General features: G+C 34.5%; 49 protein-coding genes and 13 pseudogenes (1 of these 62 running past the window's edge). 45 read left to right on the plus strand and 17 right to left on the minus strand.

Annotated features, from left to right (window positions below; all coding sequences use genetic code 11):
• From NSQ40_RS27705 to NSQ40_RS27720, 4 genes and pseudogenes are all read right to left on the minus strand, one after another.
• Nucleotides 1-509: pseudogene (locus NSQ40_RS27705) on the minus strand (DinB/UmuC family translesion DNA polymerase); the annotation flags it as partial.
• A gap of 103 nt (nucleotides 510-612) precedes the next feature.
• Nucleotides 613-2,424: a reverse transcriptase/maturase family protein gene (locus NSQ40_RS27710; protein ID WP_003203621.1), complete on the minus strand. Its 1,812-nt coding sequence runs from the start codon at nucleotides 2,422-2,424 to the stop codon at nucleotides 613-615.
• Nucleotides 2,425-2,982: 558 nt separating this feature from the next.
• Nucleotides 2,983-3,369: pseudogene (locus NSQ40_RS27715) on the minus strand (Y-family DNA polymerase); the annotation flags it as partial.
• 35 nt (nucleotides 3,370-3,404) lie between these two features.
• A pseudogene (locus NSQ40_RS27720) lies at nucleotides 3,405-4,074 on the minus strand (type IV secretory system conjugative DNA transfer family protein); the annotation flags it as partial.
• A 67-nt stretch (nucleotides 4,075-4,141) separates the two neighbouring features.
• Between NSQ40_RS27720 and NSQ40_RS27725 the strand changes: the two are divergent.
• The 3 genes from NSQ40_RS27725 (at nucleotide 4,142) to NSQ40_RS27735 (ending at nucleotide 6,818) form a co-directional block, all read left to right on the plus strand.
• Complete coding sequence (locus tag NSQ40_RS27725; RefSeq protein ID WP_003203627.1) at nucleotides 4,142-4,408, plus strand: hypothetical protein; 267 nt, start codon at nucleotides 4,142-4,144, stop codon at nucleotides 4,406-4,408.
• A 528-nt stretch (nucleotides 4,409-4,936) separates the two neighbouring features.
• Entirely contained in the window at nucleotides 4,937-5,359 is a 423-nt protein-coding gene (locus tag NSQ40_RS27730; protein WP_003207634.1) for a hypothetical protein, read from the plus strand.
• Between the two features lie 4 nt (nucleotides 5,360-5,363).
• Nucleotides 5,364-6,818 (plus strand): hypothetical protein, encoded by a 1,455-nt coding sequence (locus NSQ40_RS27735; RefSeq protein ID WP_003203631.1) that lies wholly within the window; start codon nucleotides 5,364-5,366, stop codon nucleotides 6,816-6,818.
• A 32-nt stretch (nucleotides 6,819-6,850) separates the two neighbouring features.
• Here the strand turns inward: NSQ40_RS27735 and NSQ40_RS27740 are convergent, their stop codons facing one another.
• Entirely contained in the window at nucleotides 6,851-7,570 is a 720-nt protein-coding gene (locus NSQ40_RS27740; protein ID WP_003207636.1) for a MerR family transcriptional regulator, read from the minus strand.
• A gap of 2,262 nt (nucleotides 7,571-9,832) precedes the next feature.
• On the opposite strand from NSQ40_RS27740, the gene NSQ40_RS27745 reads away from it, so the two are divergent.
• The 23 genes and pseudogenes from NSQ40_RS27745 to NSQ40_RS27855 all read left to right on the plus strand — a co-directional run.
• The gene (locus NSQ40_RS27745; protein WP_003203637.1) at nucleotides 9,833-9,988 is read left to right on the plus strand and encodes a hypothetical protein; all 156 of its coding nucleotides are present in this window, start codon (nucleotides 9,833-9,835) and stop codon (nucleotides 9,986-9,988) included.
• 321 nt (nucleotides 9,989-10,309) lie between these two features.
• Nucleotides 10,310-10,762, plus strand: a complete 453-nt coding sequence (locus tag NSQ40_RS27750) for a hypothetical protein (RefSeq protein ID WP_003207639.1) — start codon at nucleotides 10,310-10,312, stop codon at nucleotides 10,760-10,762.
• Between the two features lie 20 nt (nucleotides 10,763-10,782).
• The gene (locus tag NSQ40_RS27755) at nucleotides 10,783-11,655 is read left to right on the plus strand and encodes a hypothetical protein (protein ID WP_003203641.1); all 873 of its coding nucleotides are present in this window, start codon (nucleotides 10,783-10,785) and stop codon (nucleotides 11,653-11,655) included.
• 258 nt (nucleotides 11,656-11,913) lie between these two features.
• Nucleotides 11,914-12,171, plus strand: a complete 258-nt coding sequence (locus NSQ40_RS27760) for a hypothetical protein (RefSeq protein ID WP_097795953.1) — start codon at nucleotides 11,914-11,916, stop codon at nucleotides 12,169-12,171.
• Nucleotides 12,168-13,376: a MobP2 family relaxase gene (gene mobP2, locus NSQ40_RS27765; protein ID WP_098604239.1), complete on the plus strand. Its 1,209-nt coding sequence runs from the start codon at nucleotides 12,168-12,170 to the stop codon at nucleotides 13,374-13,376. The genes NSQ40_RS27760 and mobP2 overlap by 4 nt, the downstream gene beginning before the upstream one ends.
• Nucleotides 13,373-13,834 (plus strand): hypothetical protein, encoded by a 462-nt coding sequence (locus NSQ40_RS27770; RefSeq protein WP_097795955.1) that lies wholly within the window; start codon nucleotides 13,373-13,375, stop codon nucleotides 13,832-13,834. Before mobP2 ends, NSQ40_RS27770 begins: the two co-directional genes overlap by 4 nt.
• 122 nt (nucleotides 13,835-13,956) lie before the next feature.
• Nucleotides 13,957-14,238 (plus strand): hypothetical protein, encoded by a 282-nt coding sequence (locus NSQ40_RS27775; RefSeq protein ID WP_098102263.1) that lies wholly within the window; start codon nucleotides 13,957-13,959, stop codon nucleotides 14,236-14,238.
• Nucleotides 14,231-14,760 (plus strand): annotated as a pseudogene (locus tag NSQ40_RS27780) (ArdC family protein); the annotation flags it as partial. The gene NSQ40_RS27775 and the pseudogene NSQ40_RS27780, both read left to right, overlap by 8 nt.
• A gap of 628 nt (nucleotides 14,761-15,388) precedes the next feature.
• Nucleotides 15,389-17,242: a reverse transcriptase/maturase family protein gene (locus NSQ40_RS27785; RefSeq protein ID WP_098604238.1), complete on the plus strand. Its 1,854-nt coding sequence runs from the start codon at nucleotides 15,389-15,391 to the stop codon at nucleotides 17,240-17,242.
• Between the two features lie 178 nt (nucleotides 17,243-17,420).
• Nucleotides 17,421-17,634, plus strand: a pseudogene (locus tag NSQ40_RS29565) (hypothetical protein); the annotation flags it as partial.
• Between the two features lie 997 nt (nucleotides 17,635-18,631).
• On the plus strand, nucleotides 18,632-19,615 hold the full coding sequence (locus NSQ40_RS27795; protein ID WP_033796263.1) for a hypothetical protein: 984 nt from the start codon (nucleotides 18,632-18,634) through the stop codon (nucleotides 19,613-19,615).
• A 68-nt stretch (nucleotides 19,616-19,683) separates the two neighbouring features.
• Nucleotides 19,684-19,974 (plus strand): hypothetical protein, encoded by a 291-nt coding sequence (locus NSQ40_RS27800; protein WP_033796264.1) that lies wholly within the window; start codon nucleotides 19,684-19,686, stop codon nucleotides 19,972-19,974.
• A gap of 30 nt (nucleotides 19,975-20,004) precedes the next feature.
• Nucleotides 20,005-22,659 (plus strand): type IA DNA topoisomerase, encoded by a 2,655-nt coding sequence (locus tag NSQ40_RS27805; protein WP_098604240.1) that lies wholly within the window; start codon nucleotides 20,005-20,007, stop codon nucleotides 22,657-22,659.
• Between the two features lie 74 nt (nucleotides 22,660-22,733).
• Entirely contained in the window at nucleotides 22,734-23,732 is a 999-nt protein-coding gene (locus tag NSQ40_RS27810) for a DUF3991 and toprim domain-containing protein (protein WP_098217725.1), read from the plus strand.
• Entirely contained in the window at nucleotides 23,725-24,387 is a 663-nt protein-coding gene (locus tag NSQ40_RS27815; protein WP_033799477.1) for a restriction endonuclease, read from the plus strand. The genes NSQ40_RS27810 and NSQ40_RS27815 overlap by 8 nt, the downstream gene beginning before the upstream one ends.
• A gap of 325 nt (nucleotides 24,388-24,712) precedes the next feature.
• Nucleotides 24,713-24,901, plus strand: coding sequence for a hypothetical protein (locus NSQ40_RS27820; protein ID WP_033796267.1), 189 nt, complete (start codon nucleotides 24,713-24,715; stop codon nucleotides 24,899-24,901).
• Between the two features lie 242 nt (nucleotides 24,902-25,143).
• The gene (locus NSQ40_RS27825; protein ID WP_003207670.1) at nucleotides 25,144-25,383 is read left to right on the plus strand and encodes a hypothetical protein; all 240 of its coding nucleotides are present in this window, start codon (nucleotides 25,144-25,146) and stop codon (nucleotides 25,381-25,383) included.
• A gap of 25 nt (nucleotides 25,384-25,408) precedes the next feature.
• A complete protein-coding gene (ssb, locus tag NSQ40_RS27830; protein ID WP_003207673.1) occupies nucleotides 25,409-25,903 on the plus strand; it encodes a single-stranded DNA-binding protein in 495 nt (164 codons plus the stop codon).
• Between the two features lie 202 nt (nucleotides 25,904-26,105).
• Nucleotides 26,106-26,384, plus strand: a complete 279-nt coding sequence (locus tag NSQ40_RS27835; RefSeq protein ID WP_003207677.1) for an AbrB/MazE/SpoVT family DNA-binding domain-containing protein — start codon at nucleotides 26,106-26,108, stop codon at nucleotides 26,382-26,384.
• Between the two features lie 509 nt (nucleotides 26,385-26,893).
• Nucleotides 26,894-27,043, plus strand: a complete 150-nt coding sequence (locus tag NSQ40_RS27840; protein WP_180227819.1) for a hypothetical protein — start codon at nucleotides 26,894-26,896, stop codon at nucleotides 27,041-27,043.
• Between the two features lie 162 nt (nucleotides 27,044-27,205).
• Complete coding sequence (locus NSQ40_RS27845) at nucleotides 27,206-27,769, plus strand: GNAT family N-acetyltransferase (RefSeq protein WP_003207679.1); 564 nt, start codon at nucleotides 27,206-27,208, stop codon at nucleotides 27,767-27,769.
• Between the two features lie 251 nt (nucleotides 27,770-28,020).
• Nucleotides 28,021-28,353 carry a DUF1904 family protein gene (locus tag NSQ40_RS27850; protein WP_003209679.1) on the plus strand — a complete coding sequence of 111 codons (333 nt, stop codon included), beginning with the start codon at nucleotides 28,021-28,023 and terminating at the stop codon, nucleotides 28,351-28,353.
• A 132-nt stretch (nucleotides 28,354-28,485) separates the two neighbouring features.
• Nucleotides 28,486-29,326, plus strand: a pseudogene (locus NSQ40_RS27855) (IS4 family transposase); the annotation flags it as partial.
• A gap of 337 nt (nucleotides 29,327-29,663) precedes the next feature.
• On the opposite strand, the gene NSQ40_RS27860 reads toward NSQ40_RS27855, so the two are convergent.
• Nucleotides 29,664-29,972 (minus strand): cupin domain-containing protein, encoded by a 309-nt coding sequence (locus tag NSQ40_RS27860; protein ID WP_002094998.1) that lies wholly within the window; start codon nucleotides 29,970-29,972, stop codon nucleotides 29,664-29,666.
• Between the two features lie 90 nt (nucleotides 29,973-30,062).
• Here NSQ40_RS27860 and NSQ40_RS27865 point away from each other — a divergent pair, with 90 nt between their 5' ends.
• The 4 genes and pseudogenes from NSQ40_RS27865 to NSQ40_RS27880 all read left to right on the plus strand — a co-directional run bounded on the left by NSQ40_RS27865 (nucleotide 30,063) and on the right by NSQ40_RS27880 (nucleotide 33,052).
• Entirely contained in the window at nucleotides 30,063-30,935 is an 873-nt protein-coding gene (locus tag NSQ40_RS27865; protein WP_098604494.1) for a LysR family transcriptional regulator, read from the plus strand.
• 130 nt (nucleotides 30,936-31,065) lie between these two features.
• Complete coding sequence (locus tag NSQ40_RS27870) at nucleotides 31,066-31,236, plus strand: helix-turn-helix domain-containing protein (protein WP_098604493.1); 171 nt, start codon at nucleotides 31,066-31,068, stop codon at nucleotides 31,234-31,236.
• A gap of 37 nt (nucleotides 31,237-31,273) precedes the next feature.
• Nucleotides 31,274-31,468, plus strand: coding sequence for a hypothetical protein (locus NSQ40_RS27875; protein WP_141547002.1), 195 nt, complete (start codon nucleotides 31,274-31,276; stop codon nucleotides 31,466-31,468).
• A 150-nt stretch (nucleotides 31,469-31,618) separates the two neighbouring features.
• Nucleotides 31,619-33,052, plus strand: a pseudogene (locus NSQ40_RS27880) (IS4 family transposase).
• Between the two features lie 288 nt (nucleotides 33,053-33,340).
• Here NSQ40_RS27880 and NSQ40_RS27885 read toward each other — a convergent pair.
• Nucleotides 33,341-33,667, minus strand: a complete 327-nt coding sequence (locus tag NSQ40_RS27885) for a hypothetical protein (RefSeq protein WP_098159447.1) — start codon at nucleotides 33,665-33,667, stop codon at nucleotides 33,341-33,343.
• A 534-nt stretch (nucleotides 33,668-34,201) separates the two neighbouring features.
• On the opposite strand from NSQ40_RS27885, the gene NSQ40_RS27890 reads away from it, so the two are divergent.
• The 3 genes and pseudogenes from NSQ40_RS27890 to NSQ40_RS27895 all read left to right on the plus strand — a co-directional run bounded on the left by NSQ40_RS27890 (nucleotide 34,202) and on the right by NSQ40_RS27895 (nucleotide 35,928).
• Nucleotides 34,202-34,591 (plus strand): VOC family protein, encoded by a 390-nt coding sequence (locus NSQ40_RS27890; RefSeq protein WP_341286171.1) that lies wholly within the window; start codon nucleotides 34,202-34,204, stop codon nucleotides 34,589-34,591.
• A gap of 457 nt (nucleotides 34,592-35,048) precedes the next feature.
• Nucleotides 35,049-35,147, plus strand: a pseudogene (locus tag NSQ40_RS29570) (tubby C-terminal domain-like protein); the annotation flags it as partial.
• A 73-nt stretch (nucleotides 35,148-35,220) separates the two neighbouring features.
• Complete coding sequence (locus NSQ40_RS27895; protein ID WP_341286172.1) at nucleotides 35,221-35,928, plus strand: IS6 family transposase; 708 nt, start codon at nucleotides 35,221-35,223, stop codon at nucleotides 35,926-35,928.
• Nucleotides 35,929-35,991: 63 nt separating this feature from the next.
• Here NSQ40_RS27895 and NSQ40_RS29575 read toward each other — a convergent pair.
• Nucleotides 35,992-36,057, minus strand: a pseudogene (locus tag NSQ40_RS29575) (IS6 family transposase); the annotation flags it as partial.
• Nucleotides 36,058-36,165: 108 nt separating this feature from the next.
• Here NSQ40_RS29575 and NSQ40_RS27900 point away from each other — a divergent pair.
• Together NSQ40_RS27900 and NSQ40_RS27905 are read left to right on the plus strand one after the other, a co-directional pair.
• Complete coding sequence (locus tag NSQ40_RS27900; protein ID WP_258248737.1) at nucleotides 36,166-36,837, plus strand: RNase A-like domain-containing protein; 672 nt, start codon at nucleotides 36,166-36,168, stop codon at nucleotides 36,835-36,837.
• 16 nt (nucleotides 36,838-36,853) lie between these two features.
• Entirely contained in the window at nucleotides 36,854-37,165 is a 312-nt protein-coding gene (locus NSQ40_RS27905; protein WP_003210352.1) for a contact-dependent growth inhibition system immunity protein, read from the plus strand.
• Nucleotides 37,166-37,209: 44 nt separating this feature from the next.
• Here NSQ40_RS27905 and NSQ40_RS27910 read toward each other — a convergent pair.
• Both NSQ40_RS27910 and NSQ40_RS27915 read right to left on the minus strand, forming a co-directional pair.
• Nucleotides 37,210-37,944: pseudogene (locus NSQ40_RS27910) on the minus strand (N-acetylmuramoyl-L-alanine amidase); the annotation flags it as partial.
• A gap of 420 nt (nucleotides 37,945-38,364) precedes the next feature.
• Complete coding sequence (locus tag NSQ40_RS27915; protein ID WP_003209679.1) at nucleotides 38,365-38,697, minus strand: DUF1904 family protein; 333 nt, start codon at nucleotides 38,695-38,697, stop codon at nucleotides 38,365-38,367.
• Nucleotides 38,698-38,958: 261 nt separating this feature from the next.
• Between NSQ40_RS27915 and NSQ40_RS27920 the strand changes: the two are divergent.
• Nucleotides 38,959-39,144: pseudogene (locus NSQ40_RS27920) on the plus strand (IS4 family transposase); the annotation flags it as partial.
• A 620-nt stretch (nucleotides 39,145-39,764) separates the two neighbouring features.
• On the opposite strand, the gene NSQ40_RS27925 reads toward NSQ40_RS27920, so the two are convergent.
• A complete protein-coding gene (locus tag NSQ40_RS27925) occupies nucleotides 39,765-39,905 on the minus strand; it encodes a hypothetical protein (RefSeq protein ID WP_003209942.1) in 141 nt (46 codons plus the stop codon).
• A 205-nt stretch (nucleotides 39,906-40,110) separates the two neighbouring features.
• Between NSQ40_RS27925 and NSQ40_RS27930 the strand changes: the two genes are divergently transcribed.
• Both NSQ40_RS27930 and NSQ40_RS27935 read left to right on the plus strand, forming a co-directional pair.
• Nucleotides 40,111-41,508 carry a M60 family metallopeptidase gene (locus NSQ40_RS27930; protein WP_097787538.1) on the plus strand — a complete coding sequence of 466 codons (1,398 nt, stop codon included), beginning with the start codon at nucleotides 40,111-40,113 and terminating at the stop codon, nucleotides 41,506-41,508.
• A 452-nt stretch (nucleotides 41,509-41,960) separates the two neighbouring features.
• Nucleotides 41,961-42,149 (plus strand): hypothetical protein, encoded by a 189-nt coding sequence (locus NSQ40_RS27935; RefSeq protein WP_097787537.1) that lies wholly within the window; start codon nucleotides 41,961-41,963, stop codon nucleotides 42,147-42,149.
• 444 nt (nucleotides 42,150-42,593) lie between these two features.
• On the opposite strand, the gene NSQ40_RS27940 is transcribed toward NSQ40_RS27935, so the two are convergent.
• On the minus strand, nucleotides 42,594-42,971 hold the full coding sequence (locus NSQ40_RS27940; protein ID WP_097787536.1) for a hypothetical protein: 378 nt from the start codon (nucleotides 42,969-42,971) through the stop codon (nucleotides 42,594-42,596).
• Nucleotides 42,972-43,842: 871 nt separating this feature from the next.
• Between NSQ40_RS27940 and NSQ40_RS27945 the strand changes: the two genes are divergently transcribed.
• Nucleotides 43,843-44,550, plus strand: coding sequence for an IS6 family transposase (locus NSQ40_RS27945; RefSeq protein ID WP_098159229.1), 708 nt, complete (start codon nucleotides 43,843-43,845; stop codon nucleotides 44,548-44,550).
• Between the two features lie 39 nt (nucleotides 44,551-44,589).
• On the opposite strand, the gene NSQ40_RS27950 is transcribed toward NSQ40_RS27945, so the two are convergent.
• Complete coding sequence (locus NSQ40_RS27950; protein WP_258248657.1) at nucleotides 44,590-45,270, minus strand: hypothetical protein; 681 nt, start codon at nucleotides 45,268-45,270, stop codon at nucleotides 44,590-44,592.
• 128 nt (nucleotides 45,271-45,398) lie between these two features.
• Between NSQ40_RS27950 and NSQ40_RS27955 the strand changes: the two genes are divergently transcribed.
• The 4 genes and pseudogenes from NSQ40_RS27955 to NSQ40_RS27970 form a co-directional block, all read left to right on the plus strand.
• The gene (locus NSQ40_RS27955; RefSeq protein WP_239500244.1) at nucleotides 45,399-46,601 is read left to right on the plus strand and encodes an MFS transporter; all 1,203 of its coding nucleotides are present in this window, start codon (nucleotides 45,399-45,401) and stop codon (nucleotides 46,599-46,601) included.
• On the plus strand, nucleotides 46,576-48,381 hold the full coding sequence (locus NSQ40_RS27960; protein ID WP_170957070.1) for an IucA/IucC family protein: 1,806 nt from the start codon (nucleotides 46,576-46,578) through the stop codon (nucleotides 48,379-48,381). The genes NSQ40_RS27955 and NSQ40_RS27960 overlap by 26 nt, the downstream gene beginning before the upstream one ends.
• 11 nt (nucleotides 48,382-48,392) lie before the next feature.
• A complete protein-coding gene (locus NSQ40_RS27965; protein WP_033796880.1) occupies nucleotides 48,393-49,490 on the plus strand; it encodes an alanine/ornithine racemase family PLP-dependent enzyme in 1,098 nt (365 codons plus the stop codon).
• A gap of 198 nt (nucleotides 49,491-49,688) precedes the next feature.
• A pseudogene (locus NSQ40_RS27970) lies at nucleotides 49,689-49,778 on the plus strand (RNA chaperone Hfq); the annotation flags it as partial.
• A gap of 901 nt (nucleotides 49,779-50,679) precedes the next feature.
• Here NSQ40_RS27970 and NSQ40_RS27975 read toward each other — a convergent pair.
• Together NSQ40_RS27975 and hfq are read right to left on the minus strand one after the other, a co-directional pair.
• A pseudogene (locus NSQ40_RS27975) lies at nucleotides 50,680-52,010 on the minus strand (IS3 family transposase).
• Between the two features lie 562 nt (nucleotides 52,011-52,572).
• Entirely contained in the window at nucleotides 52,573-52,761 is a 189-nt protein-coding gene (gene hfq, locus NSQ40_RS27980; protein ID WP_098159451.1) for an RNA chaperone Hfq, read from the minus strand.
• A 346-nt stretch (nucleotides 52,762-53,107) separates the two neighbouring features.
• Here hfq and NSQ40_RS27985 point away from each other — a divergent pair, with 346 nt between their 5' ends.
• Nucleotides 53,108-54,340 carry a hypothetical protein gene (locus NSQ40_RS27985; RefSeq protein WP_098159450.1) on the plus strand — a complete coding sequence of 411 codons (1,233 nt, stop codon included), beginning with the start codon at nucleotides 53,108-53,110 and terminating at the stop codon, nucleotides 54,338-54,340.
• Between the two features lie 490 nt (nucleotides 54,341-54,830).
• On the opposite strand, the gene NSQ40_RS27990 is transcribed toward NSQ40_RS27985, so the two are convergent.
• Entirely contained in the window at nucleotides 54,831-55,055 is a 225-nt protein-coding gene (locus NSQ40_RS27990; protein WP_097837260.1) for a helix-turn-helix domain-containing protein, read from the minus strand.
• Nucleotides 55,056-55,077: 22 nt separating this feature from the next.
• On the minus strand, nucleotides 55,078-55,680 hold the full coding sequence (locus tag NSQ40_RS27995) for a DUF2975 domain-containing protein (RefSeq protein ID WP_098159449.1): 603 nt from the start codon (nucleotides 55,678-55,680) through the stop codon (nucleotides 55,078-55,080).
• Nucleotides 55,681-56,499: 819 nt separating this feature from the next.
• Here NSQ40_RS27995 and NSQ40_RS28000 point away from each other — a divergent pair.
• Nucleotides 56,500-57,671: the 5' portion of an RICIN domain-containing protein gene (locus NSQ40_RS28000; protein ID WP_098159448.1), read on the plus strand. It continues 22 nt past the right edge of the window; the window shows 1,172 of its 1,194 coding nt (coding positions 1-1,172); its start codon is at nucleotides 56,500-56,502; its stop codon lies off the right edge, out of view.

Genomic DNA, 57,671 nt, shown 5'->3' on the forward strand with positions numbered 1-57,671 from the left:
TTAAGTATTTGCACCAGAACCAGATAGGCCACGAAAAATGCTATTTTTACCGAAGCAGCTTCGAATTTCATCCATGACTTTTGTTAACTTCATTTCTTTTCTCGATGTATTACGTCATCAAATAATGAAATCTGTTCTTCACCTTCCGTAACTAAATTCGTTAATGAAATACTAACGGTTCGAATTGGTTCACCAGTGTATAGCGTGTGTAAATAATATGTACAAACATGATAGATATCCATCGTTAAATTGGTCGGTCGACTGAACATGTGTGTCTTCCGAAATCCTCCACAATAACCCTTACTGCTACCAATCGAAAGATGGATTGTTCTAGCAAGTTTCTTTTGCATTCGTAATCGATAGCAAACTTCTTCCTTATGTTCTAATAAGATAATCGGAATTTCATCTATTGAATAATCACGTAATAATATCTAACTCTTGGCGATAGAGGTTTCCGTAGGTATATACTTTTCTGAAATACGGCTAAAATCTATGCCATTACTATGTAAGCGGTAGGATAAGCACCCAACGCCTTGACATATTGCTATGTTAGATTTTCATGTGCTTTCCTCCAAACCGTACGTACATCTCTCGATGTATACGGCTTTCCACTTATCCATCTAGCTTTCCGCTGTGTAGGTCTTGGTGACACCTTGTACATAATGCTAAGGTTTTCCTTTTCCTTGCTATCATTTTCTTTTCCCACAGCTTTTTGCCTTCCAAGTCTTTCAATTTTTTAACATGATGCATTTCTAAAGGTGCATCACTTTTTCCACACCATTCACATTTGTTTGCGCTCAATCTCTTGATTAAGCTATTACGCCACCATAGTTGTGAGTTTGGTAGATTGTCTTGAACTATATTTATAATCTTGTCTTTTCTTCGAAATCCATCGTTGTAAAAGTAACTGATTCTTTTCTCGGATTTCGTTTGATATTGAATAGCTAAATCTCCCTTAACTTTATATTTTGTCATTACTTTAGCTACAGATGTTTTATGTTTTGCAGCTAGAGTTTTGACGAAACTATATTTCATAAAGTAGTGGAAGCTTTGGAGTGTACAAACGTTTTCTGCAAGGCTGTAATAGTTATATAGTCCTCTTATCTCCGCATTGTACGTGTTTAATATTTCTAGTTCGTCATTATTTAGGAGATAAGTGCGATGCCATATTCTCCATTTCCCATCTGCCATGATGCGTAGAGCTCCATATTGTTTGAGCTTTTCAATCCATTTTTCCGAAGGAAGATACAGTTTACATCTCATAATTTGGTGTCTGGTTAGAAATCCATTTTTATCACGTTTAGTAACTGGCATTCTACTTACTGTGATGTTATATCCTAAGAATCTTGCTTTTTTTGAGCTATGTGTGATTAGTGTTTTTTCTTGTGACAATTCAAGTTTTAGCTTGTCTCTTAAGAAGTTTGTTAGATCTTCTTTAACTTTTACCGCATCCGCTTTGTTACCAATTATCCCCACAAGAAAGTCATCCGCGTATCTGACATATTGAATTCTTTTGTATGAGTCATCCATGGGGTCTCCGAAAGGAGTTTTAAGCAACTCTTCTTTTAAGGATTTATATTTTATAATTCCTTGCTTCTTTTCTTGTTCCGTGAGCTGTCCCCAGTTTTCCTTTAGTTGTTTCCTGTGTTTGTATGTTAAGTATTCCTGACGTTTGTAGGCTTTTGTAGTTTTCCTTTTAGCTCCTTTAGAAAACTCTTTTTGGTACTCTTCCATAAAAGTGTCTAATTCTGTTAGATACACGTTAGATAAAAGTGGGCTGATGATTCCCCCTTGTGGTGTGCCACTATAGCTACCTCGATACTTCCATTCTTCTAGGTATCCTGCTCGTAGAAATTTCCATATTAGGCGAATAAATTTCTCATCAGTTATCCGCCTTCTTAGTAATGCTATAAGTGTGTGGTGGTCGATATTGTCGAAAAAACCACTAATATCCCCTTCAACGAACCATTTCACCCCAGTGAAAGTTTTACGTACTTTGTGTAAAGCCGTATGACAGCTCCGTTTGGGACGAAAACCATGAGAGCTTTCCTTAAAACTCATTTCATATATCGCTTCGAGTATCATTCGAATAACTTCTTGTAGAAGTTTATCCTTGAATGTTGGTATACCTAATGGACGCTTTGAGCCATTCTTTTTAGGTATGAAGACCCGCTTGGAGGGGTGTGGTTGATAACTCTCATCTTTTAGCGATTCTATTAGGATATTTATTTTCTCCAGACTGAAACCATCGATGTTTTTTCCATCAGTCCCTTTTGTCATATTTCCTTGATTAGAGCTGATATTTGTGTAGGCTTTTAGATAAAAGGCTGGATTGTATAGATTTCTGTAAAGACGATTATATTTATAGTTTTTATTGTTAGACTTTGTTACTAGACTGCCTAATACATCATCTGGATTTCTCATGAGCCTCACGCTCCTTCCATCGTGTATATAGCTGGATAAGCTGTTCCCCTTCGCCTTGTAATAGGCTTTCCCTATCTCTGACTACTACGAGAACTCCGTTACCATGTCAGGTATTCAAGTTCCAGAAAACTATAGCCCTATGGGCTTCCTGATTTAGGTAATCCCCGTTTAGATGTATGTTGACATAGCTATTTGTAATGTCGGATGCGACTTTCACCTTTTATCCTTTACTAGGATTGCCTAATCTATCGTATTGCTGGAATTAGCAGAACTGCAATACTAATTCCCTAAGATTATACAGCGTTTATAAGTACTTTCCGCTGTAGCCGGCGATGGGACTGCTCAGGTTATCGTTCAAGTAGTGCAACCTTCATCCTTGTTTACAATTCTCATCTCGCCATTCAGTCGTGACTTAGTACTTAGTCAACTTATGACTTTCCTAACATGCTACACTCCCCGTTTAGTTTCCTTCCCGGATAAGTTAGGTGATGACAGGCGTTGCAATATATCCTGCTGCCTTGCTATTGACAGATTCAAACATACCCCTTACGGGCGCACCAATTCTTCTCCGATTACACCAAAGCTTTGTTTCAAATACTTAAGCGGATAATTCGCTAGATCACCGATTGTATAAATCCCTTTCCTGTTTAACTTCGCTTCCGTTTTCTACGATATCCCCCAAAATTTACTGAGCGGCCTTATATTCCATAATTTCTCGGGTATATTGTCGTATGTCCACTGCGTAATGCCATCTTGATTCCGCTTTGCTTCAACATCCATTGCGAATTTACTCATTAATAGATTCGGTCCAATGCCGATTGTACATTCAATACGAGTGTGGTCGTAGACTTCACGTTTAAACTTTAGCGCGAATTCGTAAGGGCTATCCGCGAATAAATGGATACTAGCTGTCATATCCATAAAGAATTCGTCTATTCTGTTTTGTATATAGGAGCTGATTTCTTTGGTTTTTCTTTATCAGTTTGCAACATTTCGATTTCAGCCGTTACCATATCAAACTCTTGATCATCTTCGCGTGCTTCATAGATGGTTTTGGTACCCATTAATTTAGTAAATAGTGTTGCATCTTCCGATATAACATCGCCGTAAACAAGATTATTATGAAACGCGCCTAAAAGTGTAGCAATAAATCTAGGACCATACTCAATTGCTAATTGACTTACTGTTTGCACGATTACAATGAGTGGTGTCTTATATTTAGGCCGAAGTTTTGAAATTTGCACTGCATATAAACATAATTATCCAAATGCATCAAATAAATTAGAGAGATCCCCTCTTGCTGTGTTAATTAAAAAAACATCACCAAACTCGAAGGATCACATAACACACGGTGAAGTAAGGGTTGGGCAAAAATGTTATTTAGTGTATTACGAAATTCACGCACGAATGTTTCTTGTTTAGGCTGACCATAGTATTTTCCCTCAGTGTAATAAATGATTTCTCCCTCACCACGCTCACTAGAAAGTTCAGGGCGTAGTTTAAGTCAAACCATTCATCTACTTGTTTTACAATACGCCAGTGATTCCGTTCATCTCTATCCGTTATTGCTTCAATATTATTAGGAAGTCGTTTATTTAAACTCACATGCATATTAAAAACAAGATTAGTGTCATTGTACATATCAATTACAAGATTAGTATAAATTTTAAAGAAGTTATGGGGTTAGTTATTGGTAAGCCAGAATGATTTTGTAGATATGAAATTAACAACATTCACAAATAAATTTTTAGAAATGACTGAAACAGATAATGAATTAGATTCAAAAGAAACACATTTTTTCTTGCTGTATATGCAACTATGTGAACTAACAACAGAGTTAAATGAAGAGATGCATCAATATAACATGACATTGACAACTTCTCCCCTAACAAGAAATGAATCGTATAGAACCAAACTATTAACCAAGAAAGATACTAAGGATGAGTTGTTCCAGGCACTAAATGAAAGTTATTTAGCAGTATAAGTATTATTAATGCAATGCTATTACAGCATTGCATTTTTTGTTATCAATAATAAGCAGTTTATATAAGTTTTATATGTAAGCCTTATATAAAGCGCTTATTATATTTATATTGATAAAAAATTGATATGTAAAAGTTAAAAACCCTTTTATATTAAGGATTTATTATACGTTGTATAAATAAAATGTATATATACAGCGTATAATAAAATGTGTTATTTAATATGTGAATTTCATGTTAACGTATTGTGCTGTTTTTGGGGTGATATGTTTACTTAATATAATAATGATAGTGAAATCTATTCTATTAAGAGCTTAGAATGTGAATCACATGAAATATAAGATTAATATATTATATATACGCCGTATATATACGCTGTATAAATGAAAGCTTGTGAAATAAAGGATTTTCTAATAATGGAATTTATAGGTTCTATATATAAGTTTTATATATAATGACTTGATATACGCCTTATAATGATGTACTATGTTTCTAGGAATAATTAACCAATGGTTTAAGGGGGGGACAACTTGAACGAGGTTTTAAGCGAGAAGTATCAAACGATAAAATTTACAGATGAAGTAGTGAACATGTTCGCAGATATTCTTGAACAAGATGAGATACTATATAGTGTATTTCTATACATAGGAAACATCGTTAATAAACAATTTCAAGAAACCAAATACATGAGGGGCATATCAATTAATGAAATAGTAGAAAATGTAGTCATAGATAGGAGAGTAAAGAAAACAAAAGGCAAATCTTATTCATTAGAGGTTGAACGCACAAATATATCAAGACGTTCAGCTGAAATAAGTGTTAGTACACTATCATCAATGTCTTTAATCTATGAAAAGTCTATGCACCCGTATAAATTTTTAATCTCAACTTATAGAGGACAACAAGTACTTATTGAGTTAGGGAAAAGAAAAAAAGTAAATAAGGAGAGATAAAATAATGGCGAAAAATTTCTTGAAGAATGAAGTAGCAGTTAAGATGACGATGGTTGGTTTTGGTCAGGCTGGTACTAGAATGGTAGATAAATTTGCTGAATATAAACATACAGATGGAACATCAGTATATAACTGCTTAGCATTAAACAGTAATGATGGAGATCTAGCAGAACTAAAAAATGTACCAAAAAGCAACCAAGTTTCACTTAAATTAGGTGGTTTAGGTAAAAATCCTGAGCGTGCAGTAAAGGTACTTGAATCAAATGATGAGGCAAAAGAAAAATTAAAAGATTTTATCACGGAACGTGTAAGACCATCTGATGAACTTGTGTTATTCTTTGCAGGCTTAGGTGGAGGAACAGGAACTTCTACAATCATTAAGGCGATTGAAGAGTTTTCCGCTTTTCATAACAAGCCTGTAATTAGACAAGAATTACAAAAAGTTGCACAACAATACCCTATGGCAGAGATAAAAACAGATCAAGCAAAATTTGCGAGAATCGCTTTTGAAAATGCTATTGAGCGTAAAGATTTTATTAAAATGGGGATTGTTGTAACACTTCCAGTAAGAGCAGATGGACCGGATGTACTAAGACAAGTTAATAAATTTTCTCAAGAGATTTGGAAATTAGCTAATGATAAATCAAAAGGTGTAGCGTTTGTAGTATTTGCTGATAATCAGCACTTTTATGATGAATTTAAAGAGCTAAATGAAAATGAGAAAAAAGGTATTGCCAATGCACGTGATTATGCAAATCAACGTATTAGTGAAATTATTCATGAATTAAATACAGCTGCAAATGGTTTTGGGACATCTGTAATACTTGATTCTCAAGACTTTAAACGTATTTTACTTGAGAAAACAGGTTGTTTAGTAATTAATAAGGTTTCACGTAATATGAACCAGATTGAAAATAGCCATGCAATTGTAGAAATGTTTCAAGAATCATTAGGAGGAAGCTCTTTCCATCATCCAATTGATTTGATGAAAAAGAATAACGATGGTTCTGTTGAAGCATCAAAAGTACACCATTTTGGTATGCTTGCTATCCTAGATGAACAAAAAAACATTGATGATTCCTTCATGGATGATGCTAAAGTAGAAGTTTCAAATAATTTACCTATAAACGGTACTGTTTTTAATGGATATTTAGTAAGTAAGAATGATTTCTTGGGAAGTGTATATACGTTTTATAAAACTGATGCATTACCATCAAGATTATCTAAGGGATTAGTTGAAGAGTTTAATGAATTTAAAGAGAAGCAAAGTCAAATTCAGTACAAAAAGTCTCAAATTAGTACGATAGAAAGTATAGATGAGGATGAGGACTTAGGTTTTGCCTTTGGTGATTTTATCGATATGGGTAGTGACGAAGAAAATACAGAAGCTGGAGCCAATAAAGATGCTGAATTAGCGGACTTTTTAGATCCAGATAAGATGTTTGGTACTACAAAATAAGAAAAAGTCTGGAGCGAGATCCAGACTTTTTCTTATTCCACCGTCGTATTCATGAGAGATTTCATATAATCAATGATATTATCATGTATGTACTGCTCAATGAAGAGTTGCTTTTTAGCTAAATCTTCTTCTTTTTTAAACCATCCTACCTTTTTAATACGTTCCTCATCAGGTTTGCTATTCCAGAGGCCTTCTGCTTGCTTTCTTAATTCCTGGCGTGCTCTATGTTCAATAATGAAATTATCTAGTCTTTCTTGACGTTGACGTATCTTTAAAGCTTCTGCATCTTCAGGTTGTGGTAGCTGTTTTAATATATTTCCTATCTTCTCTTCATACTGAGATTCAATATTTTTTATTTTTTCTTCTATTTGCTTATTTACCATTTTTTCAATGATTTCTGCAGTTGCTTGAAGGTTTAATTGGGTAGATACTTCATTTGCTTGATTCTCTAGTGGTACTGGTCTTAAATCAAATTGATGTGGTAAAAGTTCAATAATAGCATCTAAAGACCACTTCTCATCTCTTTTTTGTTTTATAAATAGAGCGATTTCAAGATCTAAAGTATTATAGAGCTTTTCGTTTGTGTTATGGGTTCTTAAAGTTTCATGTAGACCTTTTTCTTCTAAAATATTGAACCAATTATACACTGTGTTATGATGACGTCCGACTAATTTAGAGAATTCTGTTATCCTCCATGCCTTTTCAAAAACATTATCGTTTAATATATCATCATCGCTTTTTTGATCAATCATTGTCCTACCTCCTTGAAAAAATCATCAAATACACACTTGAATTGAAATTAACATGTGGACTGAAATCAACATGTTAATAGTTATTTCGATGATATCAATATAAATACCTACTAACTTAGGTATTTATATGAAATGTGAGATTAACATATAACCAAGAGTGTATTAACAAAACATTGACTATAAATCTACAATTTGTTTAGAATGTTAATGTTTTGTTAACTAAAAACATATAAATACCAATGTTATATTAATGATAATAAGTATATTTTGTGCTAGAAATGCGGCTTATAGTTGCCATGAGATTAACATATTACATTGCTTATTATTAATGATAAGGAAATATAAGTGTTTTGTAAACAAATTATGATGATATAATGACTACGTTCTGTGGAAAATGAGAAAAGTAGGTTATTAAATTCCAATTTCAATGTATAAAAAGATACAAAAAGGCAATACTACTAATGTGATGATGCTAGTAGCTTAATAATACTAGTAAGTTATTGATCCTTTAATCTTTTAAATAGAGTTAATGTTTCTCTTGCCCTGTTATTCTTATAGAAGTGATATGAATAGTATGTTCCCTGTTATGATTAGTATTGATTTCATTGTTTATTTTATATAAAACTGCAAGAGTATTTTGTCATGATATAGAATTTAGTTGGTTTAATGTATCTAATTTACCACGAGTAAGCTTATATAAAGCGTAAAAAATATTATGCTCATGCACAGATAAGTGTTTATATGTAATTGAATATGGATAATGTTTAGCTTATAGCGCGAACTTAACTGTTGTTTATAGGATGATTTAAGCAAATTAGAGGGACTGAGATTGATATGTTAGATGCTTGGGCGCTCTATTATCTCAAACACCTTAAAAACAGACATTAACATGAGATATGAAATCAACATGTAATGAAGAGTATATCGACAAGACATTACTATAAAATCAAAAAATACCGTTGTTAATGTTATATCAACTAAAACTACATGCACATTGATATAGCATTGATGATAGTGAGCTAATTATGTATTAGTAAAACGACTTAAAGTTACTATGAGATTAACAAAACAATCTGTACAGTATTTATAAAAAGAAAAATAAAGATTTATACACAAAATATGATGATATTAAAACTTTGTAATAACATTAAGCTGGATACGAATTGTTACGCTGCTAATATAGTCTTCTTCCTTGGTGATATTAATCTTTAAGTATGTCTTATCACAGTAAAAAGAATCGATCCAGTGCTTCTATAATCTTTCATAGATAAGTTAGATGTAAAATTTCATAAATAGTATATTTGTATATGGTAAGCATTTTTACGCAATTGGGTACTAAATATTATTCAGCCGGTGGATTGAATTTTACTTTTGTATATATAATTTAGGTTCATTAGAGATAATGAAATTAACATGAAATGTGAAATTGATATGTAATAGAGCTGATATTAACAAGACGTTAACTATAGTGATGAAAGCCTCGTTAGTTGTTAATGTTATATCAATTATAAATGTATAAATATCGATGTTTTCGTTCTGTGGAAATTATATATAGTTGATTCTTGAGTCTTCATTAAAATTTAAAGTGATTCAAAACAGTATTTGATAATGATTTGTACGGTTTATGGTTTATGGTTTATTTAAACGAATAGCAGTAATCTACCAGAGGTTATTTGTAGAGAATGGTTAACATTTTTTTATTTAGTGAATTATTTATAGAGTATCTGTGAAGGTGTTTTCTTTTTTACAACTATATATACTTTACAAGGCGCTATTCGTTTTATAGTTTTTTTTCGATCCGTACTAATGGCCTATGATTTATTAAGAGTTTAGAAAAATATCCTTCTATTAATATATTCATTAACTTTAAACCAATATTAGTTTAATAATTAAGTTACTGTTGATATGAAATTAACATTTTTATCTTTGTTTTTGTTGACATGTTAATGTCTGTTGATATGTTAATGTTAATTATCGTGCTGTAATCAGTGAATTTGTTTACAAGACATTGATATTTTGTGAATTATTTCTCACTTAACACCTTTGTGTTTTTTTGAAGTGAAGGTTTCTTGGAAAACAGATATTTGTAAGCTATTAATATTTATTTTCTCCAATCGTATGTGTAAATATAATCGATTAGTTGAAGAATTTTGTGTATTAGAGATTGAAAGAAAAATGTAGCTTGTTTACATAATAATTATTATTATGGTTTATTTTCAATAAATAAACTCAGTATTTAAACTTATAATTTACATACTTAAGGTGGATGTAATTGAGAGAGGAACACGCATCGCGCAAGATTTTATAGTGCCAGTAGAAACAGCGTACTTTGTAGAAGTGAGAAGAACTAAATGGGCGGATCAATACAAAAGTGAACACTTAATCCCGAAACAAGCATACTTAGATAACGGATGGTGATGAGAATACAGATGCGGAATCCCACAATACAAAAAAGATACAATTGATATTGGAGATATGGTGTATTGCGAGAAGTGCAAGGAGGAATCCAAAATTAAAAAGAGCAGCTAGCAAAAGCTAACTGCTCAACTCCAAGGCATCTCCAAAAGGGGGACGGAGAAAGAAATTTAAATGGGTTTGGCATACAGTCTATCTACAGAATTGACAGAATATTGGGATTTATTCATGGGGAGAAATTTATTATACACAAATTAAAATCTCTTTTATTAATAGTATCATCCCTATAAAAAGGATGTAAAACAATTAAAAGTTCGTAACCAGGTGTTACAAACTGAAAATGAGGAACTGAAAAAGAAAGTGAAAGAAACACTTCCTTCGGAACAAGAACAAGAGCGACAAGCGTATCTTTCAACAGTAGAAAAGTTTATTCAGTTATCATTTCATCGAGAAAAACAAGGATATGAGGAACGAAGAGAACAAGCAAAAAAATTGATGAAGGAAGAAGTGTTTCAGCTCTTTTATCCAACGGATACATTCGAAATGGAGGATACATATGTATCTAAGCCATCTGATATGAAGCTATACTTACAAGCCTATAGGATTGGTGCTTCTCAGGTAGAAGTGATCACAGAATTTCAAAATACAGTGACGATAGGAGCGAATGGAACAACGGACAAAACGAAAAATGTTATGAAAGTAACGGTGCAAAAAAATCAAGAGAGTTGGCAAGTAACCAATGTAGAAGAACTAGCAGTTCAGATCATTGCATCTTAAAAAAGTGGGGTGTTAAGTAAATGGAAGTTGTAGATAATGGTGTGAATTTAAGACGTAAAAAATCATGGATATATGGATTAATTGTAGGATTTATATTTGTTGGTTTTTTCGTTTTTTTCACTTCGAAATTATACTTACCTTATGAAGAGCCAGTCTATCATACAGAACTGAAAAAGTCGGTTGCGTTATTTGGAAATCGAACCATGACAATAGAGAAAAGAGCATATGATCCAGCTTCCCATACAATAGAAATGTTTCTTCATGTAGAGGGAGGAGATGGAGAACACTATCAATTTCAAGCACAGGAAAAAGCAAATCCGAATCTTCAATTACCAGTAAAAGTTGTGTATCAGGATGATAAAAATTTGGTTGTACAAGTGAAAGAATTATCTTCAAAATGGCAAGCAGTTGCGCTTGATGTGTTTGAAAAAAATAATCGAGATGTAACCGTAGAGACAAAGCAAAAAAATGAAGGAGAAAATGAAACTTCAAAAGAAGATGACAAGCAAACATTCTTAAAATCATTCTTCTCCGATCAAAAGAAAACAGAAATAGAAGAGGGTATTTCACAAAAGAGTAAAGGCGCTTATGCGAAAGTGTTTATCGGTATGGAACAAAAAATCTTAAAAGAAAAAGTAAAACAGTACGATGAAGTCATGAAACAAGAAACATCTAAACAAACAGAGTGGCAAAAGCAAATCACGGAATGGAAGAACGATTCTAAGTACCAAACAGAAACAGAAAAGATGGAAACAGATGCAAAAATCAATTCAAAAGAAACGAATATTAGCCAGTCAAAAGAGAAGGTTGAACTATATAAATGGGAGCAAGGACAAGTGAAAGAAAAGATAAAAAAATTAGATGAGAAGGCAAAAGATATAGAGCGTTCATGAAAAAAGTTGGGTCGACCATGACTCAACTTTCTTTATTTACGACTCGACCTCGAGTCAACCTGTATAGAAAGGTGACTCGACCGTGACTCAACCAGAGGGGAATTTGAGTCGACCTCGACTCGACTTTTGAAAGACTTTCATGACCCCACGATTTTACTAGGCTTTGCCTAGTCCCACACCCTCGGTGGGGGCAAAAATCCCTTATGCTCTTCTCACTCTTGGGTGAAGTGTTCTGAACGAATGGAGGCAAAATAACAGATGGATATTAAAATCCGAAATTTGAGTCCAGTTGCGATCAATAGATTAGATGAAATTGCAAAGAAGAAAAACATTTCAAGACAGGAATTTTTGAAAGGACAAATTGAAACATTGGCGTTTTACCGGGAACAACAAAACCGTGAATTGTATCTTCAACAGTTATTAGAAAAAAATATCTATGCGATGGAAAGTTGTTTTGAAGCTGTAAAAGAAATGAATGCTTTTTTACAAATGATGACGCAGGATGATGAGGCATGAGCCAATCAACAAGTCCTTCACAAGCAACAGTGACGCCTGGTGTGGTGACAGTATCTCGTTTTGTTACAGCAGATGGAAAAACATTTCAGGATTATGTGGAGTATGTCGACCGAGAAGATGCGAAAAAAGAAGGTGAAGCGCACCAGAAAATGTTTTCTCTGTATCAGAATTATATGGGAGATTCAGAGAAGACATCTTCTCTCTTCACAGAGCATAGTAACGGTTTAAAGGTAAATGAAAAGAAAGACTTAAAAAAGATGTTTCAGCTCGCTCAAAAGAATAAAAGTATTATGTGGCAAGACGTCATCACGTTTGATAATGATTGGCTTGCAGAACATGGTGTGTATGACCCTAGAACACGAACTGTAGATGAAACAAAATTAATGGATGTTACCCGATTAGCGATGAAAGAAATGTTAAAAAGAGAAAAGTTAGAACATACAGCCATTTGGTCAGGAGCGATTCACTATAATACGGATAACCTTCATATTCATGTCGCAACTGTTGAACCTTTTCCAACGAGAGAACGAGGGAAGCGAAAACAAAAAACATTGGATGCGATGAAGGGAAAAGTGGTTCAAAATATTATGGATCGTGGTCAGGAACAAAAACAGATTAACGATTTGATTCGAAAGAGTATGGTTGCCAAAAAGAAAGAAGATTCCACATTCACATGGCGCAATCGAGAGTTTAAACCCTTATTTCAGTTCATTTATAAACGTTTACCAGAAGACAAAAGGCAATGGCAATACAGTTACAATACATTGCGGCCACTCCGTCCTCATCTTGATGCATTAACGCAAAAATATATCGAGAAGCATTATAAGGAAGATTATAAACAGTTTCTTCAAAAGCTAGATAAAGAAGTAGACGTATTAAAGAGAGCATATGGAGAAGGTTCTGGTGATAAGAAACGATATGAAAATTATAAGGAAAATAAAATAGAAGAGCTTCACAAGCGAATGGGAAATGCGTTTTTACAAGAGATGAAAGCATACGATAAAGAACGACAGCGCATTGATAAAATGTTAGACCGAAAGCCCAGTCAGCGAAAGAACTTTCAACAAAATGTCTCGATGCAGTATGCACTTAGGAAAATGGAGGGTGCGTTCAAAAGTGAATATGATAGTTGGAAAAACCAACGTTATTATGAACGTCTTGAGAGAGAAATCCAACAACAAAATGAGAGGGGATATGAACGATGAGTAAAGTAAGGCGTGTATTAAAGTTAGAAAAAGATACTGATGATTATCTTATGGCATTTAAAGAAGAACATAAAATTAGATACAACGGAGTCGCTTTAGCACAAATCTTTAAAGAGCATAAAGAAGCGAAACAACAAGAATGGTCGCTTCGATATATTACAGAAGTCGTGACAAAGCACCTTCATGAGGTGATGAAAGAAGAACTTACAAAAATCCGGCTTGGTACGAATAGTGCTGATAAAAATACACAAATGTTAATTGAGTTTATGAATGGCATCTATGAGCATGAACAGTATCAAGGAGTTTGTACAACTGATATTGCAGAAACCGAAGCAACAAAACATATAAGAGAAGTAGTAGAGGAGAGAATTGCACATAAACGACAAAAGAAGATGGATTATCAAGCTTCGAAAGGGCAAACAAAAGAAGTGTATGTTCCAGTGGAGGAGGTGAATTGATAAAGAAAGGATGATGTATGCAATGAGAAAGTTAGAAAAAGTGTTTGAGCAATTAAGGAATTATGAGAAAGAATACAATCGTGGATTGAAAATAAATAATTAACAAAAGAGGAGAAGATAAAATGCTATTGTTCCATGAAGATATTGAACTAGGAATTATAAAATCTATTGGCGAAAGAGAAGTTACTTTTCACGTCGCAAATCAAGAAGTTACAATCCCATTAACAGAAGAGGAAGAGCAAGAGTTGTTCGATTTTATTGAGCTTCCAGAAAATGATTTACTTATTCCCATCAACATGAAAACAAAGAAAATATGTGTTCCAACTGATTTAGAAACATGGAATGAAGAAACGATGGATGAATTGATCGAAGCCTCTTCAAAGGGAGCGGAAAACAATGAGTAAAAAGCGTTCCCCTGTTTCATTTGAAGAGAAAAAACAAAAAGTAATCGCACTAACAAAAAAGATGGAAAAAGGCATAGAAGGTTATTTTCGTTCGCCAGAAGACTTAAAAGAGTATTTGTCATTTATGGCAAAGTTTTATCGTTATTCACCATCCAATATTGCATTAATACAGAATCAATTTGAGGGATCCAGAGCCGTGGGTTCCTTTTCTTTTTGGACAGAAAAAGGTTTCTCCGTTAAAAAAGGTGAGAAAGGAATTCAGATTCTAGTTCCGAACCAGACGACAACAAAATTTAAAGATAAAGATGGTACTTGGAAACACGTTGCGAAAGCAAACGAAGAAGAGAAGAAGCAAATTGAATCTAAAAGCATAGAAGTGAAACCAGGTCGCCTATATTTTTCTGTCGGCTATGTATTCGATGTGTCGCAAACGGGGTGAGCTACACCCTAACAAAAGAGGTTTCCTTGAATCCACGAAACAGTGAATTACAAAATGTGAAAACCCTTCTTCATGAATTAGCGGTGCGTCCATAAGGATGTGTTAGGGATTGCTGTCGTAGCAAACAGCTGATGTGGTCATAACATCATAAGGTCAAAGACTTATTGGTATTCCTAAAATATCAAGACACTCGTGTTGGGAAACCAACAGGGGGACAATAGCATGTCTATAAAGCCATAAGTTACTGGCGTGTTACAGTACGACTGAATGGCAAGACCAAAGTAATAGATAAGGATGAAAGCTACACTGCCTGAACGATAGCCAGAGGGGTTATATCGTGGACCATAGTAAACAACACGTGAAATGCTATGCAAGTGGGAATTTCAACGGATGTGCTAGACGTTGAAATATGACCTCCCACTGACCAACATCTATACGATGATAAATGGCGAAAGTCGCATCCGATACTAATACAAGCTTCCCTGCATAATCTAAATGGAGATTGTCTAAGTCGATAAGCCCTTACGGGCTATGTCCATTTGGGACTGAAAAATCGATATGACAACGGAGTCTTCGTACTAGTTTGAGATAGGGAAAACCTATCACGCTAACATCAGATAACGCATGTTAGGTCATAGCTGTGAAGCTAAGATGGCGAAGGAAGACAGTTAACCGAATCCAATATTATAAGAAGAAGGAGCGAGAGGCTCTATGAGGAATCCTCAAGTGGTATTGGACAATCTAACAGGCAAGTCCAATGACGAAAACTACAAGTATCAAAGAGTTTACAGAAACTTATACAATCCAGAGTTTTATCTTATGGCATATGATGAAATTTATTCTAACCCTGGTAACATGACTAAAGGGTCAGATGGTAAAACAATCGATGGCATGAGCATGAAAAGAATCAGTAATATTATCGACTCACTCAAGGGTGAAAGGTATCAACCAACTCCAGTTAGAAGAACCTATATCGGAAAAAAGCGTGGTAATGGCAAAAGACCACTTGGCATTCCATCATTTGATGACAAACTGCTACAAACTGTAGTTAAATACATTCTGGAAAGCATTTATGAAAGGTCGTTCAGTGACAGATCTCATGGGTATCGCCCAAACAAAAGCTGTCACACGGCCATTAAGAAAATCGCTGACACATTCAATGGAATAAAATGGTTTGTTGAAGGAGATATAAAAGGCTTCTTTGATAACATTGATCATTCTATTTTAATTAATCTACTTCGTAAAAGAATTATGGATGAGAAATTTCTAAGACTTATTTGGAAATTTCTTAAAGCAGGATATGTAGAAGATTGGAAATACCACAATTCTTATAGTGGCACACCTCAAGGAGGTATTATCAGTCCTATCTTATCTAATATTTATCTAAACGAACTAGATAAATTTATTGAAGAGTTCCAACATAAATTCAATAAGGGAAAAAATAAGGCGGAAAACCCTGAATACAGAAAACTGCATCAAAAAAGCATGCGTCTTAAAAAGAAATTAAAGGACAAAGCAGCGAAAGGAACTCTCGAAGAAAGCGAACGTGAAGAAATGATTGGTCACATCCAAGAAGCTAATAATAAAAAGATGAAATTACCTTCAAAAGATCCTATGGATCAGAACTACAAAAGATTGAAATATGTCAGATATGCGGATGATTTTCTAATTGGTATTATTGGCAGTAAAGAAGATGCAGTCATGATAAAAAAAGAACTAACTGAGTTCATCAGTCACAAATTGAAACTCGAACTCTCACAAGATAAGACACTTATCACAAACAGTAGAAAATTCGCTAGATTTCTAGGTTACGACATTGCCATTAGTAGGAATCAACAACCAAAACCGACTTCAAGACCGACAGAACAACAAAAAAAGGTTCTCTCACGTTCTCACTCTGGAAGAGTCTCCATTTATATGCCAAAAGAGGCTTGGGTCAGTAAACTTATAGAACATAAAGCTATAAAGATTGATGGATGTAAATGGAGGCCAATGCATCGTAGGGTACTGGTCAATAACGATGATTTGGAAATTCTCACTCGTTATAACGCTGAAATCAGGGGTATGTACAACTACTTTAGACTAGCTATGAACGTAAGTGGACTTAATAAATTTAAATACTTTATGGAATACAGTCTGTACAAAACTTTTGCCAATAAATATAAAACATCAATAAGTAAAGTGAAAAATAAATACTGTATTAATGGAGTTTTTGCGGTTAGATACAAAACTAAAAAAGATAACAAAACTCGATACTTCTATGATGATGGATTCAAACGAAACCATTCTATAAAGGCAGACCATACTAATACTGACATACCAATCAATAAATTCGATTTTGGTAGAACTAGTCTCATCTCAAGATTAGAAGCGGAACGCTGCGAGTGGTGTCATGTAGAAAACGTTGAATTGGAAATTCATCATGTAAGAAAATTAAAGGACTTAAAAGGTAAAAAGCTATGGGAAAAAGCAATGATAGCTAGGAACCGCAAGACAATGGCACTTTGTGCCCAAGGATGCGGCAACGACTGTCATCGAAAACTCCATGCTGGATTGTTAGATTGAAGTAAGTTAATGGCGAGCCGTATACATGGAGACGTGTACGTACGGTTCTGAGGGGGATGCTTGGGAACCTACCATAGAAATATGGAAAGGCACTGGGTATCTACCCTACCATGCCAAACTTCATACAGTAGAAACACATATGAATTACACAGCACCAGAAAAAGAATTTCAAGCAGAAATGACAGCCTTTACGGTTTCTTCCTATTTCGGAATTGATACAAGCGAATATTCACTCGGTTACCTAGCCAATTGGACAAAAGGAAAAGAGATGAAAGATAAAACTCAGTTGCTAAAAGAAGTACATGAAACATCGGTTGAGTTCATTGAAACGATAGAAAGTACTTTGGAGAAAGAAAACGAAAATATAAAAGGGAAAGAGGTAGATAATATGGAAAAAACACAATCAGTAGAAAAACAAACGGACGAATTGTTTGAACGTATGCCAGATGAGAAAGCGCATTTGGTTACAATCGAAGTGTTGTATAAGGATGCTCAAGATATGTATGGTGGAAAAATACACATGATGGATGCTTTTACTAAAGAGATTACTGACATACCAATACGGAAGAAAGAAGAACCAAATCAAGAAGGTTTATCTGTATCTTTAACGGAAAAAAACGGTGGTGTAAAAGATGTTCACTTAAATAAAATTTTGCAACCAGATTTATATGAGACAGTCCATAACTCTGTTTTTGATGGGAAAGGAAGTTCGTTTGTTGTACATCAAAAAGATGCACAGATTGATTTAAATGATCTAGTCAAAATAGCAATATATGATAAATGGATACAAAGAGAAGTAGACTTTGTAGATAAAGCTGAGGATCCAAAAGAGTTAACGTTTAGTGAAAAAGAAGTAGAGTTATATAAAGAAATGAAACAGGAAGGTTATGCACCAATTGAGTCATTAGAACAAAAATTACAACCGCTTCCGCATACAGCTAAACATGTTACAGCTTCAATGGAAAAAGAATTAAGTGAAAAATATGAAGCATTTAAGCGGGCTCAATCTAATGAAACGGTGAACGATATTGATAGTATTATAAGTCGTGTACAGGTGGAAGAACGTTATTTTGCAACCAAAAATGTAGCAATTGATAATGAACTAATTACCCAAGAATCTGTTAATCAATTAGAAAGTAAAGTACAAGAAAAATTGAACAAAGAAGGAGTTACAGTTACTAAGCAAACCGAATCGAAAGTAGTTGATGGGGAAAAACAGTTTGAACCATTCTCCAACTTTGCACAATTCCAAAATGTTGCAAAGAAAAAGAAACATTTTGGAATTAGGACGATAAATGGCTTGTGTACACAATTTAATAAAGAAACAATGTCATCACTTATCGTTGAGAACGAGAAGTGATTTTTTATTATAAAGGGGGAAGAGAAAAAATGAATATACAAGAACAACTGAAGCAAGAAGAAACCAGAGAAGCCTTATATAAACAAGCAATTAAGATGACTGGTAAACAAAAAGAAAGGTTTCCTGAAGGGAATATGCATGAAATACAAAGAGGAGTTGAGCCTGGTGTGGCTCGTTTTGCAATTCCATCTGTAACAAGCGAAATGGACTGGGGGCAAGGAGATATCACAATTGATGTTCATCATGATACAGGGAAAGTGAGAGTATATGAACAAGAAATAGATGGTGAGAATTGGTCGAAATCTTCTCTTCGACTTACAGGAGAGAAGCAGTTGTCTGATGTGGTAAAAAATTTGATAAAACAAAGAACGATTGAGCGGCAAAGAATGGATGAAACAGCCAATCAAAAGAGGGAAAATCAAGTAGAACAGTCTTTCTCATCTCTAGAGCCATTAGATGAAAAAAATCATGTGGTGATGCCTAAAGCAATGCCCAAAGAGGCATATAAAGAGTCGTATAAGGAACAAATTTTAGAAGAGATTGCTCCTTCTCAGGATGAGATACGTTACAAGGAACAATACCAGGCAGAATTGCTTATGTTATTAGGAGTTGATAATGAAAAGGGATCAAATCCAAATAAACAAACCTCATCAAAAGAAAAACAGGATAATAGTCCAGGGCAACAAGAAGAAACGTATACAAAAAGTCGGGAAGAGCGTGTCAAAGAAATGAAAGAGTTTGAGAAGACACATTCATATCCTGAAGTATACCGGTTGAAAAAGGAAGCTCTTCAGGAGTTAAAAGGAATGAATCTAACAGATTCCCAGCGGGAAAAGTTGTCCAGCATTGAAAAAGCCTTAGATCAAGAAAAACAGGAATATGATAAAAACAGTAAAAAAGAATCGAGCCGGGAGAAAGAACCAAAAAGTCAAAATAAATTCGCACAACTTTTTCATCAGTTTAAAGGTGTGAAAAAGAAAGAGCAGCCAAAAGAAATGGAACATTCTAGATAGATATAGGTTGAGAAGAGTACTGTGAAACAGTGCTCTTCTTCTTTTTAAAAGCGAAAGGAGAGAAAAGGATGGTAAATATCGTTGAAATCGTAGACATCGACTATACGGGTGTATGGGCAGAAACGAAAAATGCAGAAGAATTGATTTTTATTTCGTTCCCAAAACAAAAAATTCAAATTGTACGCGAAATATTGTCAGAGAAAAAACAAATGTATGTCTTTTTGCAGAAAGATGTCATGAATCCATGGTTATTTGCTGGCTGTATGTTGCTTGTAGTTGTGGCGATGAACATTTGTATATGGATGGCACAATGTGCGATAAAACGGTTCAAAGTAAGAAGAATGAAGCGTCAAAATTAAAGATGTTACATATATGAGGAGGAATGAATGGTGGGAAAAACATTATTTATTGCGGAAAAACCGAAAGTTGCATACGAATTATTGAAATCACCACGTTTTCGAAATGCAGAAAAACATATGGGTAGTAAACCGTATTATGGATACTTTGAAAACCAGGAATATATTATTAGTTGGTGTTCGGGTCATTTATTAGAGCTGAAGCATCCAGAAGAAATGGATGAAAAGTACAAAGAATTTAAGTTTGAACATTTACCTCTATTAGTAGAACCAGAGTATAAGGTAAAACCAGATTATATTGAACAAATTAATACGCTAGTGGAGCTATTACAGCGTCAAGATGTAGATCATGTGGTCAACGCCTGTGATGGAGATCGTGAAGGTGAACTGATTTATCGTGAAATGTATGAGTATGCAGGTATAAATAAACGACAATCTCGTCTTTGGCTTTCTTCTTATGAACCAGCAGAATTAGAGGCTGGATTGAATCGATTAGAGCCAGGGGAACACTATGACGGACTTGCAAACTCCGCAAAAGCGAGGCAATACCTAGACTATCTTCTCGGAATTAATGTGACGAGAGGGTGTACAACGAAACTTACTAAAAACCAATTCTTATTAGCGACGGGGCGTGTGCAAATGTGCCTGTTACATGAGATTTGGCAACGTGAGGTAGCGATAGAGAATTATAGAGAACAGATCTATTATAATTTGAAGCTCATCACGGACAATGGCTTAGAGGCAATCATGAAGACAGACGACCAGTTATTAGATCCGGCTCCTTTGCAAAAGCTTGGTGCTAAATTAGTTGGTACAGAATTAACGGTAACGGAGTTTAAAGAGAGTACCAGAAAAAAGAAACCAAAATTGTTATATAACCTGACGGATTTGTATAAAGAGGCACATTCAAAATTGAAAGTGAGCGCAGAGACCGCAAAAAAACATATTCAAAGTTTATATGAAGAAGGTTGGATTTCGTATCCTCGTTCATCGTCCAGGCATTTGCCAACGGAAAAGGTAGGCAGAGTACAAGAAGTATTCAAAGCCTTGCAGTCTACCAATTATGCGGATTTGGTGCAACTTGTAGATACGCATACCATTACAGAAAAACATGCCACTTTTAACGATGAACTTGTAGATAGTCACTTTGCCATCATCCCAACAACAAAACCATATGACGGGACCAATAGAAAACCATTAGAAATTCAATTATATGATCTTATTGTAAAGCGATTCATTGGGAACTTTATGTCACCGGCTGTTTATTTGGTGCGTGAAGCACAGTTTATGGATCAAGATGAAAATATATATAGTACAAAAGAGAAGGTGCTTCAAGAGAAGGGATTTTTAAGCGTATTTCACGAGGACATGGAAGAAGGGTCTGTGGAAAGCTTTCAAATCCCTTTTTTATATGAAGGAGACTCATTCCAAATCGTAAAACATGACCTCATTCAGTCAAAAACAAAGAAACCAGCATTCCATACAGAAAGCTCCATCCTAACGTTTATGGAGACCGCTGGTCGCAAGTTAGATGATGACCATTTAAAAGAGTTAATGAAAGGAAAAAGGATTGGAACAGTCGCAACAGAAGAGACGTTCATTCCTAAGCTTGCAACGAGAAATTACATCACAGTTACCAATGGTCAAATCCGTACTACGAAAATTGGTCGTGCATTTGTAGAAAAATTTCCGATAGATGAAATCAAAAATCCAGCTTATACGGCTGAAATGGAAGGGATGATTCATATGATTGAAAAGAAAGAAATGCCATATGATGAGTTTGTGGAAAATACGAATACATTTGTGAAAGAAACAGTTGAGAAGCTTGGAGAAACAGAAGAAAAAGTGGCAGATGAAATGATTTTGAATTGGAATCAACAAATTGAAGTATGCCGTTGCCCATGTAAAAAGGGGAAAATCCTTCATAAGGGCAACTTCTATGGATGTAGTAATTATCCAGAGTGTGAGATCCGTATGCCAAAGAAAATTAAAGAAAAGGCGATTCCTGAAGCACAAATAAAAAAGCTGTTTGAAGGTAAGAAAACGGATCTGTTAAAAGGTTTTAAATCTGGTGAGAAAGAGTTTTCAGCGTATTTAGTATTCCGAGAAGGCAAAGTACAGTTCCAGTTTCCAACGACAGAGGAGCTGTCTCTTGGGAAGTGTCCAGACTGTAAGAAAGGGGACATTCTTCACCGAAAAACATTCTTTGGGTGCACAGAATATAAAAATGGTTGCAAGTTCATGTTGCCAGCAAAAATCAAAGAAAAAGCGATTCCCCCTTCTCAACTAAAAAAAATTTTGAAGGGGCAATGTTCAGACTTCATTCAAGGATTTAAAGGAGAAAAGGGTGAATTTACTGCGGCGCTCTATTTGGATAAGGAGGGTTTAAAGTTTCGATTTCCAACAATGGAAGATCGTACAATAGGGAAATGTCCGCTATGTAAGAGCCAAGTCATTGTAGGCAAATCAAATTACTTATGCGAGCAATATAAAAAGACTTGTGAATTCATTATTCCAGGGGTCGTGTCTGGAAAGAAAATTAGTAGTAACAATGTGATCAAAATATTAGAAAAGAATATGACCGATCAAATTAAAGGGTTTGAATCTAAAAATACAGGGAAGAAATTTGATGCTCGGTTATCCTACAGTACACAAGAAAAACGATTAAAATTCTTATTTGGAAAATAAACGATGTAGAGAACTGATACCAACAGTTCTCTTTTTTATTCTTGAAACCATTCACAACAAGGGGAGGTGCCAACATGACATATCGACTGGCAGAGGAGGAAGTCATGAAAGCAAAAGATGTGGATTTGTTGTCGTATTTAGAGGCCAAAGGAGAAAAATTTCAAAAAGAGGGAAACTATTACCGACATACGGAGCATGATAGCCTTATTATTCGAGATAATATGTTTGCGTGGAATAGTCGAGGAGAGAAAGGATATGGAGCAATTAGTTTTGCGAAAATGTATTATGGTATGTCTTTTCAAGAAGCTGTCCGTGATGTGAATCTTGGTGATTATCCAACCTTTACATCATCTAAGGAAGAAGAGCCAAAACAAGATGAGCCATTTCGTTATCCAGGGCATTTGGAAGTCCAGGATAAACAAGCGATTAAGCAATATTTAACTCAGGAGCGGAAAATTGATTCCCGATTAGTCAATTGGTTGATTGGGCAGGATCTCGTTGCACAAGATAAAAAGAAGAATGTCGTGTTTAAATGGCGGGAACAAGGTGGAACAGGAGATATAGTAGGCGCAGAACGTCAAGGGACAGTTAAGATGGAAAATAAACGAGGTTCTTTCAAGCAAATTTTGCCGAATGGAAAACCACATACAGGATTTATGGTGGATGTTGGGAAACCAACATCCATTTATTATTTCGAGAGCCCGATTGATCTTCTTTCCTATTGGACGTTACAACAAAACCGTCTTCAAAATGCAAGGCTGATTAGTATGAATGGTTTAAAGATGAAGACTGTTTTACGTACATTTAAAGAGACAAAAGATGAAGGATTTCCCGTGAATCGAATTGTCCTCGCAGTAGATAATGATAAAGCGGGGAAAGAATTTACGGAAAAGATAGGAGCTTTAACGATTACACCACGTGTCCAAATGCATCTTCCATCACAGGAGAAAGATTGGAATGATGCACTGAAGGCAGTCATACAATCAACTGAAAAAAAGCAACAGCTTTATAAACAAACGCAACCGCAGCAAAAGAAACTAACACCAAAAAAGGAGATGGAGCGAAGTGTCTAATACATTACCAATATCAGGTGTATTACAGCTTTTTTTGTATGGAATGGGTCTTTATATTATCTTTCATATCTTAAAATGGAGTGTTGGAAAAATACGTGAAATTCGAATTCTGAAGAGGATGGCGAAGTCGGGGATTCGTTACATTGACAAAATGGATGGATTTCAATTTGAAGTATATCTAAAGGCTCTTTTTCGAGAACTTGGATATCGTCCAGAAGTCACCAAACGCTCTTGTGATTACGGTGTAGACGTCATATTAAAAGGGAGAAATCGTATTGTAATCCAGGCGAAACGATATGGGATAAAGAATCGAGTTGGGATTCGGGCTGTACAAGAAGTATATGCAGGAAAAGCATACTACAAGGCTGACGAGGCATGGATCGTAACCAATAGTGTATTTACAAAACAAGCTGAAGAATTAGCAAAAGCATGCCAGGTGAAACTTATTGATCGTTTTGAGCTTCAGAATTTGATTACCAAAGTGAATCCAGAACAAAAAGCGAAAGATGTGTATCAGCAAGTCAATCCAGCAGAACGGAAATGTCCGGTTTGTAAAAATCAATTAGTCATCCGATATTCAAAGAAAAATGATAATAAGTTTTTTGGTTGTTCTCAATTTCCATCTTGTACACATACGGAAGCGGTCAATAAATGAGTTGAAAGCACTTTATTCAGCTCATTTTTAATTTTATTCAAAAAAAGAAGTTCTTATGAAAAAACGGCTTCTCAGATTCCTTTGTAACGGATTTTATCATTACCCCTAATGTAATAGGTATCCGTTAAATTAAAATCTTATTTGAAGAGATTTATGAACCTCAAATGATGTTTTAAAGTATTTCTTGTTAATTTATATAAATTTGCACGTATTCTCCCGTTATTAAAAATAAAAATTCAGAAAATTTAACACATAGACCTTGCAAGGTCGTGAAAAGAGAGTTATAATGACCTTATAAGAGCGTATTTGATGAGGAGTGATTACAATGAAAAAGAGGTCAGTTGAAGTAATCCAAGACGTAAGACATTTCCTTACAAAAGGTCAAATTGGTTTCGATCTTAGCAATTTTAAGTATTATCAAATGTTTTGCAAGGCATTAGAAGCAACAGGGACACCGTATCATTTGCAGGTCAATGAGTTAGAAAAAAATATGATAGTAATCAAAATGATGTAAAGAAAAGGGGAGATCAATGATGAAAATCAATACGCCGGAGTGGTTATCTTTGAGTAAGGAAATAAAGGTTAAACTCATTCGTTTAGCTATTTTAGAATCAAGATTTAAGCATCAAAAATAAAAACCCTCCGTTGCAAAAAGCAAACAAAGGGCATTTGAATGAGTATCGTACTGTGAAGGAATCTAGTACATTCGCTTCACTAACAGTATAGCATAAAAAGAAAACAACAAAGGAGATATTCATGAAAGAAATCGAAAAATACATGACACCAAGTGAAGCATCATTTCATTGGGGGATTCCTCGTGAAACACTAAAGCACAAATTCAGCCCTTCAGGTATGACTGAAAAGAAAGTAGTAGAGTTACAACGGATGTTAGATGAAGGTTTAATAAAATTCTTTTTACACCCAAAAGGAAAACGAAAAGAATGGATTATTAGTCGTCAAGCTATGTATGAATGGTTTGGTGAACCTAAAAAATAGAGGAAACTAAGGGAGGAAAAAACACATGTCTTTAAATCGTACAATTTTAGTTGGTCGTCTCACGAAGAATCCTGATTTGCGTTACACGCCAAATGGGGTTGCGGTCGCAACATTTACGCTAGCTGTGAATAGACCGTTCACAAACCAGGGACAAAGAGAAGCTGACTTCATTTCAGTGGTTGTTTGGCGTAAACAAGCTGAGAATGTAGCAAACTATCTAAAGAAAGGTAGTTTAGCTGGTGTAGATGGTCGTCTTCAGACACGTAATTATGAGGGGCAAGACGGGAAGCGCGTATATGTTAAAGAGGTGGTTGCAGAGAGCGTACAATTTTTAGAGCCACGTAATAGTGGTGGAGGAGAACATAATTCATTTAATCAACAGCCAGTAGGAGCTGGTTTTGGTAATCAAGGTTCGAACTCATTTAATCAAGCTAGTAATTCTGGATTTAAAAAGAATGATGATCCATTCTCTAATTCAGGTCAACCAATTGATATTTCGGACGACGATTTACCATTTTAATGGGGGAGATCTTTGTACAAAAGGAGGAAACAATAGATGGAAGAAACACAGTATCCCTTTTCACAAAGGTGTAAAGAGATTGTTATCATGATTGTAAGCTTTTGGTTCATAATGCTTTTAATCTTTGGAGAAAGCCTGTTACAATAAAGAATAGCATAGGGTATGAAAGATGCAGCTATAGATCATGTAAGGGAGAGTTTTTATGAAATCAACAGGGGTAATGCGAAAAGTAGATGAATTAGGACGTGTAGTCATACCAAAGGAATTAAGACGCACGCTAGCAATTCAAGAAAAGACACCGTTAGAGATCTATGTAGAAGGTGAAAAGATCATCTTGAAAAAATATGAAGCTAATGGTGCTTGTGCAATAACAGGAGAAGTAACTGATAAAAATATTTCTGTAGCAGACGGGAAGATTACATTAAGTCCAGCAGGTGCAGAGCTTATAATAGAGGAATTACAGAAGAATCTTGTAAAATAATTGGCTCCTTTCAGAGGGGCTTTTTTAAGCTATATCTATATAATTTCACGTACCATATTTCTAATAAATAAATTAAGATACTTCATCAAGGGATTCTTTCCCTGTTTTGAATTCTGTGTGCTACGATAGTTCTATATTCTCGTTTTAACAGTAATAGGGGTAGCGCCACATGCCCATCAAGCTAAAATTTTATAGTACCCCCAGAACGAAATTTTGTACTAACTTGTAACAAAAAATCTCATTTTTTCGTTTTGGGGTATTTGCTTTTCTTAACTTGATGGCGATGTGACGCTACCCCATTATGCAAAAGATAAAAATTGGAAGCCAATAGATGAAAAATAATAATTCCTTATTCAACTAACGCATGCATTAGTTGAACAACCTAAGGCTGCTTCGGTAGCCATTTTTTTGTACCAACTGGCAGTTTAGTTTTCAATATGTGAAAAGGGATTTCTAAGTGATTAATTGAATATATATTTATTGTTTACTAATTTTTGGGAGGTCCCTTTATGGGAGATAAGCTTTACTGTATTGCTGTATATCAAGTTCTTAATGAAGAAAGACTAGGAGCTTCGCACGGTTCTATAATAATTTATAGTGATGCTGTGACGGGATCTCCTGTTAGTGAGATAGGGTATTTTTTAATTTATTTATTATAGTAACGTACCCGAAGAGGTTGATATGGTGACATATCAACAAACTGAGGTGGTACCACGAAATTGCAACTCTCGTCCTCAAGAATTATTTCTTTGGGGTGAAAGTTTTTTTATTATATAAGTTTCATTATGTCATAAATTAAAGTTTTCGAGAGGAGAAATTATATGAATCCTATTTTATTAGATGTTCCGTTACAAATAGAAACAGACAGACTAATTCTTCGAGCACCACTTCAAGCTGGTGACGGGAATGTCGTAAACCAAGCTATTAAGGATTCAATTAGTGAGTTAAAGCAATGGTTGCTTTTATACCAGTCAATTCCTACTGTTGAAGAAACGGAAATTATCCTGAGAAATGCCCATATAGATTTTTTGAAAAGAGAAAGCTTTCGCTATCTTATCTATCATAAGGGTACTATTGATTTTATTGGAACTGCTAGCCTTCACGGAATTAATTGGAAGATTTCTAAATGTGAAATTGGATACTGGATTAACACGCAATTTAGTGGCAATGGATATATGACAGAAGCAGTAAGTGAGTTAACAAACCTTGGATTTCAGTTACTCAAATTTAGAAGGATTGAAATACGATGTGAATCTAATAACACTAAAAGTCGTACGATCCCTGAAAAACTAGGTTTTGAGCTTGAAGGGATATTACGTAATGAAGATCTTTCAGCTGACGGTAAAAAACTAACTGATACCTGCATCTATGCAAAGGTAAATTAGATTAAAATTTTAAAATTCCTTGTACAACTAAAGCATACGATAGTTGTACAACATATCTTAAGGTCGGTTTCCAAATTTGGAAGGCGGCTTTTTTGATTTTTTATAACGAACGGTTTCATAACTTTTAAGGGGTCACACGCATGCCTATCAACTTAAGAATGTCATTGAAATGTATCAATAGATTCTAGTGCAGCAAAATAAATTGTGCTATGATGTGAGCAAATATAAAGCTATCTAACGGAGGGATTCACATGCCGCATGTTGTGTTTCGTGGAATTACTACTAAACAATTAAAACGCATAAGCAAGCCATTAGTAGAAGAGCTCGCAGAGATTTGTGAGTGTGGTACGGATAATTTTACGTTGGAACTACCAAGTTCTACGTTTGTATTCAATGGAGAAGAAATAGAAGCGTTTCCTCTTATTGAAGTGAAATGGTTCGAGCGTGGACAGGAAATTCGTGATCGATTTGCCAAGGCCATTACTACATATGTAATGGATTTTGGACTTCCAGAAGTAGAGGTTGTATTTACGGTTTTCACAGAATCAGCGTATTATATTAACGGGAAGCATTGTGCAAGTTAGAGCTATTTGAAAGATTTTTGTAACATTTATAAGGGGAGCGCCACATGCCCATCAAGCTAAGGCAAATTATTACCCCCTAAACGAAAAAAGCGCTATCCTTTCTGTAATATGATGGAAAGGATGGTGCTTTTTATGTCTCGAGATGTTTCAGATGAACTGAACCTCTTTTCACTGGAATTGCAACAACCTTTGTCTCCTTATGTCCTCAAACAATTGGCCAAAAAAGTAGGTTTTGTTCAGAGGTCCAGTAAGTATCAAGCGAAAGATTTAGTTGCTTTGTGTGTATGGTTAAGCCAAAAGGTAGTGAATACTTCCTTAACTCAGCTATGTTGCTGTCTAGAATCTTCAACCGGTGTATTAATGAGTCCAGAAGGACTCAATCAACGATTTAATCCTTCAGCAGTCAGGCTCCTACAAAACGTATTCACTTCCTTGCTTACTCAGAAGATACAAACTTCTCAGGCTCATTCTCATCGTTATGCTTCTCAATTTCAGCGTATACGAATCTTGGATTCTACTACGTTTCAACTTCCAGATGCTTTTGCTTCAACTTACCAAGGATCAGGAGGAAGTAGTCATAACAGCTGGCGTGAAGATCCAATTGGAATACGATCTTCTCAGTGGCCAATTCCTGCATGTGCACTCTGGCCCAGGTAAACAAAATGATCGAACCTATGGTTCCACGTGCTTACAAACAGTGCAAACAGGTGACTTGTGTATACGTGACTTAGGATATTTTGACCTGGAAGATCTCATGTTGCAGCTACAACTAGGACAAACCCACGAAATTCATAAAGCCTATATCGGATTGTATCAAAAGCTTCCAACTCGAGTGGTCCTACATCGATTGACAGAAGAACAAACACGAAAACGCTGGGAAAACCAGGCGTTAAAAGAGAAGAAGAAGGGCATTGTCATGAAAGAACGAAGTAAGCGTTTAAGTGCGATGAACGTTTATATTTCTAATCTTCCATTTGTTGGTGAAATTATGGTTTATCGTTTGGTTGCTGGTTCTGGGCCTAATTGCTTGAGGAACTAAAATATAGTCAGTGTCCAAATTGGTCACAGGGCTTCAACCTTAGGATTTCTCCACCAGTTGCCTGTCAGCTACGAGGCGACTTGGCCCTTACCTCGGTTGGACTTTCACCAACTAACAATTAACGGCTTGCTGGGCACACAACATAAAAAAACCGCTCCTTTTCGAGCGGTTTCCTCTTAGAATGAAGGTTATCCATTCTATGTGGCAATGTTTGCATGAAAACAATAAAAATTAATAATTTCCTACACAAAAAAACAGAAACAGAAACACACTATCCCGCATTACGTTCCATTACAAGAACCAAACAACCCTTTTCAGACCATGGTTCATGTTCTGTATTAGGTCCATAACAGAGATAAGAACCTGCTCCATACTCAACATCATTGCTGATAAGAGCTCCATCTAATACGAATAATTCCTCGGTATCCTTATGCGTATGTTGAGGGAATTTTGCCCCCGGTGCAAATCGCACGACATAACGCAGTTCACCATTCTCATCTCGTAATGGAATTTGTTCTATACCATCCATAACAAATTTCCACTCACTGTTTGTGATATCAACGGAAAATAAATCTTTCATGTTATCATCTCCTTCTATACAAATAGTAATTTACGATGATATATTAGTCAATATGAACAAAAATGAACTATTCTTCAGGAGGAATGAATTATGGAAATTCGTTTGTTACAGACATTTCAAGCTGTTGTCCAATGTGGTAGTCAGATAAAAGCAGCAAATCTGCTGCAATACGCACAATCTACCATCACCCTACACATCAATCAATTAGAAGAAAAACTCGGCATCGAACTGTTTGAGCGTAAAGGAAAACAAATGGTGCTAACCGAAGCCGGAAGATTTGTGAAAGAACAGGCAGATATTTTATTAAATCAAGTGGATGTAATCACCGAAACCGCAAAAGAATTTTCAATCGGTCAGAAAGGACTTATTCGGATTGGAGCAATTGATTCCATTGGCAAAACAAATTTGATTTCCGTACTAACAACGTTTATGAAAGAACATCCACAAATTTGTCTTTCCATCGAAAGTGGCGTAACCCAACAATTTAGTCAACGGATTATCGCTAACGAACTTGATATTGCCTTATGTCCCCCTCCATCACCAGAATTAAATCTTGAATTTTATCCGCTATATGAAGAAAAGCTTTGTTTGATACTGCCAATCGACCATCCATTATCTACACAAGAAAAAATTTACATGTGTGATTTGGAAGATGAAAATTTCATTTTAACTGGACAATTGTGTGATTATCGGCGAAAAGTAGAGCATGTTTTTCTTCATCATGGCTTTCATTTACACTCTAATTACGATGCAGCAAACATGGAGATGGTTTTAAATCTTGTATTACAAGGGTTTGGTATTGCTATGCTACCTAGCAATTTCGTTGCCAATTCACATCGATACGCTATTCGTGACATCGATGATATTTCATTCGCTTTACCTGTTGGATTAATCCGCAAAAAAAATAAAGTCCTCAGCCCTGCTACAGAAAAATTGGTAGCTAACATAATTTCATCCTGCTAAACAAGCACAAAAACCAGCTAATGTTTGTCAAGCAGATCTGCCTTGGTACCTAAAAGATTTTTTGTTATAATGTTTATGGAAATGACAAATAAACCTCCATCGGCGTGGAAGTTTATGGGGTTTATTGGTTATGTGCGATAGGGCTCGCCTTGCTTCCGGATTAAAACAGTCAGCTATCGCGAGAATTGAAGGCGCTAAAGTAATTCCGCGTATCGATACAATACAATTACTTGCAAAAACTCTGGGATTGAAATTGGATATTGTTGTCGATGAAGTAGCTTCAGCATTAGCTATGGTATAAGAATGTTAAAAAAGTAGCCATGTGGTTTATTAAAACCATGTGGCTACTTTTCGTATCACGCAATATGAACTGTTTTTGTTGGCCAGCTCGAGCATCTGCAGCTCATGTTCCTGGTGTTTCTGGAAGAAGTGCAACTTTGCGATCATTGTTTGCAAATAATAAAGTTATAGACGGTGTACCGACCCATGCCCATCAAGCTAAGGTTGGGTATTCCATGATTTTCGTACGCTAAGAGTTTTCTAAGCTATAAAACGAAAATAAATAGCTTGAATTCCTTTTTAGGGGTCACCATACATCGCCATCAAGCTAAAAAATTGTATCCAAAAAATGATAAAAACGCTATTCTTTTTGTAGAAATATACAGAAAGGATGGCGTTTTTTTATGAGTCTTTCGATTCAAGATGAGTTTTATTTATTCGCTGAAGAACTACAGCGATATCTATCTCCACATATTCTGCAACAGCTCGCCCAGGAGACAGGTTTTGTAAAACGTAAAAGTAAATATGGTGCACGAGATTTGGCTGCTTTATGTATCTGGATTAGTCAACATGTAGCAAGCGATTCTCTCTCTCGATTATGTAGTCAACTTTATGCAAATACAGCTACACTCATGAGTCCAGAAGGACTTAATCAACGTTTTAACCGATACGCTGTTTTATTTCTACAGCGTGTATTTTCCCTTTTAGTCAAAAGCCAATTAAACGATTCAGCTCAAATCCCAAACCAATACACTTCTTATTTTCAACGTATACGTATTTTAGATGCTATTATTTTTCAAGTACCCAATCATTTGGCTCCTATTTATCCTGGTTCAGGAGGGTGTGCACAAACAGCTGGTATTAAGATTCAGCTAGAGTATGATTTACATAGTGGGAAATTCCTCAATATTCAAATGGAACCAGGTAAAAATAATGATAAAACCTTTGGCACAGAATGTTTGGATACCTTACGTCCAGGAGATTTATGTATTCGAGATTTAGGATACTTTTCTCTAAAAGATTTAGACCAGATGGATCAACGAGGGGTATTCTATGTTTCACGGTTGAAATTAAATAATAGAGTATATGTGAAAAATGAATCTCCAGAATTCTTTCGAGATGGGACAGTAAAAAAGCAATCTTTATATGCTTTACTTGATCTTGAACATATCATGCATCAGATAAAACCAGGAGATACTTATGAAATTCGAAATGCCTATGTTGGACAACAAAAATTACCCTCACGAGTTGTAATATACAGACTCACATCAACTCAAGTTCATAAACGTAGGAAACAGCAAACTTATGTTGAAAAGAAAAAAGGGGTTACATACTCTGAAAAATGTAAACGTTTAACAGAAATCAATGTTTATATTACCAACATCCCATGGGAAATTGTTCCGATGGAACAGGTTCACGAGATTTACTCTCTACGTTGGCAAATAGAGATTGTATTTAAAACATGGAAATCTCTTTTTGGTATCAATCATTGTCACAATATTAAGCGAGAGCGTCTAGAATGTCATCTTTATGGACAGTTAATCGCTTTTTTTCTTTGTTCTTCCACTATGTTCAAAATGTGACAGCTGTTACTACAGAAAAAACAAAAAGAATTAAGTGAATATAAAGCAATTTATATGATTCAAGATCATCTGTACTTGGTATATGAAGCTATACAACAAGACACCCAAGAAGTATCAAAAATTTTCCTTCGTCTGTTTGACCTCTTGCAGAAAAACAGACGGAAATCCCATCGATATGAGAAAAAGACAGTCTTTGATATTTTAGGTGTTGTTTATCAGTGCACTGTATCCAATCTAAAGCAAAAAACTGCATAACCTTTAAAAATACACCTTATCAAGGTTTATTTGGAATGCGTATTTTTAAAAATAAATAAATAAAATATCAAGCATGCAGGCAATAAGAACAGAAGTTCATGGAATACCACCCTTAGCTTGATGGGCATGGGGTACCGCCAGCATTTTAGAAAAAAAACACGCTAAGCAAAAAATACAATAAGCTGCCCATATGGACAGCTCATTTACATAATTATCGTTATTGGAAGTTGATTAAGGGGTATCGTTAGGAATTTGCCGCACAATAGCATGTACAGAAGGAATAGGATATTAGATATCTCCTGTTTCTAACTTTTTATTTAATAATATATAATCCTCTTTTTTAAAACATATTGTGACTCTATCTAATCTATTTCCATTTGGATATAACAATAATTGTTGTTTATATGTGATACCTAAAGGTATAACTGTTTGATAAATTAGGTCTAAAATTCTAAAGCACTCTATATCGACTCCCTCTTTTAAGTGATTTTTAATATGAATAAGTACTAGTTCTTCCATATCATTAAAATTTTCGAATCTAGGTTTTCGAGGAGAAATATTGTTAATTTTACATAATCCTTTTAGTAAATCTTTATAATGATCTTTTTCTTTCAAATAGCTCACCTCTTAAAGTATTATCAAAAATGTTTACTATGTTTAAGTCTAGTATAGATGAATCAGTTTGAGAAAAAAGTGAAAATGGTGATGAATATGATATTCATGTAAGGTTAACATAACGTCCTATTATCGGTAGCGAGGAAAAGGAGGATCCCTACTCTTACAAGGGAACCTCCTTTTTTTGTTCTATGGATCTATGCATTTTTTTATACATTCCTATCCTGGCGTGGTTTTAGGGTTCTCGTTCGTTACTGGATTAGCCGAAAAACTGTATAAAATCTTGCATGCTCTTATCCAAAATGCTGGCGGTACCCCATCAAAAAAAGAAAATTGTAGGGAGCTAATCTATATCTTTAAGTCCATATTCATATAATCAAATTTCAATAAAATTCATACAAAAGTCCTACTGTTTATTAATTTATACGTCTTTCGTCTTAAATAGCTCTCCCCTGAATGATGGATTTTAATCCGGATATCTCTAACATATAATAGCTATTGTAAGGCTTTTAAAATTTAAAAGGAGGGAATTGCATGAAGAATTGGGTTCAGTTTAGATTTGCAAGACCAACAGATAAATTTGAAGAAGTTATAGGTTTTTATGAAACAGGATTGGGTTTAAACCGTATAGGAGAATTTCAAAATCATGAAGGATACGATGGGGTCATGTTTGGATTACCTGATGAAGAGTATCATTTAGAGTTTACAAGGCATGTTAATGGAAGTCCATGTCCTGCGCCGACAAAAGATAATTTACTAGTTTTGTATATGCCTAATAAAGATGAAATTGAAAAAATAACGAATCGGTTAGATAAAATGGGCTATCATGAAGTTGAACCGGAAAATCCGTATTGGATAGAGAAGGGAACGACGATAGAAGATCCGGATGGTTGGAGAATTGTACTCATGAATGCAGTTGGATAAAACAAGCTTTTTTTAATATTTAATAGAATGTAACAAACTTACTCAGACATAAATCCCTACAACATTTGTAGGGATTTTTATATAAGGGGTCACTATATCATTTTGGGAAAATTGTACGCTAAGGGCTACAAAACCTTATCATTACAGCATTCTTTAAAGGTGAGTGTATGTTCAGAAAAATAAAAACATAAGTATAATTGAACATTGATTTGTTTACACACTTTATGAACATGATTATAGCTAGAAAACGCTGATATTATTGAGCTTTACCCCTTGTTCATAAACATACGAGTTTTGTAACAAATACTAAATGTGTACATTTTAAACTTTGTTCAGCAATCGGGCCAGATTGTGAAGTGGCGACATTAAACAAAATTGGATTTTTATTGAAAAATCCCACAAAATTTCCGTATAATTATATGAAAATACTAGAAAAAAATTAATGAGGGATATTCAAATGCAAAAGTACACCTATTCACCTCCTAAAATCAAAGATTCCACTAAATTGGTTGATGTAATCGACCAACATGGAAATGTGGTTCTGGTGCGAAAACGCTAGGAAAATTGCAATGAATCTATAAATCTTGGACATACTGATACTACTAATCTAAAGAGGGTGTGTAATTGGTATGGAAAAGGAAAATTTGTTCAAATGGAAGCATTATCAGCCTGATATTATTTTATTAACGGTAAGATGGTACCTACGGTACAACCTCAGTTTTCGTGATCTGGTAGAAATGATGGAGGAACGGGGTTTATTCATTTCTCACACAACCATTATGCGCTGGGTTCATCATTATGGCCCTGAATTGGATAAGCGGATCCGACGTTATCTCAAACAAACAAATGACTCTTGGAGAGTCGATGAAACATATATTAAAGTAAAAGGTCAATGGATGTATCTGTATCGTGCTGTTGATTCGCAAGGAAATACAATCGATTTTTGCCTAAGCAAAACAAGAAATCAGAAGGCTGCAAAGCGCTTTTTCAAGAAAGCTTTGCGGTCTTTTCATGTTTCAAAGCCTCGTGTTATAACAGTTGATAAGAATCCAGCTTATCCAGTAGCAATTGAGGAGCTAAAAGAAGAAAATAAGATGCCAGAAGGCATCCAAATTAGGCAAGTGAAATATCTCAATAATATAGTGGAACAAGATCATCGTTTTATCAAGAAACGTGTACGTTCTATGTTGGGATTGAAGTCATTTAAAACAGCAACCTTTATATTGAGTGGTGTAGAGGCTATGCATATGATTAAAAAAGAACAGATTGATTTACGGCATCAGTCTGTTCAAAATCAGAAAAAATTCATCCATCGATTGTTTGGGCTTACAGCATAAAATAGAATTCCGCTAGAAATATATGAGCTATATGCTCTTTCATTTTATTTTTGCACCAGAACCCCTTACTGTTAATAAGATTAGTTCCAGCTGATAATGCTTCCACTTGAACAAATTTTCCTTTTCCATATCGATCACACACCTTTTTCTAGAGTAATACTATCAGTATGTCCAAGTTTAGGAGATTACTTGCAAAAGTTTTAGAGTTTTTGCACCAGAACCGGAACAAATGCTTTTATGGAACTTGGATTAGGATGGATTGGGGATAAAGGGATAAGCAAAGTAGGGAAAGTAACTACACTTGGTGAAGGTGTGAATCCAGCAAAATTCTCAGAAGGTATCTCGTCCGTTTCGAATCAAATACCATTGAAAGACCGATTTGCTTTTGCTGATGGAAGTGGTATGCGCTCTAGATTTGATGCGCCTGATTTTAAACAAGCTGAAGAAAAACTATCGACCTATCAGTTTGCTAGGGGAGTTGATACTGATACTGTAAAACCAGGAGATACTAGTCCGTTAGCTCCAGGAGGAGGATTAAATGCCCATGAGACAAAAGGTGGCCAAAGACGTGGCCACTTAATCAAGAAACACATTGGGAAAACAGATGCAAAGTTGTTGCAAAGATTACAGAATGATTCTAGAATAACAGGGTCATCAACTTTCACTGATAGGGCTACCGCTGAAAAAATAGTGGCTACAGTCTTGAATAACCCTCGTAATCAAGCACGCATTCAAAGTTGGCTAAATAGTCCAAGAGATAATAATTTAATTTTACGTTATCATGGTACTGAAATAATTGGACGAGGTGTAATAAAAGGTTCTACAACAGTTGAAGATATGTCAAATGCAAAAATTGTACTGAAGAAGGATAGAAATGGAAGTTTTATTTTAACTGGATATCCATTGTGATAATAGGAGGAAGATTATGTTATTAGAAGACAATTTCGATAATCTCGAAGATGATGAGGTATTTCAATTTCTAGCAGGTACTTTTCACCAAGATACTTTCTATGAAGAAGCGCTCCAAGAATTACTAGAAGAGGTATCAAAAGAGTATTTGCAAGATGCTGTTATTTTTCTAACTGAATTTATTCAAAGCGACTATAGTAATACAGAAAAAAATGAATACATACGGTATTCTGCAGATGGGATATATTTTGAAGGATTAGAAATAACACCATTAGAATGGCTTGAACAAACAGTTAAAACGATAAAACAAGCATTAAAAAACACTTAATAAAAAAATCGACCGCCCGTAAAAGGCGGTCTTTTTTCGTTAAATTAACAAACATTCACATACGCATCACTAGCCGTAATATAGTACGTATTCCCTTTCGAATTGTGTACTTTGTATTGTGTTGATCCATTGACAGTTACTTTTGCATCGATTGTAAATCCTAGCCCTGCATCTATAGATCCAGCCACATCTTTATCCTGCCAAGATGGAGAATCATAGAAACGTAGGTTGTCCAATTTGGAAACAACGCGTTTGCCTACAATAGATGAATCCACTGTGCTTTTCTTATCGAATTTCACATAAGAAGGATTGTATTTAATCCATTGATTTCCTCCAAGATTTAACCATCCATCTTTTTCAGCCCACACAATATATGATTCTGGTTTATTTAACTGACGAATAACAGAATAGCTTGCATCAGGGCCTTTACGTAAATTTACATTGTAGCCTTGAATGTACGCCACACCATCCGTTACAGCAGTAGGATTTTCTTCTGGTTTAGATGGTTTCTCTGGAACAGAAACTTCAACATTAGCATTATTGTATGCACGCTTCACATCTGCACGGAATTGAGCTTCTGATATACCATGACTACGTAAATAATCAAGTGGATCTTCATGATCTGTACCGCCAAGATATTTTGTTACATCATAGTGAGTCCATAATCCTTTTTCTACAGATAATCCGCGATCACGTAAAATTTTGGCAAGCAGCTTCACCTATTTATCATATGAGCGTTTAAATTTACCATAGTCTGCAGTTTCGCAAAGTTCTACATGGGGTAGCACGCACATTTTAACGTTTTTATACTCTAAGGGATTCTCAAAACTCAATAACACAATTTGAATTGAGATTTTGATTTAAAGATGAGTTTTGAGACAAAATTCAAGCTATTTTCAGCCTATTTTAGGTTGAATTTCCTTTGTCTCAAATACCCTTGTTTTTGAGATTGAATAAGTTGCTTAGAGTAGTAAAATCAACGTTTTTTCATGTCGAATTTGCTTAGCGTATATTTTCGTTAAAATGTGGGCGGTACCCCATCGCTATCAAGCTAAGAAATACAAATACCCCAAAACGAGAAAATTGACATCTTCATGTGAAAATGTACAATTTTTTTGTTTTGAGGTGTTATAAAATTCTTAAGTTGATGGGCATGTGGCGCTCCCCTTATAAATGTTACAAAAATCTTTCAAATAGCTCTAACTTGCACAATGCTTCCCGTTAATATAATACGCTGATTCTGTGAAAACCGTAAATACAACCTCTACTTCTGGAAGTCCAAAATCCATTACATATGTAGTAATGGCCTTGGCAAATCGATCACGAATTTCCTGTCCACGCTCGAACCATTTCACTTCAATAAGAGGAAACGCTTCTATTTCTTCTCCATTGAATACAAACGTAGAACTTGGTAGTTCCAATGTAAAATTATCCGTACCACACTCACAAATCTCTGCGAGCTCTTCTACTAATGGCTTGCTTATGCGTTTTAATTGTTTAGTAGTAATTCCACGAAACACAACATGCGGCATGTGAATCCCTCCGTTAGATAGCTTTATATTTGCTCACATCATAGCACAATTTATTTTGCTGCACTAGAATCTATTGGTACATTTCAATGACATTCTTAAGTTGATAGGCATGGGGCGGTACCCCTATAGTAAAAAAATTGAAACCCGTCAGGGTTTATTTGATATGCCTACTTTTATGATATCTATAAAAGATAATAAAAAACTACATAGAAAGACCAGCCTTTGTATAAATATATACTTTAAGTTGATGGATGTGTGGTACTGCCCCTTTTATACCGAGCTATACAGAAAAACATTCAAGAAATAGCAAATATTCTTATCCGCCTGTTTTACCTCCTACAGAAGAACGAGTGGAACCCTCGCCGATATGGGAAGAAAACAGTCTTTGATATCTTAGGTGTTGTTTACGAGTATAATGAATTGAGAGGACAGAAGAAAACTACATAACTTTTAAAAATGAAACTTATTTAGGTTTATTTAGTATGCTTATTTTTAAGAACATATCTCTACTTTGAGAATGTTTTAACTCTGATGAACGAAAGTTCATTTTTTCCCATTCTTAAATTGATGGGTATGTAAGGTGATCCCTATACTGAATGTAAAATATGTAATTTTGCATATTTGCGTATTAGGTAATGGTATGTAGAATGCTATTTTATTATTTTACAAATATTTTTAAGTTAATCATTTAAAATGTTTAATTTATATAAATCTATTTTAATTTTTCAACATATAAGTCGCTGCTATGCAGAACAAAACATGACATGTACTTGCTTTCTCCTTTTGTTTTAAACCATTCCTATGGAAGGGAAAGGCCCCTACCGCTTCTATGTATGGCCAGTTGCTCTCATCTCCTAAAATAAAGGGGTTTTCAGTTCGTTTTTTTCAATTTGTATTTATATAAAAATAGTTTATTTTCAGTGAGTTTATCAGATTATAATGAGTTTGTCTAATGGAATAAATCTATATTGAAATACTTTTTGTTGTGATTTTTAAGATTTAATAATATATGTACAATGTTTAATTTAGAATTACTATATGCTAGATTAAAGGTTTACACTCAAAATCTATAATGTTTTAATGGAAGTAACAGCCATATAAATCCATTTTAATTTTTTCGATATACCTACTATGCAGAATACAACATGATTTGCACTTGCTTTCTCCTTTTGATGTGGTGGGAAAAAGTCATGACCGTTTCTATACACGGCCAGATATTCCCCTTCAAAATTATATATAGGTATAATTTTTACGTGTATGAAATAAGAGAGGGGGGATAAGTAAATTTAAGAAGTAGTCATAGTAAGAGGAATCATTATTGTATTAATTAGATGAGACGATATAAGGGGCTAGTGAGGAAATCGGCGTTTCCTATGACCGTTAGAATGGATTTGAATGAAAGGAATGATTTATATGAACAGAGGAAAGAATTATAGATTACAAAAACCAATGAAAGTATTTATGGCATCTGCTGTTTTGACAACGACATTATTTACGTCTATGACTGTAAATAGTTTGAACATTCATGCTGAAACTACGCAAACTCAGGCGCAGTATGAAGAGAGGACGTTTGAACTTCCAAGTACAGGACATTATATGGGTGAAGCAGCAAGAGAAAGAAGAAGTGAGCAACGAAACTATGTGCCAACAGGAATCTATGTAAAACCGAATGAACAAGTCACAATTGAAGTATCGGGACTATCGGGATTAGACAAGCTTGGAGCAACTATTGGGACAAATGAATATGATAAAGAAGGGGGAAAAGCATTTCGTCTTTCTCCTGGTTCTAACACCATCTCCTCTCCAAACGGTGGTTTATTAGGGTTTGATAACTCTGAAGGGAAAGGAACTGTTAAGGTGAAAGTAACACAAGGCGGGAGCCCTGTTCCATTCTTTGAATTAGGGAAGCATACGAAAGAGGACTGGATTGCTATGATGGACAAGTATCCAGATGCGCATGCTGTTCAATTAAAGTCAAAGAAAGCAGTACTTACTGTTACTCGTGATAGTGCCAAGAAATATATTGTGGATCAAGATCCTGTTCCCCTATTAGAAAAATACGATGAAATGATTCGAGCGCAAGATAAAATATCGGGACTTTCTGAAACAAGTTCTAATCCGTTACATCGTTCAACTCGCCGTCTTTGGGCTTTTGTAGAGAACCCTAACAACCCACCGGGCATGTACATGTATGCAGGTCAGGATGGAGTCGTATTTACTACTGCTTATGACGCAATTAAAAGTGCTTTAAATGTAAATGAATTTGGATGGGGACAAATGCATGAAGCAGGACACACAAGGCAACAAAACCCTTGGACGTGGGCTTCGAATGGAATGACTGAAGTCACTGTTAATATATATTCCTTAGCTGCACAAAAACAATTATTCCCGAATCAACCAACGCGTTTAGAAAAAGAAGGGGACTACGATAGAGCATTTGCATACTTAAAACAAGCAGATAAAGAGTATAAAGATATTGATGACTTGTTTGTGAAACTTGTTATGTTTTGGCAACTTCATTTAGCATATGGGGAAGATTTTTATCCGAATCTCCACAAACTATATCGAGAGTTGCCAAAGGATAAACTTCCAGAAACTGATGAAGATGAAATACAAGCATTTATTTACAATACATCGAAAGTAGCGAAACAAAATGTACTTCCATTTTTTGATCAATGGGGACTGAAAGCATCACAAGAAACAAGAAAAAAAGTAGAAGCTTTGAACTATCCAACATTAACTGCCCCTATATGGGAAGCGACGGATGCGAAACCCGTTAAACCAGTAGCTGCGTATGGTCCAAGAAAATAATGAAAACAAGTGTGTGTGATCTAGCTAGTAATGCAATCGATGACAATCCAAATACAATTTGGCATAGCTAATAGAGCACATCATATAATTTCTTATAAACAAGGGGGATTACGTGGGTACATAGAGAGATATGGTATAGATGGGAATTTAGCCAGCATTTTTCTAAATCATTGACAGTTATACATGATGCGCGTGTGCCCATTGGCAGGATTGTGCAGATTAGAAGATCTGTGAATCAGTGATACCTATATATATCTTTTTTAGAAAAAGGTATTATGATAATTTTATTCTGTTATTCAATAATGGGTATTTAGAAAAGGGGCTACTTCGGGTTAAACTGTACTCTTTAGGGGAGCCTCCATTGCTATCAAGCTAACAAAACAAAATTCCCCTAAAATGAAAAAATACGCTATTCTTTCTGTAGCATCATAGGAAAGGATAGCGTTTTTGATATGAACTTATCTATTATTGATGAATTAGAATTGTTTTCTAAAGAGTTGCAACGATATATGTCACCTGATGCTCTAGAGCAATTAGCTAAAAATGTAGGATTTGTTAAACGAAAATTTTATATCTCTACAGTTATTTATGAAAGTTCAATTCATTTTTCATTTTGGGGAACCACCAACTTCTTAAGTTGATGGATGTGCCATTCGTAAAAGGTATAGGTGAATTAGAAAAAACAGATGTAGATTTAAAATAAAGTTACGATGTTTTTCCCCTTTTCGATTAAAGAATACTAAGTGAGTCCTAATTAAACTTTTTTATAAAACGAAATGTTCATTCAAAAAGAAACGAATCCATTTTGATCAATCTTTTTTCAAAGTGGATTCGTTTTATGTGTCGTAGAATACGGCTTTGTGGAATATTTATTTCAAAGCTACAACAAGAAGTCTTTTACAAAAAACGTTTGTTAATTAAGGGGAATAAAGAAGTGGCTAAGAGTAACTAAATTGACAAGCTTTCTAATAGAATACAGAAAGAGCTCTCATACTCAAAGCTAAAGTTTTGAACTTATTCTTCATAAAATCCCCCATTTCATTCTTCGTCTTTCGTTATTACATATAAGATAATTAAATTACTTATTACTTAGTAATCAAACCGGCTCTAGCAACGCAAGATGTTGAAGATGAATTGCATACTAATTTTAAACGGTAATTGCCAATAGGTGCACGATAAGAATAATCCCTTAATCCAGAATACACAGTTCCTTTGTCATAAAGGTTACCATCTCTGTACAAATACCAAGAAACAGATGGATTGCCTATATAATTACCCACCCAAAGACTTACTCCGCCGCTATCCGCGTAAATACTTCTTGTAGTTACTGCCCCAGTTCCTCTTAGATCAACATAAGAACTATCATCTGCAAATGCTTTCTGCATTGGAGTTGCAAATGTAAATGCGGATGCCAATGCTGTCACAGTTCCTACCGTTGCTGCTAATTTCTTAAGTTTTTTCATCTTCCCATCTCCCCTTTCAACATTTATGTAATAAACAATACGTATACAATAAATACGTACTGAATAATACGTATTTATTCTACAAACATTTGGTAAAAAACGTAATATTTTCACAAAAATCGGAATAATCAAAATTGGTGATTTTTATCATCATAAGTTCTGGTATCAAAATAACCAGAATGTTTTGTTAAGTATTTTGATATCAATGGTCTACTATTATTATTGAAATACCTTTTTGTTAGGATAATACAAATAAAATACAGCCTATGACCCATTTTTACACGTATCTCGGCTGAACCTCATCATTCCGAATATCCTACACTGATAATAGGTATTTTTATTTATTATTTTGTAAAATTCACAGCCAGCTTATAGGTTAATAATTAATTCACGGCCAACTTATACTTCCGTTTCCTACGAAGAATTGAATAAATATCTTTAAAAACAAGCAAATTCCGGTCAATTTATGCTTCCAACTGAGGAAAATTTATGAGTAAAGTGATATTTGACTAAAAAACTCTACATAAAAAATAGTGAGAATTCAAACATCAAAATATATCATCATCTAACTTGATATTAACGATTATAAATATTGATAGTTTTCTTTACTAGATGAATACTTTTTTAAATTTTCCACTTGAAAAATTCTAACTTTATAAGTACATTGTTCATTATATATTTTTATAATTAAACTTTGTTTCTAACAATGTATTAAATGAGGTGAAACAAATTGAAAATATTACTTATATAATGATCTTTTTAGTCCTTAGTATTATTTTGGTTCTGGTGCGAAAACGCTAGGAAAATTGCAATGAATCTATAAATCTTGGACATACTGATACTACTAATCTAAAGAGGATGTGTAATTGGTATGGAAAAGGAAAATATATTCAAATGGAAGCATTATCAGCCTGATATTATTTTATTAACGGTAAGATGGTACCTACGGTACAACCTCAGTTTTCGTGATCTGGTAGAAATGATGGAGGAACGGGGTTTATTCATTTCTCACACAACCATTATGCGCTGGGTTCATCAATATGGCCCTGAATTGGATAAGCGGATCCGACGTTATCTCAAACAAACAAATGACTCTTGGAGAGTCGATGAAACATATATTAAAGTAAAAGGTCAATGGATGTATCTGTATCGTGCTGTTGATTCGCAAGGAAATACAATCGATTTTTGCCTAAGCAAAACAAGAAATCAGAAGGCTGCAAAGCGCTTTTTCAAGAAAGCTTTGCGGTCTTTTCATGTTTCAAAGCCTCGTGTTATAACAGTTGATAAGAATCCAGCTTATCCAGTAGCAATTGAGGAGCTAAAAGAAGAAAATAAGATGCCAGAAGGCATCCAAATTAGGCAAGTGAAATATCTCAATAATATAGTGGAACAAGATCATCGTTTTATCAAGAAACGTGTACGTTCTATGTTGGGATTGAAGTCATTTAAAACAGCAACCTTTATATTGAGTGGTGTAGAGGCTATGCATATGATTAAAAAAGAACAGATTGATTTACGGCATCAGTCTGTTCAAAATCAGAAAAAATTCATCCATCGATTGTTTGGGCTTACAGCATAAAATAGAATTCCGCTAGAAATATATGAGCTATATGCTCTTTCATTTTATTTTTGCACCAGAACCATGACAAGGGTGTCCTTCAATAACAAGCTGTTCAAAAAAAGCATAATGATCATCTGTTTGCGCAGCTGCTTCTAATGTTGATGCCTCAGTAGACTGTTCATGAAATGTATAGGCAAGCGATAAATTAGCAGCACTATTAGCTAAATCCTCTTCGAACATATGAAAATAGGAAGATAACTCTTCCCAACCTTCATGGAAAATTAAAGCTAACACTTCATTTGGATGTGTAATTTCTTTTTGTTCAGATGGTGATATGAGCATGTACGGCCCGTTTACAATTGGACGCTCGAAAGCATACATTTGTTGAACTGGTACGAGTAAGTAGCAGTCTTGTTTCTTAAAACATAAAGCTTGTATTATGGAAGATTTTTCAAAGTGCTTCTGGTGTGTATGTATATAATCCAGTAAATAATCTGGACAACTGTACGCTGAAATAGAAGCAAACGTCTTAGCTGACTTTTGAAATGTCACCACAGTATCCATTAGATTACTTATATTTTCTCGGATGACAGAAGATAGTAGTCGTTCCAATATACCGTTCCGACCTTTATATAAATTTTGTTTATATATTTCATGTAGTGGTGGATGGTTTTGCTGTAAAAAAGAAAATAATGTTTGTTCTTCTACCTCAAATGAATGAATGCTGTGTAAGTGCATAGAAACCACCTTTCTCAATTTTAGCTCTTTACAAAAAAGAGAGAATATTTTATATTGTCCTTACAATGATGTTGATAATCAATTTCAATTATAAAGAGTGAATTGAAAAATGCAACAAAAAATTCGAGGTGATTCTTATTCGAAAACTGTTTTTTGGTAGTTCATTTTTTTTGTTTATGGGGAATTGGCTCGGAATGACTGCTATTAATTGGTATGTCTATGATTTGTACCATAGCGCGACATATTTAGGATGGTTAAACTTTGTACGACTCATTCCAATCGTATTATTTAGTGTGTATGCAGGAAAGCTTTGTGATTTGTATCCACGAGTCAAATTAATGAAATCATATTCCTTATGGGGATTTGTATTGACAACTTTACTTGCGGTTTATGTTGCTTTAGTTACTCCTTCATATTTTATTTTTTTACTTTTTTCATTTATTCGTGGGGTCATTAGTGCATTAGAAACACCAAACCGAAATACACTTCTTTCAGATATTGATACAAATAATCAAATTAGCAAACTGATTTCCATGCATTCATTTGTCATGAATGTTTGTCGATCAACCGGACCGGCATTAGCAGGATTTCTTATTGCAGCAGGGCATATCGAATTAACATTTATGATGCAGGCTGTTTGTTCACTTATTGCTTGGATTCTTGTGATACCAATGAAAGATCAACCAATGAAAAAACGAAAAGAAAAGAAAAAAGCGAGTTGGGAACAAATTGCTGCTTATTTTTCTTATGACAAAATGGGAAGAAATATCTTTGTGACGTCACTTATTACAATGGCTTTTGGTTTTTCCTATACGTCTGTTTTACCAGCGCTTGTTTCAAAGCAATTTACGGGAAAAGCAGAAGTGTTTGGAATCGCTATGTCATCAGCTGCAATTGGTGCGATTATAGCTACTGTGATTCTTCCAAAAGCATTGACATATATTTCAGAAGTACGTCTGTATTATGTTAGCTTACTTGCATTTTCAGTTTCTTTAGCATTACTGATTGTTAGTAATACATATGTATTTTTTATTCTTTTATTTTCTATTGGTCTATTTGGTCAGTTATTACGATCAAGTAACCGTGTCTATTTTCAGCATCATGTCCGTGAAGAAGAGAGGGGACTTATGCTTAGCGTAGTACTGATGGATCGAGGGATGATTCCACTTGGTTCTATTTTAGTTAGTTATTCCATTGAATATGTTGGTATTGCTCAAACATTTATTTTGATGGGAATTGTATGTATGGTCCCGTTTTTATTTCAATTTATAAAACTGAAACAGCAAAAAGGAAAGGTGAACGAATTTGTCAATTCAAAGCAAACAAGTTAATAGAGTAAAAGCAGAACGGAGTATTTTAAATCGTTTTTGCAATTCATTGATTCGGGAGAAAGTGCTACAAGAGAACTGTGCGATATTGAAACATGAGCATGGTATAGAGATTGTAGATAGCATGAACGATGTGGAATTATTGTTAGAAGTAAAACAAGAGGGAGCGTTTGAACGATACGAGTTTATATTCCCAATTCGTTTTAAAGTTCGTGGACATATACGGTGGATTGATTCATTGTCAATGTTTTGGGAAGAAGTCGCTCCGTTCTTTCGTATTCATATTTCACAGTCTTTACAAGAAGAACTGGAAAACAGTGTAACCAATTTAGCACTAGCATACGAAGCATGGGATCGGAAACAAGAATGGGTGAAACAACAATTAGAGACAAACGTTTTGTTTGTAACAAAAACAAATCCTAATAACTTATATCAATTTTTAAAAGTTTTACAAACATGTATACCATTTGATGAGCTTACTTATACGGAATCACTTGTTATTGAGGGACATCCGCTTCACCCATCTACGAAAACGAAACTTGGTTTATCAAGAGAAGAAGTGAAGTTGTATGCACCAGAATTTGAACATGTTGTTCCGTTACATGTTCTTCTCGTTCATAAAGAAGTAGCTGAAGTAACGGGAGATTATATGCAGAAACCACTTATATATGAAAATTCACCAGATTTATACGAAGCAGTACACACATTACTTGTAAATAAAGAAAAAAGAATGGAAGATTATTATCCATTTCTCATTCACCCATGGCAGTATGAACATGTATTACAAGAAGAATATGGTTCAGAGTTAGAAGCGGGATGGATTATTCCAGTGCCATATCAACTATCTTCACGTGCAACATTATCATTTCGAACAATGAATGTATTAAAATTACCATATCACGTGAAACTTCCAGTGAGAGCGCAAGCAACAAGTGCAGTTCGTACCGTGTCACCAGAAATTACAATAAATGGCCCACTATTATCAACAGTATTAGATGGCATCTATACAAAGGAACAAAAGTTAGAGCAGTCTATTGTCGTTGTAAGGGAACGAGTAGGAGCTTATTTTTCTAAACCGAATACTAGGGATTTAGAACGTAATTTAGCATTTATTTTACGGGAAGATCCCGATCAGTATAGAAGAGAAGGAGAATTATTATGGGTTGGTGCAAGTTTAACAGCCAATAATCCATTAAAAGAAAATGAACCTGTCATTTTAGATATAATGCGTACATATTTTGACAAAGAGGATATCGGTAAAAAAGAGATATTCTATTATATCGCTCATTATACTGAGAAAGTGATGTTGCCATTGTTAGAACTTGTTTTACGATATGGGATTGCCCTAGAAGGGCATATGCAAAATTCTATCATTGTGACAAAAAATGGTGAAGTACAACGTATTCTCATTCGTGATCTTGGTGGAGTAAGAATTTATAAAGAGAAATTGGCGGAGTTGATAGACCTCTCGGTTATGAAAGAAGTAGCATTATTTACAGAGAATATGACTGAAGTATATAACAAGTTTATTCATTCTGTATTGCAAAATCATTTTGGGGATTTGCTATTTACATTGGCTCGAGCAGTTGATGATATACAGGAAAAAGAGTTATGGAGAATTGTTGCAGCTTTGGTGGAAGATTTTATGGTAGGTGTAACAGAAGAGCAACGAGCAGCAATATTTGCACCTTTTATTGAGACTAAGGCATTATTTTCCATGAGGATATATAATCAAGCGAAATCGTATTTATATACAAACTTTGCTAATCCGCTTTGTATGTAGGAGGAGTAAAAATGCGGCCCATCATGAAAATAAACCTTTCAAAATTAAAGCATAATGCCATTATGATAAAACGATTATGCGAGCATGCAAATGTTTCATGTTTTCCAGTTACAAAAGGAGTAAGTGCTGCAACAGAAGTAATCGAAATTTTGAAAGAAGCTGGATTTACAAAATTTGCAGATTCAAGATTACAGCATCTTCATAAAATCCGTAAAATGATGGGAAACAGTGTGGAACTTCTTTTAATTAGAACACCAGCTTTATCAGAAGTAGAGGAGACGGTTCTAACTGCTGACATAAGTTTGAACTCTGAACTCTGTGTGATTGAGGCATTGGGAAGGGCTGCGACGAAATATGGGAAAATACATCGGGTTATTTTAATGATAGATTTAGGAGATCTTCGCGAAGGTATGTTGCCTCAGCAAATGGTGGAGGTTTCCCAAAGAGTAGTTGGGATACAGGGAATAGAGCTTGTTGGTATTGGAGCTAATTTTACTTGTTTTAGCGGTGTGATTCCAACTGAATCTTCGTTGCTAGAGTTAACACAATTGACTGAGCTAGTGGAAGAAAAAATCGGGCAGCCACTTTCCATTATTTCGGGGGGGAATTCCAGTTCCTTACCGCTTATCTTACAAAGGAAAGAAATAGGGCGTGTCAATTCTCTTCGAATTGGCGAAGCTATTTTCCTCGGGAAAGAAACAGCATATGGGAAGAACATTCCCTTTATGTACCAAGATATATTTTTGGTGGAAGCGGAGATTATTGAGGTTAAAAGAAAGCCCTCGATGCCTAGAGGTGTGATTGGAAAAAACGCTTTCGGTCAAGTTCCATGTTTTGAAGAAAAAGGGGAACGATTGCGAGCTATTGTTGCGATTGGCCGACAAGATCTTGATATTAGTGGACTATATCCACTTGATGGACATATCGAGATTCTTGGTGGAAGTAGCGATCATTTAATCGTTGATATAACAGATAGTAAGACATATCGAGTAGGCGATATAATTACGTTTCTTCCAGCGTATAGCGGTATGCAAAGCGGTATGGTTTCTTCACTTGTACACAAACAATATGTATTAGATGATGTGTTACAAAAAGCGCTTGTTCTATAAAGTACAATTTGGGGTAGCGCCACATCGCTATCAGGCTAAGAAAAGCAAATACCCCAAAACGAGAAAATTGGCATCTCCAGGTGAAAATGTACAATTTTTTGTTTTGGGGGGCGTTATAAAATTCTTAAGTTGATGGATGTGGTACGGAAACGATTCTGGGTATGAGGGACCGCCAGTTAATTTCTTGAGCTGAATTCAATTGCAATAGATAGATTTTCTGTCCTTATGATGGTTCATGGCAAGCAACAATTAGTCTATAAACAAGCCATTTCTACAATTTCTACATAATGCATACTGGATTTATGTAAATATTTCTCAATATTATATTATTGCTATATATTATATAATATAAGTAATTCTTTTTATTATTTATATTTTTGTTATTTCCTGTTGCAGAATCCTTATTATAAGGATTCCTTTTTTTGTATCAAAAATCTACAAATAAAAAGATAAGATCGGGGAACACGATCTTATCTTTAGCACAAGGAGAAAAAAAGGCGAAAACTATCTTAATTCTTATAATATTATATTTTTTTAAAATTTTCGATATAAAAACCATATATAGCAGCTATATCTATATTGAGAAATTTATTACAAAGTTTACTTTCATTTTTGTAGTGAAACAAAAAGAACTTGTAAAAAAATACAAGTTCTTTTTAAGATAATGTAAACTGAAGGGCAAAACAAACTATCTTATCAGAAAAACTAGGAATCACTATGTCTTAAGACTACTAGGATACCTTTATTGTATAACAGATATTAACATTTTTAGGGATGACATTTGAATATTGTATGAATTTTTAGAATCAAAAGAGAACCCTTATGATAGGGATTCAGCCCATGCCAATCAACTTAAGAAAAGTAAACACCCCCAAAACAATAAAATGAGCTAACTTCTCAAAATAACTAACTGTAGAGAAAGAAAATTTTCATTTAGGAGGTACTTCAAAACCTTAGCTTGATGTTGATGTGACGGAACCTCAAGTGTGTATAAACTTAAAAAAGTCCCTTCATAATGCTAAAGGGACTTGCTCACACAAATGATCTGCACATCAATTCATCTTTGATATGCAGATCATTTGTGTGAGCAAAATCCTAAAGCTTCATAACATAATACAATTGAAAAAACCAAGGGAATTTTGAACTGTACCCTATAAAATGGACAGTTTAATAAAAAGACCTTTAAAAATTAGGCACTTAAAAGATGGTTCCGGTATTGTACCGGGGCCATCTTTTTGAGTGTCCATTGATAACGATCATAATTATAATCTTGCATATACTTCTCGATTACTAGTTGCAGAGATTGGAACGTTTGACAACACTTATAGTCTAATTCATCTTTTATATGACCGAAAAAGGATTCCATTGGGGCATTATCTAGACAGTTTCCTCTACGTGACATAGACTGTCTCAAACCCATTTCCTTTACACGGCGCTGAAATTCCGGATGCGTGTAGTGGATACCCTGATCTGAGTGTAAAAGTGCTTCAGGATGAATGGTATCTCCTAATCTATCTTTTAATTTGTCTAATGTTTGATAGACGATATCCATTTGTAAAGAAGGGGAAACATGATAAGCTAAAATCTCTCGTGTCGTACTATCTTTTACGCAAGATAAATAAGCTTTCTTCCCTTTTCCATAAAATAAATATGTAATATCCGTTAACATACTTTTTTCCGGCTCTTCTTGGTTGAATTGACGTTGTAATAAGTTCGGACAAGTTTTGTGTTCTTGCGTCGCTTTTGCGATTTGTTTGTATGGATTCGCACGACGAATCTTTGTCACAAGATTGTATTTACGCATAACCCGAAAAATACGCTTTAGATTCATTGTAATTCCCTTTGTGTTTTCTAACGCCATTTTGATGAATCGTGCACCACATTTTTTCTTTTTACGGTTGAAGATTTCTTGAATCAATTCATAATCCTTCTCATCACTTGCTTCTTTTTCAATGTGTATGTCTAGCTTACGAAGCCAAGCATAATAACCACTTCGACTTACACCTGCTAGATCGCAAAAATAACGCACCATGCGTGGAAAGTTGAAGCGACGAATCGTTTGTTCAATGAGTGTATATTTTTCACATGGTGTTAACGTTTCTTCTGTAACGCCTGCCTTTCGAGTTCGTCTAACTTTTTTAAGAATGCCAGTTCCGCTTCTAGAAAAGCAATACGAGCTTCTGCTTTCTTTAGCTTGTCATCGGAAGATAACATTTTTGTAGAAGGGCGACCAGCACTTCCTTTTCCACGGCGTTCCGTATAGAATCCTTCTTCTCCAAATTGTTCATACGTTTTTCTCCAACGTTTTAAACATTGATTTGGTTTTCTTTCACCAATGATCTCTAAATCGAATCCATTCTCCAGGAAGATTTGATTTGGACCTTTCCCACTTTGATTTTCTTTCACAGCTTTTATTTTAAAATCAGAACACTAGGTAATAGAACGTTCTGATACCTTCACGACATTTTCATTCTTCTCTAGTTGCTTCATTTGCATTTCATTAAAAATAATTTTACTCATTTCCCGTACCTCACTTTTATCATTGTTTCCATTATAACGAGGAATGAGTGTAAAGATACACAAAAACCCCGAAGCATGGACTTTTTTTAAGTGTCCACGATTCGGGGTACAGTTCATACAGAATTTGGCTTTTTTCTTTGGAGTTCATGAAAATAACAACTTGAACCCACTACTCTTTTTCAAATGTAATTGTATTTTATCATATTTTAAACGTTTTGTTGTTATATTTTTAACTTATCAGATAATTATAGGTGGATATTTGGAACAATCTTTAGCCTATGATATTGCCCCGTAACTACTTGTATATAATAGAAGGTAAAACTAAGTTCATGACTTTTTATAATTTGTAAAATTAATCATTAAATTCTTATAGCTAATGTGTACCAAAAGGTGTACCTTTTGGAACAAAAAAATAGAATCCTTATGATAAGGATTCTGCAACAGGAAAAAACAAATATATAGAAGTAAGATAAAGAGAATTACTTATTATCATTATATCGTATATATGTATAATGTAATGTTGAGAAAATGTTAAGAAATGGTCGAATCATTCTCATATGTATTATGTAGTAATGGTTGAAACTGCTTGTTTGTAAACGAGTTGCTGTTTACCACGAACCATCATAAGAATCGTAAATTTGTCCATTGCAAGAATCTGCCCGGTTATCCTAACCCCACTCTTTAAAACTACATTGATTGGCTTTTTTTTCTCTTTTAATAATTCAGATGTTTTTTCTTGTAGGCCGTTCATATAGCTCCCCCCCTTACTATAATCGTATCATACTTAAATTTAAATATTGTCTTATACACGTATTTCTCAATATAGCCATTGAAAAGAAATCTCCTAGTATTACGGATTTGTTTTTATTACAAGAAAGCTCATCTTTTGCTTTTTGGGGTATTTGCCTTTCTTAGCTTGATGGTGATGTGGCGGTACCCCATGAAATACTTTTGTAACATTTACGAAAGGAAAATGAAAGGTATTTAGATTATGATGAACTTCCGAACATTACATTCAGTGTAATAAGTAGGAAAAAACATACATACATACATACATACATACATACATACATACATACAAAGTGAGGAATGACGTTATGAATGAAAAGTACAAAAAAAGGATGCCAAAATTCCTACCTATAGGAATTGCAATGGGGGTTTTATTTAGCGCTAGTCCATTAGCAAGTCCATTAACGGAAAATACGGTGAAAGCAGATGTTGGTACGGCCGGAACGGTTATTACAACATTTGGAAACATATATGACAAGTTTCTTAAAGAACCGTTTGGGAAATGGTTAGAGGAAATCGATGTGAAAAGCTATTATTATGCTGAACATGAAAACCTTGCTTACAAAGCTCCTACATTTCAAAAGGGTGAATTTGGTATTAGTGCATTTGATTATTATAAAAATAAAGATTTTAGCAAGAAAATTAAACTTGCTTATGAAGATGGAAAAGTTGAATATAAAACGATAAAGCATGGGGAACAAATTCGTATTAAGCAAGCTGGTACAATGGTAGACTTAACTCCTGATGAACCTGATCTATATAACCATAAGATTTTGTATATTACACAAGAACAATTAGATGAAGGAAAGACGGGTATTTCACTTACGAATTTTAAAACCTATTATCTAAAAAGTGACAATAGCGGTCGTAGAAATGCTTTAGCAGATAAATATTTAAAACAAACATTCCCACATTATTATCCTAATGGCCTCCGTGTTTGGGGTGTTGATGAGAATGAACTTTTCAAGCAACTACCAGTAGAAAAACAAATGCTAGGAACGATTACTTCAGAGCCTATATCAGAAGGTGTTTTTTATTATTTTTCTGATCCCGCACATTATGTGTCGCCGCATATTAATGAAATCATGAGCCGTGAGGTTGATCTCATCACAAATCATAAAGATGGAGAGTATTCCTCTCTTTCGACGAAAATTAAAGGCAGAGATGGCTTCATCCGAAGCTGGGATGATGGTAGGCTTTCTACATCAGACGGTAACACTCCATTGAGTAAACAAGAGTTCACAATTACTCCAATTAAAAAAGGATCTAACAAGGTTCTTCTAAGAGATGGTTTGAAATATATTCCAAGTAAACTAGGTGATAATGAACTTTATATAATCAAGCCTGAGAAAGTCTGGACACTCGAAGATACTGGGCTGTTTGGGGCTTTTAGATTAAAAAATGAAAATGGACAATATTTATCTGTTGGTGATGGCATTGCAACGTTCACTGACGATTATGCAATTGCTTCTGTCTTCGCCGCTGATTTGAAGGAAGATGAATGGAATAATTGGTTAAACAAGTGGTATCCTGGAAAATAAAAGGATATTAATCTATACTCTTTGTAAAGGACATTAAAAAAAGAGGTTAGACATCCTTAAGAAGATGGTCCCTGTTTGAACAGTGGTCATCTTTTTTAAATCCCATTGAATAGGAATAAATTGAAATAGAGGCTATCCCTTGAGGAAGCCTCTATTTTATATAACGACAAGAAATTATGAAATGATTGCGACACACAAAAAAGAAAGTTACACATTCTATTTTGGTAGAAATATATAAAGTTCTATAAACGACTGTTTTAGATACTATCTGGGTAGTACCACATCGCTATCAAGCTAAGGTTATGAAGTATCCCCTAAACGAAATTTTTATCTATCTACAATTATTTATAACAATTCAGCTCATTTTTTTAGTTTTGGGTAACAATGAACTTCTTAAGTTGGGTCGCATATATCGTGACCCCTTCAACAGGAATTATAAATGCATTACCATAAATATAGTTAACCGGAAAAAACTATAGTTTTAAATTTTTTATAACTCTTCATCATTTTCAGAATGCGTATATTCTAAAATATCTCCAGGTTGACAGTTTAAAACCCTACAAATTGCATCAAGTGTAGAAAAGCGAATAGCTTTTACTTTACCTGTTTTTAGATTGGATAAATTGACTACAGATATTCCCACAGCATCGGCTAATTCTCCCAATTGCATTTTTCTATCTGCTAATACCCTATCCAATCGTGTAATAATAGCCATAAAATAGCACCTCTCGTAAAACTTACAAAGTAGAATCGTATTCTTCTTGCAAATATGCACCATATTTAAAAATATGGGACAAAAATAAAATAAGAAATCCCATTATCATCATGTCAAAATTAAAATTAAGAGAAATTACGGTTTTAGACAATTGAAGTGTCCTTACAAGTGAAAAATCCCAAATATTACCTAGTAATCCGATGATAAAACTATAAATAATAACCCCATACGCCAAAAATTGGATGTGTTTAATACAACTTTTAGAAAAGGGCTGTTTATTTCTTGTAAACTGTAAAATTCTTTTTATCTGTACAGTGATAAATAATAGTATTGTTAGGATTACTTCACCTATTATACAAGCATTTATGATCAATGTCCTAATTTTTGTATGTTGAATATGATTTACATCAATTTGATAAGAAGAATGATAAAAGCCTACAGAAAAAGTAGCTCCCTTTACAGTTAAAATGTCAAGTAAGGTATGGAGCGGAACAAATATTCCTCCAATCATCATACCTAAAACTAAAAACATTCCAATAATAACTATCCAATAAAAAATGTTAAATAAAACTTGAAACAATTTTATTGCTTTTTCAAAACCAATAAAATCCTTAGGTTGATTCATATTTTTCACTCCATTTCTTTTTTATTAATATAGCACCATTTTCGTTGTTTATCATTATGCCGTTAATGTTTATGGTTAATAACATAACGATAAACATTAACTGATGGATATGCAATTTTACATATCCAAATAAAGGGAATCTATATACAGAGTATGATTAAATTATATTAATAATATTTAAATTATATTAAATGTTATTTTGTAGATTAAAATAGTTATTTTTTAACAGATACATCAAGTTGTAACTATTATAATTACTTAAATAATACGAAACAATCATTTTATAAGTATAATTTTTTCGCTCACATTAATTCTTAATAATTAAATTAATTAATATAGTCGACAAAATTCTACTATTTACGCATTGAAAACTTAATGTTTTAATAAAGGTGTAATTAGTATGACCGCTAAGAAAGGAGAAGATTAAACTAATAAAAGTGTAGTAAAGTCGTAAGTAACATTATGTCGATTTAATTTTCTTAATACTCAGTTAATTTTAGTTAGAAACAATCTAGAATCAGAAAAGTATCGTGTTTGTAAAAAGAATAACATTCTCAGTTTCTACATAACAAAAGTGATTTTATATAATTCTGTAGTAAAAGTATAAGCAATGTACGATATAATTTCACCTTTTGTAATCTTGTAGAAACAATGAAAGAATGGCTAGTATGAAGCGTATTAAAAAATACTTGCTACAGCATTTGTATGAAGTACAGCTTTAATAGAAAAGAAACCACAGAATGCTATAAGGTGACCACTATATCATAAGCTTGATTAGCTCTTATAGGGGGATTTCCAACAAAACTAGGGGGAAATATTATGAAATCAATATCAAAAAAAGTCATGGCAGGGTTACTTGTAGGAGCAACGAGTCTATCTATCTGGGCTCCTTCAAGTGAAGCAGCTTCTCCGGAGAATAATCGATATTATTCTGTTCATTTGAAAGCTAATCGAGACAAAGTTTGGGATGTATATCGAAATAATACCTATGATAATGCAGGGATTCTTTTATATGGCCAAAACGGTCAAGACAATCAAAAATTTGTATTTTTTCCACTTGATGGAGGAACATATGCAATTGTAAATAAAAATAGTGGAAAACCAGTAGGAATTGGTGATCCTATTGCTAATGATGATGGTGTTCGTCGTATGACACTTTTTGATAATGAGGGTTTGCGACAGGAGAGTTGGACTGGTGCCACTGATCAACAATGGTATTTACGAGACCAGGGAGGTAGTAATTATGAAATTGTGAACCAAGGATATGGGAAAGTTGCATCTTATGCATGGGAGGGGACACTAGCTCAGAATTGGGAGTATACAGATTTAGATGAATCAAATCCTTCTGATTCAGATAGAGTATTTTACATTTCTGCTGGTCCAGTTAATCAAGGTACTCAACCCTTATACGGTACTTTTTCACTACCAAAGTTACCAGCTGTAGGAAATAGACCAGATGCTCCTAATTATACTGGAGGTATTGAACAACAATTACCTCAAACTTCGAATTCTGTTGTTGTTGGGGCATCTTTAATACCTTGCTTTATGGTAAATGATGGTCAAGCGGATAATTATACAAAAATACACAATTCACCATATTATGTTTTGCAAAAAGAAGAATATTGGGATAAAACATTTTCAAAGGTTATTCAACCTGGTTTGAGTGAGAGTTATTCATATAAAACAGGTGTAAGTTCTGTAGATCAACAAAAGATGACTGATACGCTTTCTATGAAGATTGGGGCAGATTTAGGACTTAAATTTGGACAACAAACTGCATCAATTAAATCAGAGATTTCAAGAACAATACAAACAGAAGTTAGTACAACTAATACGGAAGCAACAGAAGAAACAAGAGCATATACTGCTGTAGGTGAAGCTGGGAGGGCAACAGGATATACACAATACCAACTGGCGACAAAATATACGTTAAAGAGAGCAGATGGTTCAATTGTTTCAGATCCTTGGGTTGTAAAAAATGATAAGATAAC

It is taken from the genome of Bacillus sp. FSL K6-6038 (assembly GCF_038050455.1).
Classification (GTDB): Bacteria; Bacillota; Bacilli; order Bacillales; family Bacillaceae_G; genus Bacillus_A; species Bacillus_A pseudomycoides.

Coding starts and splice junctions, on each gene's coding strand:
- NSQ40_RS27775 (WP_098102263.1), top strand. CDS start 13,957: ATGCTATTGTTCCATGAAGATATTGAACTAGGAATTATAAAATCTATT.
- NSQ40_RS27800 (WP_033796264.1), top strand. CDS start 19,684: ATGGTAAATATCGTTGAAATCGTAGACATCGACTATACGGGTGTATGG.
- hfq (WP_098159451.1), bottom strand. CDS start 52,761: ATGAACGGCCTACAAGAAAAAACATCTGAATTATTAAAAGAGAAAAAA.
- NSQ40_RS27710 (WP_003203621.1), bottom strand. CDS start 2,424: ATGAGAAATCCAGATGATGTATTAGGCAGTCTAGTAACAAAGTCTAAC.
- NSQ40_RS27820 (WP_033796267.1), top strand. CDS start 24,713: ATGAAAAAGAGGTCAGTTGAAGTAATCCAAGACGTAAGACATTTCCTT.
- mobP2 (WP_098604239.1), top strand. CDS start 12,168: ATGAGCCAATCAACAAGTCCTTCACAAGCAACAGTGACGCCTGGTGTG.
- NSQ40_RS27810 (WP_098217725.1), top strand. CDS start 22,734: ATGACATATCGACTGGCAGAGGAGGAAGTCATGAAAGCAAAAGATGTG.
- NSQ40_RS27725 (WP_003203627.1), top strand. CDS start 4,142: ATGAAATTAACAACATTCACAAATAAATTTTTAGAAATGACTGAAACA.
- NSQ40_RS27895 (WP_341286172.1), top strand. CDS start 35,221: ATGGAAAAGGAAAATTTGTTCAAATGGAAGCATTATCAGCCTGATATT.
- NSQ40_RS27755 (WP_003203641.1), top strand. CDS start 10,783: ATGGAAGTTGTAGATAATGGTGTGAATTTAAGACGTAAAAAATCATGG.
- NSQ40_RS27900 (WP_258248737.1), top strand. CDS start 36,166: ATGGAACTTGGATTAGGATGGATTGGGGATAAAGGGATAAGCAAAGTA.
- NSQ40_RS27825 (WP_003207670.1), top strand. CDS start 25,144: ATGAAAGAAATCGAAAAATACATGACACCAAGTGAAGCATCATTTCAT.
- NSQ40_RS27890 (WP_341286171.1), top strand. CDS start 34,202: ATGAAGAATTGGGTTCAGTTTAGATTTGCAAGACCAACAGATAAATTT.
- NSQ40_RS27965 (WP_033796880.1), top strand. CDS start 48,393: ATGCGGCCCATCATGAAAATAAACCTTTCAAAATTAAAGCATAATGCC.
- NSQ40_RS27945 (WP_098159229.1), top strand. CDS start 43,843: ATGGAAAAGGAAAATATATTCAAATGGAAGCATTATCAGCCTGATATT.
- NSQ40_RS27930 (WP_097787538.1), top strand. CDS start 40,111: ATGAACAGAGGAAAGAATTATAGATTACAAAAACCAATGAAAGTATTT.
- NSQ40_RS27985 (WP_098159450.1), top strand. CDS start 53,108: ATGAATGAAAAGTACAAAAAAAGGATGCCAAAATTCCTACCTATAGGA.
- NSQ40_RS27770 (WP_097795955.1), top strand. CDS start 13,373: ATGAGTAAAGTAAGGCGTGTATTAAAGTTAGAAAAAGATACTGATGAT.
- NSQ40_RS27850 (WP_003209679.1), top strand. CDS start 28,021: ATGCCGCATGTTGTGTTTCGTGGAATTACTACTAAACAATTAAAACGC.
- NSQ40_RS27870 (WP_098604493.1), top strand. CDS start 31,066: ATGTGCGATAGGGCTCGCCTTGCTTCCGGATTAAAACAGTCAGCTATC.
- NSQ40_RS27940 (WP_097787536.1), bottom strand. CDS start 42,971: ATGAAAAAACTTAAGAAATTAGCAGCAACGGTAGGAACTGTGACAGCA.
- NSQ40_RS27840 (WP_180227819.1), top strand. CDS start 26,894: ATGGGAGATAAGCTTTACTGTATTGCTGTATATCAAGTTCTTAATGAA.
- NSQ40_RS27845 (WP_003207679.1), top strand. CDS start 27,206: ATGAATCCTATTTTATTAGATGTTCCGTTACAAATAGAAACAGACAGA.
- NSQ40_RS27915 (WP_003209679.1), bottom strand. CDS start 38,697: ATGCCGCATGTTGTGTTTCGTGGAATTACTACTAAACAATTAAAACGC.
- NSQ40_RS27735 (WP_003203631.1), top strand. CDS start 5,364: ATGGCGAAAAATTTCTTGAAGAATGAAGTAGCAGTTAAGATGACGATG.
- NSQ40_RS27785 (WP_098604238.1), top strand. CDS start 15,389: ATGAGGAATCCTCAAGTGGTATTGGACAATCTAACAGGCAAGTCCAAT.
- NSQ40_RS27835 (WP_003207677.1), top strand. CDS start 26,106: ATGAAATCAACAGGGGTAATGCGAAAAGTAGATGAATTAGGACGTGTA.
- ssb (WP_003207673.1), top strand. CDS start 25,409: ATGTCTTTAAATCGTACAATTTTAGTTGGTCGTCTCACGAAGAATCCT.
- NSQ40_RS27905 (WP_003210352.1), top strand. CDS start 36,854: ATGTTATTAGAAGACAATTTCGATAATCTCGAAGATGATGAGGTATTT.
- NSQ40_RS27865 (WP_098604494.1), top strand. CDS start 30,063: ATGGAAATTCGTTTGTTACAGACATTTCAAGCTGTTGTCCAATGTGGT.
- NSQ40_RS27950 (WP_258248657.1), bottom strand. CDS start 45,270: ATGCACTTACACAGCATTCATTCATTTGAGGTAGAAGAACAAACATTA.
- NSQ40_RS27990 (WP_097837260.1), bottom strand. CDS start 55,055: ATGGCTATTATTACACGATTGGATAGGGTATTAGCAGATAGAAAAATG.
- NSQ40_RS27860 (WP_002094998.1), bottom strand. CDS start 29,972: ATGAAAGATTTATTTTCCGTTGATATCACAAACAGTGAGTGGAAATTT.
- NSQ40_RS27875 (WP_141547002.1), top strand. CDS start 31,274: ATGTGGCTACTTTTCGTATCACGCAATATGAACTGTTTTTGTTGGCCA.
- NSQ40_RS27935 (WP_097787537.1), top strand. CDS start 41,961: ATGAACTTATCTATTATTGATGAATTAGAATTGTTTTCTAAAGAGTTG.
- NSQ40_RS27760 (WP_097795953.1), top strand. CDS start 11,914: ATGGATATTAAAATCCGAAATTTGAGTCCAGTTGCGATCAATAGATTA.
- NSQ40_RS27995 (WP_098159449.1), bottom strand. CDS start 55,680: ATGAATCAACCTAAGGATTTTATTGGTTTTGAAAAAGCAATAAAATTG.
- NSQ40_RS27795 (WP_033796263.1), top strand. CDS start 18,632: ATGAATATACAAGAACAACTGAAGCAAGAAGAAACCAGAGAAGCCTTA.
- NSQ40_RS27740 (WP_003207636.1), bottom strand. CDS start 7,570: ATGATTGATCAAAAAAGCGATGATGATATATTAAACGATAATGTTTTT.